Origin of the sequence: Treponema sp. J25, from assembly GCF_004343725.1 — a bacterium.
Taxonomy (GTDB): domain Bacteria; phylum Spirochaetota; class Spirochaetia; order Treponematales; family Breznakiellaceae; genus J25.
The window spans coordinates 1-56,834 of sequence record NZ_PTQW01000014.1 but is presented as its reverse complement, the minus strand read 5'-3'; the positions used below and the strand labels follow the sequence as shown (position 1 = coordinate 56,834).

General features: G+C 50.8%; 52 protein-coding genes, 1 pseudogene and 1 riboswitch (1 of these 54 running past the window's edge). Of the genes and pseudogenes, 20 read left to right on the top strand and 33 right to left on the bottom strand.

Annotated elements, in window-relative coordinates; all coding sequences use genetic code 11:
* Positions 1-735: the 3' end of a hypothetical protein gene (locus C5O22_RS05530; protein WP_207895349.1), read on the top strand. 1,047 nt of this gene lie to the left of the window's left edge; the window shows 735 of its 1,782 coding nt (coding positions 1,048-1,782); its start codon lies beyond the left edge, outside the window; it ends in the stop codon at positions 733-735.
* A gap of 94 nt (positions 736-829) precedes the next feature.
* On the opposite strand, the gene pyrH is transcribed toward C5O22_RS05530, so the two are convergent.
* The 7 genes and pseudogenes from pyrH to cysS all read right to left on the bottom strand — a co-directional run bounded on the left by pyrH (position 830) and on the right by cysS (position 6,341).
* Positions 830-1,525: a UMP kinase gene (gene pyrH / locus C5O22_RS05525; RefSeq protein WP_132780208.1), complete on the bottom strand. Its 696-nt coding sequence runs from the start codon at positions 1,523-1,525 to the stop codon at positions 830-832.
* A gap of 12 nt (positions 1,526-1,537) precedes the next feature.
* Positions 1,538-3,157 (bottom strand): transglutaminase domain-containing protein, encoded by a 1,620-nt coding sequence (locus C5O22_RS05520; RefSeq protein WP_132780207.1) that lies wholly within the window; start codon positions 3,155-3,157, stop codon positions 1,538-1,540.
* Entirely contained in the window at positions 3,157-3,669 is a 513-nt protein-coding gene (locus C5O22_RS05515; RefSeq protein WP_132780206.1) for a hypothetical protein, read from the bottom strand. Before C5O22_RS05515 ends, C5O22_RS05520 begins: the two co-directional genes overlap by 1 nt.
* Entirely contained in the window at positions 3,669-4,082 is a 414-nt protein-coding gene (locus C5O22_RS05510; protein WP_243692882.1) for a hypothetical protein, read from the bottom strand. The genes C5O22_RS05515 and C5O22_RS05510 overlap by 1 nt, the downstream gene beginning before the upstream one ends.
* A gap of 72 nt (positions 4,083-4,154) precedes the next feature.
* Positions 4,155-4,247, bottom strand: a pseudogene (locus C5O22_RS13645) (zf-HC2 domain-containing protein); the annotation flags it as partial.
* The gene (locus tag C5O22_RS05505; protein WP_132780205.1) at positions 4,237-4,872 is read right to left on the bottom strand and encodes an RNA polymerase sigma factor; all 636 of its coding nucleotides are present in this window, start codon (positions 4,870-4,872) and stop codon (positions 4,237-4,239) included. The gene C5O22_RS05505 and the pseudogene C5O22_RS13645, both read right to left, overlap by 11 nt.
* A gap of 17 nt (positions 4,873-4,889) precedes the next feature.
* Positions 4,890-6,341 (bottom strand): cysteine--tRNA ligase, encoded by a 1,452-nt coding sequence (gene cysS, locus C5O22_RS05500; RefSeq protein WP_132780204.1) that lies wholly within the window; start codon positions 6,339-6,341, stop codon positions 4,890-4,892.
* 37 nt (positions 6,342-6,378) lie between these two features.
* On the opposite strand from cysS, the gene murB reads away from it, so the two are divergent.
* The 6 genes from murB to C5O22_RS05475 all read left to right on the top strand — a co-directional run bounded on the left by murB (position 6,379) and on the right by C5O22_RS05475 (position 11,549).
* Positions 6,379-7,311: a UDP-N-acetylmuramate dehydrogenase gene (gene murB, locus C5O22_RS05495; RefSeq protein WP_243692875.1), complete on the top strand. Its 933-nt coding sequence runs from the start codon at positions 6,379-6,381 to the stop codon at positions 7,309-7,311.
* Positions 7,312-7,603: 292 nt separating this feature from the next.
* Positions 7,604-8,728: a FecR family protein gene (locus C5O22_RS05490; protein WP_165910418.1), complete on the top strand. Its 1,125-nt coding sequence runs from the start codon at positions 7,604-7,606 to the stop codon at positions 8,726-8,728.
* A gap of 140 nt (positions 8,729-8,868) precedes the next feature.
* Positions 8,869-10,104: a Crp/Fnr family transcriptional regulator gene (locus C5O22_RS05485; RefSeq protein ID WP_132780202.1), complete on the top strand. Its 1,236-nt coding sequence runs from the start codon at positions 8,869-8,871 to the stop codon at positions 10,102-10,104.
* A 173-nt stretch (positions 10,105-10,277) separates the two neighbouring features.
* On the top strand, positions 10,278-10,400 hold the full coding sequence (locus C5O22_RS13735; RefSeq protein ID WP_279432189.1) for a hypothetical protein: 123 nt from the start codon (positions 10,278-10,280) through the stop codon (positions 10,398-10,400).
* Between the two features lie 32 nt (positions 10,401-10,432).
* A complete protein-coding gene (locus tag C5O22_RS05480) occupies positions 10,433-11,083 on the top strand; it encodes a hypothetical protein (RefSeq protein WP_132780201.1) in 651 nt (216 codons plus the stop codon).
* Positions 11,073-11,549 carry a DUF192 domain-containing protein gene (locus C5O22_RS05475; protein ID WP_132780200.1) on the top strand — a complete coding sequence of 159 codons (477 nt, stop codon included), beginning with the start codon at positions 11,073-11,075 and terminating at the stop codon, positions 11,547-11,549. Before C5O22_RS05480 ends, C5O22_RS05475 begins: the two co-directional genes overlap by 11 nt.
* A 152-nt stretch (positions 11,550-11,701) precedes the next feature.
* Here C5O22_RS05475 and C5O22_RS05470 read toward each other — a convergent pair whose 3' ends face one another.
* The 3 genes from C5O22_RS05470 to C5O22_RS05460 all read right to left on the bottom strand — a co-directional run bounded on the left by C5O22_RS05470 (position 11,702) and on the right by C5O22_RS05460 (position 14,556).
* Positions 11,702-12,823, bottom strand: coding sequence for a tetratricopeptide repeat protein (locus C5O22_RS05470; protein WP_132780199.1), 1,122 nt, complete (start codon positions 12,821-12,823; stop codon positions 11,702-11,704).
* A 64-nt stretch (positions 12,824-12,887) separates the two neighbouring features.
* Positions 12,888-13,769: a PilZ domain-containing protein gene (locus C5O22_RS05465; protein ID WP_132780198.1), complete on the bottom strand. Its 882-nt coding sequence runs from the start codon at positions 13,767-13,769 to the stop codon at positions 12,888-12,890.
* A gap of 46 nt (positions 13,770-13,815) precedes the next feature.
* Entirely contained in the window at positions 13,816-14,556 is a 741-nt protein-coding gene (locus tag C5O22_RS05460; RefSeq protein ID WP_132780197.1) for a metallophosphoesterase family protein, read from the bottom strand.
* 49 nt (positions 14,557-14,605) lie between these two features.
* Here C5O22_RS05460 and C5O22_RS05455 point away from each other — a divergent pair, with 49 nt between their 5' ends.
* The 3 genes from C5O22_RS05455 to C5O22_RS05445 all read left to right on the top strand — a co-directional run bounded on the left by C5O22_RS05455 (position 14,606) and on the right by C5O22_RS05445 (position 16,898).
* On the top strand, positions 14,606-15,196 hold the full coding sequence (locus C5O22_RS05455) for a hypothetical protein (protein WP_132780196.1): 591 nt from the start codon (positions 14,606-14,608) through the stop codon (positions 15,194-15,196).
* A gap of 214 nt (positions 15,197-15,410) precedes the next feature.
* Complete coding sequence (gene radC / locus C5O22_RS05450; RefSeq protein WP_132780195.1) at positions 15,411-16,112, top strand: RadC family protein; 702 nt, start codon at positions 15,411-15,413, stop codon at positions 16,110-16,112.
* Between the two features lie 102 nt (positions 16,113-16,214).
* Complete coding sequence (locus C5O22_RS05445) at positions 16,215-16,898, top strand: DUF134 domain-containing protein (RefSeq protein ID WP_165910417.1); 684 nt, start codon at positions 16,215-16,217, stop codon at positions 16,896-16,898.
* A 47-nt stretch (positions 16,899-16,945) separates the two neighbouring features.
* On the opposite strand, the gene C5O22_RS05440 is transcribed toward C5O22_RS05445, so the two are convergent.
* Positions 16,946-18,184, bottom strand: a complete 1,239-nt coding sequence (locus C5O22_RS05440; protein WP_132780193.1) for a S1C family serine protease — start codon at positions 18,182-18,184, stop codon at positions 16,946-16,948.
* A 101-nt stretch (positions 18,185-18,285) separates the two neighbouring features.
* Between C5O22_RS05440 and C5O22_RS05435 the strand changes: the two genes are divergently transcribed.
* Positions 18,286-20,406: an outer membrane protein assembly factor BamB family protein gene (locus tag C5O22_RS05435; protein WP_165910416.1), complete on the top strand. Its 2,121-nt coding sequence runs from the start codon at positions 18,286-18,288 to the stop codon at positions 20,404-20,406.
* 169 nt (positions 20,407-20,575) lie between these two features.
* Here C5O22_RS05435 and C5O22_RS05430 read toward each other — a convergent pair whose 3' ends face one another.
* From C5O22_RS05430 to C5O22_RS05410, 5 genes are all read right to left on the bottom strand, one after another.
* A complete protein-coding gene (locus tag C5O22_RS05430; protein ID WP_132780191.1) occupies positions 20,576-21,292 on the bottom strand; it encodes a hypothetical protein in 717 nt (238 codons plus the stop codon).
* Positions 21,293-21,426: 134 nt separating this feature from the next.
* Entirely contained in the window at positions 21,427-22,545 is a 1,119-nt protein-coding gene (gene cobT, locus C5O22_RS05425) for a nicotinate-nucleotide--dimethylbenzimidazole phosphoribosyltransferase (protein ID WP_243692874.1), read from the bottom strand.
* 33 nt (positions 22,546-22,578) lie between these two features.
* Positions 22,579-23,379 (bottom strand): ABC transporter ATP-binding protein, encoded by an 801-nt coding sequence (locus C5O22_RS05420; RefSeq protein ID WP_132780190.1) that lies wholly within the window; start codon positions 23,377-23,379, stop codon positions 22,579-22,581.
* Entirely contained in the window at positions 23,376-24,419 is a 1,044-nt protein-coding gene (locus tag C5O22_RS05415) for a FecCD family ABC transporter permease (protein ID WP_132780189.1), read from the bottom strand. The genes C5O22_RS05420 and C5O22_RS05415 overlap by 4 nt, the downstream gene beginning before the upstream one ends.
* A gap of 5 nt (positions 24,420-24,424) precedes the next feature.
* Complete coding sequence (locus tag C5O22_RS05410; RefSeq protein ID WP_132780188.1) at positions 24,425-25,342, bottom strand: ABC transporter substrate-binding protein; 918 nt, start codon at positions 25,340-25,342, stop codon at positions 24,425-24,427.
* Between the two features lie 276 nt (positions 25,343-25,618).
* A riboswitch (cobalamin riboswitch) is annotated at positions 25,619-25,710 on the bottom strand.
* 223 nt (positions 25,711-25,933) lie between these two features.
* Between C5O22_RS05410 and C5O22_RS05405 the strand changes: the two genes are divergently transcribed.
* The gene (locus C5O22_RS05405) at positions 25,934-27,325 is read left to right on the top strand and encodes a sigma-54-dependent transcriptional regulator (protein WP_132780187.1); all 1,392 of its coding nucleotides are present in this window, start codon (positions 25,934-25,936) and stop codon (positions 27,323-27,325) included.
* 44 nt (positions 27,326-27,369) lie between these two features.
* Positions 27,370-28,653, top strand: coding sequence for a glycosyltransferase family 4 protein (locus C5O22_RS05400; protein ID WP_132780186.1), 1,284 nt, complete (start codon positions 27,370-27,372; stop codon positions 28,651-28,653).
* 63 nt (positions 28,654-28,716) lie between these two features.
* Here C5O22_RS05400 and leuS read toward each other — a convergent pair whose 3' ends face one another.
* A complete protein-coding gene (gene leuS / locus C5O22_RS05395; protein ID WP_132780185.1) occupies positions 28,717-31,176 on the bottom strand; it encodes a leucine--tRNA ligase in 2,460 nt (819 codons plus the stop codon).
* A gap of 215 nt (positions 31,177-31,391) precedes the next feature.
* Here leuS and C5O22_RS05390 point away from each other — a divergent pair, with 215 nt between their 5' ends.
* Positions 31,392-33,146, top strand: a complete 1,755-nt coding sequence (locus C5O22_RS05390; protein WP_165910415.1) for a CapA family protein — start codon at positions 31,392-31,394, stop codon at positions 33,144-33,146.
* Between the two features lie 15 nt (positions 33,147-33,161).
* Here C5O22_RS05390 and C5O22_RS05385 read toward each other — a convergent pair whose 3' ends face one another.
* On the bottom strand, positions 33,162-33,719 hold the full coding sequence (locus tag C5O22_RS05385; RefSeq protein WP_132780183.1) for a hypothetical protein: 558 nt from the start codon (positions 33,717-33,719) through the stop codon (positions 33,162-33,164).
* A 172-nt stretch (positions 33,720-33,891) separates the two neighbouring features.
* The gene (locus C5O22_RS05380; RefSeq protein ID WP_132780182.1) at positions 33,892-34,536 is read right to left on the bottom strand and encodes an HAD-IA family hydrolase; all 645 of its coding nucleotides are present in this window, start codon (positions 34,534-34,536) and stop codon (positions 33,892-33,894) included.
* Between the two features lie 163 nt (positions 34,537-34,699).
* On the opposite strand from C5O22_RS05380, the gene C5O22_RS05375 reads away from it, so the two are divergent.
* Entirely contained in the window at positions 34,700-35,341 is a 642-nt protein-coding gene (locus C5O22_RS05375) for a YgjV family protein (RefSeq protein ID WP_165910414.1), read from the top strand.
* A gap of 4 nt (positions 35,342-35,345) precedes the next feature.
* A complete protein-coding gene (locus tag C5O22_RS05370) occupies positions 35,346-36,620 on the top strand; it encodes an L-threonylcarbamoyladenylate synthase (protein WP_132780180.1) in 1,275 nt (424 codons plus the stop codon).
* 194 nt (positions 36,621-36,814) lie between these two features.
* Here C5O22_RS05370 and C5O22_RS05365 read toward each other — a convergent pair whose 3' ends face one another.
* Both C5O22_RS05365 and C5O22_RS05360 read right to left on the bottom strand, forming a co-directional pair.
* Positions 36,815-38,767, bottom strand: a complete 1,953-nt coding sequence (locus C5O22_RS05365; protein ID WP_132780179.1) for a GNAT family N-acetyltransferase — start codon at positions 38,765-38,767, stop codon at positions 36,815-36,817.
* 94 nt (positions 38,768-38,861) lie between these two features.
* On the bottom strand, positions 38,862-39,422 hold the full coding sequence (locus C5O22_RS05360) for a metallophosphoesterase family protein (RefSeq protein ID WP_132780178.1): 561 nt from the start codon (positions 39,420-39,422) through the stop codon (positions 38,862-38,864).
* A 148-nt stretch (positions 39,423-39,570) separates the two neighbouring features.
* Here C5O22_RS05360 and C5O22_RS05355 point away from each other — a divergent pair, with 148 nt between their 5' ends.
* Positions 39,571-40,161 carry a Uma2 family endonuclease gene (locus tag C5O22_RS05355; protein ID WP_132780177.1) on the top strand — a complete coding sequence of 197 codons (591 nt, stop codon included), beginning with the start codon at positions 39,571-39,573 and terminating at the stop codon, positions 40,159-40,161.
* 210 nt (positions 40,162-40,371) lie between these two features.
* Here the strand turns inward: C5O22_RS05355 and C5O22_RS05350 are convergent, their stop codons facing one another.
* From C5O22_RS05350 to C5O22_RS05330, 5 genes are all read right to left on the bottom strand, one after another.
* The gene (locus C5O22_RS05350) at positions 40,372-40,851 is read right to left on the bottom strand and encodes a DUF6672 family protein (RefSeq protein ID WP_132780176.1); all 480 of its coding nucleotides are present in this window, start codon (positions 40,849-40,851) and stop codon (positions 40,372-40,374) included.
* Complete coding sequence (locus C5O22_RS05345; protein WP_132780175.1) at positions 40,848-42,011, bottom strand: ABC transporter permease subunit; 1,164 nt, start codon at positions 42,009-42,011, stop codon at positions 40,848-40,850. Before C5O22_RS05345 ends, C5O22_RS05350 begins: the two co-directional genes overlap by 4 nt.
* On the bottom strand, positions 42,008-43,051 hold the full coding sequence (locus tag C5O22_RS05340) for an ABC transporter permease subunit (RefSeq protein WP_132780287.1): 1,044 nt from the start codon (positions 43,049-43,051) through the stop codon (positions 42,008-42,010). The genes C5O22_RS05345 and C5O22_RS05340 overlap by 4 nt, the downstream gene beginning before the upstream one ends.
* 11 nt (positions 43,052-43,062) lie before the next feature.
* Positions 43,063-44,655, bottom strand: a complete 1,593-nt coding sequence (locus C5O22_RS05335; RefSeq protein ID WP_132780174.1) for a sugar ABC transporter ATP-binding protein — start codon at positions 44,653-44,655, stop codon at positions 43,063-43,065.
* 190 nt (positions 44,656-44,845) lie between these two features.
* The gene (locus C5O22_RS05330) at positions 44,846-46,081 is read right to left on the bottom strand and encodes a DUF3798 domain-containing protein (RefSeq protein WP_132780173.1); all 1,236 of its coding nucleotides are present in this window, start codon (positions 46,079-46,081) and stop codon (positions 44,846-44,848) included.
* A gap of 262 nt (positions 46,082-46,343) precedes the next feature.
* On the opposite strand from C5O22_RS05330, the gene C5O22_RS05325 reads away from it, so the two are divergent.
* Positions 46,344-48,017, top strand: coding sequence for a Na/Pi cotransporter family protein (locus C5O22_RS05325; protein WP_132780172.1), 1,674 nt, complete (start codon positions 46,344-46,346; stop codon positions 48,015-48,017).
* Positions 48,018-48,070: 53 nt separating this feature from the next.
* Positions 48,071-49,240 (top strand): hypothetical protein, encoded by a 1,170-nt coding sequence (locus tag C5O22_RS05320; RefSeq protein ID WP_132780171.1) that lies wholly within the window; start codon positions 48,071-48,073, stop codon positions 49,238-49,240.
* On the opposite strand, the gene C5O22_RS05315 is transcribed toward C5O22_RS05320, so the two are convergent.
* The 6 genes from C5O22_RS05315 to C5O22_RS05290 form a co-directional block, all read right to left on the bottom strand.
* Positions 49,233-49,814, bottom strand: coding sequence for a DbpA RNA binding domain-containing protein (locus C5O22_RS05315; protein ID WP_132780170.1), 582 nt, complete (start codon positions 49,812-49,814; stop codon positions 49,233-49,235). The two genes, C5O22_RS05320 and C5O22_RS05315, sit on opposite strands and share 8 nt — an antisense overlap.
* Positions 49,815-49,875: 61 nt before the next feature.
* A complete protein-coding gene (locus C5O22_RS05310) occupies positions 49,876-51,927 on the bottom strand; it encodes a PP2C family protein-serine/threonine phosphatase (RefSeq protein ID WP_132780169.1) in 2,052 nt (683 codons plus the stop codon).
* A complete protein-coding gene (locus C5O22_RS05305) occupies positions 51,924-52,775 on the bottom strand; it encodes a methyl-accepting chemotaxis protein (RefSeq protein WP_132780168.1) in 852 nt (283 codons plus the stop codon). Before C5O22_RS05305 ends, C5O22_RS05310 begins: the two co-directional genes overlap by 4 nt.
* Complete coding sequence (locus C5O22_RS05300) at positions 52,765-53,145, bottom strand: hypothetical protein (protein WP_132780167.1); 381 nt, start codon at positions 53,143-53,145, stop codon at positions 52,765-52,767. Before C5O22_RS05300 ends, C5O22_RS05305 begins: the two co-directional genes overlap by 11 nt.
* 114 nt (positions 53,146-53,259) lie before the next feature.
* Positions 53,260-53,730, bottom strand: coding sequence for an ATP-binding protein (locus C5O22_RS05295; RefSeq protein WP_132780166.1), 471 nt, complete (start codon positions 53,728-53,730; stop codon positions 53,260-53,262).
* A gap of 31 nt (positions 53,731-53,761) precedes the next feature.
* Positions 53,762-54,748: a UPF0158 family protein gene (locus tag C5O22_RS05290; RefSeq protein WP_132780165.1), complete on the bottom strand. Its 987-nt coding sequence runs from the start codon at positions 54,746-54,748 to the stop codon at positions 53,762-53,764.
* Positions 54,749-54,860: 112 nt separating this feature from the next.
* Here C5O22_RS05290 and eno point away from each other — a divergent pair, with 112 nt between their 5' ends.
* Positions 54,861-56,159 (top strand): phosphopyruvate hydratase, encoded by a 1,299-nt coding sequence (gene eno / locus C5O22_RS05285; RefSeq protein ID WP_132780164.1) that lies wholly within the window; start codon positions 54,861-54,863, stop codon positions 56,157-56,159.
* 294 nt (positions 56,160-56,453) lie between these two features.
* Here eno and C5O22_RS13475 read toward each other — a convergent pair.
* Positions 56,454-56,834: RpnC/YadD family protein (locus C5O22_RS13475; RefSeq protein ID WP_486389488.1), on the bottom strand; the 381-nt coding region annotated here is incomplete at its 5' end.

Genomic DNA, 56,834 nt, shown 5'->3' with positions numbered 1-56,834 from the left:
GTGGTGCAAAGTACGGTATGGCTTATCAATCATGTCCCCACGGATATCTTCTCCCTCGGAATGTATGCCCCCTGGGGAATCGTTCCGGCCAATGGATATCCCCGATCGGTACCCCTTGCCTGGCAGGCCTATCTCACTGTCCAGGGAGCAGTTCCCCTGGGTGAGGGAGGCCTCTGGGGAAGTTCTTCTTTTTACGGGGGGGCTGAATATTCCTTAGGAAAAGATACCATCGTCAGTCAGCAGGTCCTCCTGGGATTTTATGGGAGAACCCTCTGGGGCGCCGGTGTTCGATGGGATTGGTGGCGACAAGACCCGACCCAGAGTTCCTCTCCTCGGTTTGCGGTTGCCCTCTCTGGTGGCCTTTCTGGATCCTCGTATGGGAAAAAGGCGCAACGTCCGCTCTGGCTAAACACCTTTTGGTATGAGATCCCCTCAGGGGCCTTTCATATGGCCCGGTATCTTAATATTTCGTATGAAAGCGAGCTTAATCCCTCTCCGTATGTTCAGTTCCGTTGGTGGCTTACCAGTACGAGCAGAAATGGGGAGGAAGCGGTCCCCCTGTGGGTCGGTTGGGCTGGCCTGGAAGCGGCTTTTAGGTTGCCCATCCTCAAACCTTTCCGCTGGAAAATCCGCTGGCAGGGGGCCATGACGGCTCCCCTCCAGGATGTACTGATAGATGGTACTCTTTTAGAAACGAAAGGGGCCTTTGGGTTTGGTCTTGAGTATAGCCTGTAGTTTAAGATAGGGCGGAAGCGGCCCCTGCCTAAAGAGGGCGGGTGCGTAAAAACGATACGCTTAACCTGACAGAGGTCGGGCCTTTCCATGCCCCTTACGGGAGGTTCCCTCCAATGGTGGTCCCCACAAAGGGTTCATGGTGGAGGATCCGGCGAAGGTTCTCGAGGTCTTTGCCCGCGGCGCATATAACCTCAAGCCCCAGTTTTTTGGCATGTCGACTGGCCACCGGATCAAAGGGCACATTCTTACCCGGTACCCACTCATCTCCTACTAAGGAAAGAAATTCATCCCAGGAGATGGCATCGATAGGCCGGGCCTCTGGGTTTTTTCGGGGATCATCGGTGTACACCTTTTGAATGTTAGAAAGGTTGATAAGCCGCGAGGCCTGGAAGCGTTCTGCCAGGAGTACCGCATCGTAGTCGGTAGAAAAACCCGGTTTCCAGCCTGCGGCCACCAGGATCCGTCCAACGAAGGGACCCACCTCGGTCGGATCGATCACCACCTGTTGAGGACAGAGGTCAGAAAAAATAGCCCGCAGAAGTTGGGCGTTCAGACGGGTCGCCATGATACCAATCCAATCGGCCTGGTCGTCTATCGGTTGCTGAACAAGCTGCCGGTAGGCCTGTTGATAGCGGCGAGCAGGTCCTCCTCCTCCTACCACCAGGATGAAACGGGTTTTTTCATCTTCCGCTAACTCAGAGCGAATGAGGCGAGAAAAATCCGCCAGGAACGTCGTATCAACATCATCGGGGGCCACAATGGAGCCACCGAGGGAAATTACCGTTACCATCTCAATCTCCTCCTAGTAGATACCCGTAATTTCTATATCACTCCATAGGGAAGAATAGGATTCTAATTGTTCTAAGGATTCTTCCCAAATCGATTGCAGGGCATAAGAGCGACTGTACTGGACTATCCTTCCCCGGGGAGCCATGGGGGAAAGAACCCGCTCTCCCCGAGAAAAGGCGATACGGTTGCTATCACTGTTTCCAAAATAGTAGCTTCCGCTGTCGGAACGGGTGATGAAGGGGGCGGGAACGGCACCGGCCCCCAGGGCAGGATCTACCGGTACCCAGCCAAAATTATCGATCCAGAATTCTGCCCAGAAGTGAACCCGGGTTTCCCGGTTTTTCCCTATTAAAACGCCCGCAATGGGAAGCGCCGGGATCCCCAGAGACCGGGCCATGGTGCAAAAACTCAGGGCCGCCGTATAGGTATCCATCCGTTGCAGGGTAAGGGCGGTAAGCATATCAAAGGAAACGCTTTTTTCTGACACCCCTCCCTGGGAAGTAATCCACTCATACAGCCGTTGGGCCTGTTTGTAGGGGTTTTTTTCTTTTCCTACAATGGAAAGGGCTTTCTTTTGAATTTCCGGGTTATTAGCCGGAAGCAATGTTGTAGGGCGAGTGAATACCTCGAATTGTTTGCCCGGGCTTACCACCCGGGAAGCATTTACCGATGTTTCGACCGTGTAGGTGTCTACGAGATAGGAAAGACTAACGACAGAGGAGCTTCCCCGGGAGAGATTCTTAAGCTGAAAAAGACTTGCCCCTTCATAATTTTCTACAAAAGGGTCCTGGCTTCGTTGAAGTACCTGAATAGGTCGCTGGTACGCTGTGGTAACAGGCAGGGGAAGCCACAGGTACAGCGTATTGGGCCCGGAGGCTTCCTTTACATTGATCTGCACTGAATAGGTAATAGCGTAGGTTTTTTTATCCCGGTATGTTTTTGTGCCTGGCCGATCAGTGACTTCAAAGAAGAAGGGCTGGCTGGTACCGTTTGAAGTTACTACTTGAACGGCACCACTTACGGCTCCGTCGGGGATCCTGAGGCGTATCTCCTTGTCGGTCCATAGTTCATATCCCCCCTCTCCTTCGCTTACCGGTACGGTTGTATAGTGGGATGCCGTTTTGCCCAGCATGGGGGGGAGTTCCGCCTGCCAGGAAAACAGGACCTGGCTTTTATCCCGGGAGGCTCCGAATCCCTGCCCTAGTATTCGAATAAGGGAACCGATTCTTTCTGCGGATGGTTGTATTTCTGTGATGAAGGGACCCCCTTGATCGGTCCGAAGGTTCATCCGTTGGGGCATAACCAGGCGATTGGTAAAAAGAGCGGGATTGCTTTTTTTCTTTCCCACGTGGACATATACGAGTCCTGAATGGGCGAATTCCGGTATTTTTACCGAAATATAGGTGTCCTTCCATTCGATGTATGAGGAAGCGGTGGGGATAATTCCTCCAATGCTCAGATAGCTTGTTCCCCGCTCGTTTCCAAAATTTTTGCCCCGGACTATCAAGATATCGCCGGGATTACCTATTCGGGGATCGATGCCGGTAATTGTTGGAGTAGGGGTTAAGCAGGCACCCCACATGAAGAGGGAACAGCTACAGAGGATGAACAAAAAGAAACGGTGGCGATACATTATTTATTGGTGTCTCCGCTTTTAGTGTCTTGCCCTTCTTGAGGGGTGTTTTTTTTATCGAAGGGACGTAATTCTAACTGAATCTCTATCTGGGCCTGGCCTTCTTTTGTCTGATTCCCCAGGGGGAAGAACAAGACCTGTTCCCCGTAATTTATTGGTATGGTTTGAATGGTAGATTGGTATTTGAGCCCCTGTTGGGGTGTATCTATCCATACCTGTCCCTGGGCAACCAGGAAGGTCTTGCCATCTTCCCGCTGGTAGGGGGTAAATTGGGCCAGAACGATCACATTTTTTCCTACCAATTTGAGAATAACCGCTCTTCCTGGAATGGTTACCTTGGTGTTTTCCGTGGACCATGCTTCTGTTTCGTTTCGCTCGATTACCCGGGCGACAATTTCCAGAATAAGGGCTTTTTCTTTAAGACCCGGAACTTCTGTAAAAGGAGCCTCTTGTGCACAAAGGCCTGCGGAGGTTAAAACGATTAAAAGAGCGGGGATTAAACGGGGGCCCATCAGGGTTTTTTCCTCCCCTGGTATTCCACGGCCTTAAGCAGGGTTGGCTGTCCTGCGGGAACAAAATTCTGTGTTTCAGGAAGTTTGATAATCACGATGTCCGCCGTAGCTGCCTGCATTTCCAGGTATTGTACCAGATTTTCAATATTTGATACAGGGACTATGTTTTGAACCTCCGTGTTGATCCGCGCAACCGGTAGATGGGAGGCTCCGTTTCCCGGGGAAAACAAAAGGGGCCCTGCGAGGGATGCCACAAGAGCCACCAGAATCAGGGCTGCTATTGCGGCGGGTAAGGGGATAGCCACAGGACGATTCCAGGAAAAACGATGTTTTTGGGAGTTCCCCTGGCCTTCCTTTATTTTAACTGCGAGCTGTTGCCATACCCTCTTCTGCGCGGCCTGGATCACCTCCATGGGTGGGCATGGTAGGGTATGCAGGTCTTGGTGAAGCCCTTGGAGCTTTTTTGCCTGTATTTGACAGCTCCCACAATGAAGAAGATGAGTTTCTAGCTTTTCTTTCCATGGGGAAGGAAGTTCCCCATCCAGATAGAGTGATAGAAGGGACTTGTCAGGACACATGTTCCCCATCCTTGCCATTTTCTGTGGCCCTATCGATATCCTTCTTGGTAGTGAATGATACCTCATTCATATCTTTCTGTTCTTCAATCTTCCCATCTTCTGGGCTAAGAAGCCCCAATTCTTTTATTAACCGTTCTCGGGCTCTAAAAACCCGAACTTTTACGTTCCCCTCACTAATTCCCAGCACTCGACCTATTTCTTTATAATTAAGGTCGCCGTACTCTTTCAAATATAAAACAATCCGCAGGTTTTCTGGTAACCGGTTCAATGCCTGTTGAATTTCTTCCCGGGTTTCTTTGGTGATATAGTCGCCTTCCCCACTCGGTATAGGTGTTGAATTCTCACGGAAGGCCTTCTGATAGGCCCGTCGTTCCCGTTCTTTCCGTTTTGCATAATTGATAGAAGCATTTTTTACTACCCGGATGAGCCAGTACTTTGCTTCTTCTTCATTGGGAAATCGCATCTGCCGTTCGTAAAGCTTAAAGAAAGCCTCCTGACAGATATCCTCTGCTGCATCTTCTGACCCCACAATCCGGTACGATACAGAGTATAAAAGAGAAAAGGTCGTTTCGTACAGGTGGCGAAACTCCGCCTGTGAAAATCCACCATCCGATGATATAAACAACGTTACCCTCTCATGTGTTACAAGCTCACCTTTTTCCACCGGGTCCCCTGGGGTGTATCCTCAAGAATAATGCCCCGTTCCTTAAGATAGGCCCGGATTTCATCGGCCCGCTGGAAATTCTTTTCCTTTTTCGCTTTGCTTCGTTCTTCGATAAGGGCCTCTATCTCTTTCTGGAATTCAGGATCGATAGCTTCCGGAAGAGGCTGTGCAGTAACTGCTTCATAGAGTCCCAGTCCAAGAACCTGATCCATATCAAAGACCACGACTAGCACTTCTTCGGGGGGGATAGCCGGGTTACGAAGCAAACCCCAGAGTTCCGCCAGGGCCCGGGGAGTGGAAAGATCTGTTTCAATCGCCGTATTAAAACGCTCAAGAGCAGAGCGGGCCTCTTCTCCAAGGTCGCTGGGAGATACAGTTCCCGCCGGAGGAAGGGAATGGGCCGCACTGGCCACGTTCTGGAGCCGTTCTACTAGGGTCCGCCGGGAATTGCGGGCCCCTTCCAGGGCTTCAAAGGAAAACTGGAGTTGGCTGCGGTAATGACTGCCCAATAGGAGATAGCGGTAATCCAGAGGATGAAAACCCTGATCTATCAAGCTTTGTAGGGTAAGAAAATTCCCACTGGACTTAGACATTTTCCCTTTGTCCATTACAAGGAATTCATTGTGGATCCAGTAATTTACCCACTTTTTCCCCGTGGCGGCCTCGCTCTGTGCTATTTCGTTCGTATGATGGATGGGAATGTGATCGATACCGCCGGCGTGAATATCAAACTGTTCTCCCAGGTACTTCATGCTCATGGCTGAGCATTCGATGTGCCAGCCCGGATAGCCCCGTCCCCAGGGACTATCCCACACCAGGGCTTGATTGGAGAATTTGCTCCTGGTAAACCAGAGGGCAAAGTCGTAGGGATTCTTTTTATTGGGATCCACATCGATGCGGGCCCCCGCTTTTAGATCTTCTATCCTCAGTTGGGCAAGCTCGCCATAGGAGGGAAATTTGGTGATATCAAAATACAAATTTCCCCCTGCCTGGTAGGTATAGCCCCGGGCTTCGATGCGCTGAATGAGACGAATCATGTCATCGATGTGCTCGGTGGCCTTACACACAATGGTAGGTCGCAGGATGTTTAGCCGCTCCGTATCGCGAAAGAAGGCTTCGGTGTAAAACTGGGCAATTTCCAGCACCGTTTTTCCCCGTTCTTCCGCACTTTTTACCATCTTGTCTTCCCCGGTGTCGGTATCTCCCGAAAGGTGTCCCACGTCGGTAATGTTCATCACGTGGGTTACCCTATAGCCTGCCCGTCGCAGGGCCCGAACCAGGATATCGTGGGTCACATAGGCCCGCAGGTTTCCAATGTGGGCATAATTGTACACCGTGGGTCCACAGCCGTAAAAACCAACCTTCCCTTCTTCAATAGGAATAAAGGGCTGTAGACTTCTTCCCAGGGTGTTAAAAAAAGAAAAGGCCATGGAACCTCCCGGCTAAATTCGCTACAATGCCTGTGGTATGCTTACCCTACGGAAATTGCTAGAAAAAATCAATAGTGTTGTTCCTTTCGAAGGGGACCTGGCCTTTGACGAACCGATGCGAAGGCACACGACCTTTCAGGTGGGGGGGCCGGCGGACCTCTGGATACGTCCCCGGGGGCCTCAATGGCTTCCTTTTGTGCAGATTTTGCTTCAGGAAGCCCGCGCAGCGGGAATCCCCGTTTTTTTCCTGGGGAGTGGGGCAAACCTGGTGGTGGCGGACCGGGGAATCCGGGGTATCGTGTTAGATTGTACGGGGTATACGGGACTTTCCTTTGGGCCCGATGATGTGTTTATCCGGGCCGGTACGGAGGTAAACGAAGCCATTCGACTCTGTGTGAACGAAGAAAGAAGTTCCCTGGAATTTCTAGCCGGTATGCCCGGTTCCATCGGCGGGGCTGTGTGGATGAATGCCCGCTGCTATGGCTCTTCCGTATCGGACAGGCTCCGGGAAGTCCAGATTTTAAATGAAGCACTAATGGAAGAATGGGTTCCTTACCGGGAAGGGGATTATGATTATAAAAAAAGTCCCTTTCAGGGACGCCCTGTGTTAATTTTAGGGGCCCGTTTTGTTACCCAGCGGGCGAATAAATGGGAGCTAGAGCAGTGTATCTATCAATATCGAAAGGATAGGGAAGAAAAGGGGCACTATCGGCTACCCTCGGCGGGTTCGGCCTTTAAAAATAACTATGCCTATGGAAAACCAACGGGGAAGATTATTGACGAATTGGGCCTTAAGGGTTTTCAGATTGGAGGGGCCCGGGTTGCAGACTGGCATGGGAATATTATTGTGAATACGGGAAATGCCAGCGCCGCCGATATTCGGAATCTTACCGAAGAAATAAAGTCCCGGGTCTTTGCAGCCACCGGTCTTTTGCTGGAGTGCGAAATCCTGTTTGTTGGGGATTGGTGAATACAAAAAGATTCTGCGGATGCAGAACATGGTACGGAGGCACAAGGGGCCTTTGTGGGATTCCTGGACCAACGGAGCATCTGCCACAAAAGAGGTCAGATAGGCTGTTCAACGGCTTGTATTGCTCGATGGTATCATCCCTGGTAAAGAAAAAATGGTGTTTGGCCAGGCGGAAACATGAAAAAAAGATAAAATTAGCTATACTTAAAAGAGAAAACACATACGCTGTACAAAAAACGGCCCGGGAGTATCAAGTAAAAAAGAGGGCCCTCAGACAGGAGGTATGAGTAGGATGAAACGGAAATGGTTAGGGATAGTGTGGCTGGTTTCGGCGACGTTTCTGTATGCCCAGGGGACACCACCCCTCGTGGTAGGTTGTATTCAGGATCTCCAGGGATCGGTAAGCGTTACCCGCAATGGTAAGGTATTAAACAAAATCGATATTGGAGACAGGATAGAAAATTATGATCTTATCAAAACGGGAAATGACGGTGTCCTTATCATCGAACTGGATCCCGCCACGGGTATGAGGGGTTCCCTTACCGTAAAACCTAAAACGGTGTTCACGGTAAAAACCGAAACCATTCGGGGAAATCCTTCTACCGATGGGAATGTGATTACCGGTACGGTGGGGGCTAAGGTAAAGAAAATTTCCGGTGATCCGAGTCTACGGGTCCGCAGTGGGGGCACCGTCATGGGGGTGCGGGGAACGGAATTTACGATAATTATCTCGATTAACAATGCGGTGCTCGTCACCTGTGTAGAAGGGCGGGTTCAGTGTACCGATGAAGAGGGGGCGGTGGTGGAGGCCTTCCCTGGTCAGGTGGTAAGCCAGAAAGTTGGCGAGCGGCTTATGGCTATTCCGGTGGCCCTTTCGTCGATCCAGGATTTCCAGACGCGCTGGATAACGGAAGAAATCGAAGCCTTTAAGGCCCAACCGGTTAAGGCCCTGGAGCAGTATGCAAAGGCCTATAGTCGTTATAAGAAAGAGTTCATCGCTGCCACCGATGCCCTCTTGGCGGATTCGGTGGTTCGCCAGTGGAAGACCGAATTTAGCCGGGGGGTGCTTCCTTCAAGCAGGGATCCCCAGGTGATGAAACAGAAAAGCCAGGTGGTTCGTCTTTTGATGGAAACCCGGCGGGTCCTTTTCTTCTTTGAGCGGATATACTATCGCTTGAATGAGATTGAGTCCTATCTTTCCTCGGCGGATCTCGGCAAGCGCCTTTCTACCGGCGATCGGGTTCAAACCTTTTTGCAGCAGGTACGTCGAGATACGGCTGATCTAGAGCGTCGCACGGCGGAATACCGGTTTATCACGAAATTGTACGCCCTGAGGAATGAGGGAAGGGATCCGGTGGGCTTTGATGCCACCAATGACGATTTCTTTGACGATCCCAACTCATTTTTTGATAATTAATGTAGATTGCCGAAGGGCTCCGTTGACAAGGCAAGGGAGCCCTTCCTATACTAAGAGTTGTCCCTAGAAAAGGGGACAGAGATCCGGAGAGGTTTCTCAAGAGGACCCGAGAGAATCCCTGGAAAGTAATGGGGAGAGGGATGGCGAACCAATTACAGCTTGCCTTTGTCAATTTTAAGAAAGATTCTTATATCATCGTGGAAGGCAAACAGAATGCGGATCGATTTTTCATCATCCGGCAGGGGAAGGTTCGCATTTCCAAAGAGGTGGAGGTTGTAGAAGAAGAAGGGGGAAACATCCTGGGGCCAGGGGACTTCTTCGGGGTTGTGGCTACCATGTCGGGACATAGCCACATCGAAACTGCCCAGGCCATTACGGATGTGACCCTTATTTCGGTCCAGCGGGATCAGTACGTTCAGCTTATCCAAAATAATACGCCGGTGGCCATGAAGATAATCCTGCAGTTCTCCCGGCGCATGCGGTACCTGGACGAAGCCCTTACCCGACTTACCCTTAAAAACACCGCCGAAGGGGATTCGTCCCAGCTTTTCAAAGTTGCCGAGTATTATGCTAAACAAAGCCAGTATAACCTTGCCTACTTTGCCTACTATCAGTACCTCAAGTATTGCCCCCAGGGACAACATGTGGCAGTAGCCCGGGAGAGAATAACGAAGATAGCCCCCTATGCACGTCCTGCTTACCTGGATAAAAAATCCGGCGATTTTACCCGGCTGTATCCAAAGGATACGATGATCTTTGCAGAAGGGCAGCCGGGGGATGAGCTGTACATCATTCAAAAAGGGGCTGTCAAAATTGTTAAAATTGTGGATAACAATGAGGTGCTCCTGGCGGTGCTTCGTCAGGGAGATATTTTTGGCGAGATGGCCTTGCTTGAATCTAAACCCCGTTCTGCCAGTGCCATTGCCTATGACGATTGTACGGTCCTGGTAGTAAATCGAGAAAACTTTGAGCGCATGGTAGGTACTCAACCGCAAATTATTAGTAAGTTGACCCAGCTGCTGGCAGAGCGGATTTGGTTTATCTATAAGCAACTGGCGAATACCCTTATTTCGGATCCCCTGGGAAGAATGTACGACGCCCTTTTGATTCAGCTGGAGAAAAATAGAGCGCCTATGGGAACTGGTTCCTATACCTTTGATTTTGGTCCCAAGGAACTTATCAATATGGTGGGTTTGCCCCTTTCTGAAGGGAATCTGGTGATTCATAAATTGCTTGAAAATCCCAAAATTCGTGTCGTGGATGCAAAAATCCATGTGGTGGATGTGAGCGAGATTGTAAAACAAACCGAGTACTATCGGAAAATGCAGAAGATAGAACGGGCCCGGCGAGAAGCGGCGGGGCGGACATTGGTATAAACCCGAAAAAAGGCTCGGGCTCGATGGAGGAAGAAGAAAGACGGCCCCTGTGTTCTTTCCCCGATCCCCGAGGGAAAAAACGAAGACGATGGGGCCCCTACAGAGAAAGTTCTGAACTTTTTTCCATACCCATCCGATAGTAGTAAGGGGGGCTTCGTGATAGAGGTCTCCCAATGCACTATCCTGAAACCAGAAAGCAAAGGCCAGAAGACCAGGAGCTAAGGACAGAACTGGCCCTGTTAGCAGAGGGGCGAGGACTACTGTTTAGGGGTGGCGCCGAGGTGGTGGCCAGCTAAAACTCTGAAGAGAGGCATGCATTAAGAATCCCATGAAATATTCGAATACTACCTGCAAAAAGACAGCTTCTTCGATGAAATTCGGTATGGGACTTCTTTTTTCTTTTCTTGTGATGACCTCTGCGGAAGCTCAAACCCCCACCACCGGGAGCAGCCAGGGAAGCGCTTCGACGCAAGACCAGGGGGTGGCAACTGCTCAGGTTGTCCCGGCCGATAGTGGTGCTGTGCCGAATCGTTTTCGGGCCTACTACCTGGGCATGCCCCTGGAGGAATTAAAAAAGGCCCTTGCGGCGGACGACCTTTTTCTTTTTCGAGGGGATCGGGATGTGTCCCTCCTACCGGTTCGGGAACAGAGCCTGATAGAAACCACGGGGCTTTCTTTTATTCGACGGGCCTTTTTCCAGCTCCGGGAAGGAAAGCTCTTTGTGATGTCCTTTTCCCTCAATCTTGATAAAATAGATCACTATTCGGTTTTTACCAGTTTGACCAAGAAATATGGGGAACCGGATACCCTTAACCCTCAGGAGGCCGTATGGATCCGGGGAAATGTGCGGCTTTCCCTTGAGCGTCCCTTAACCATAAAATACATCGATCTTACGGTTTTTAATACTATCATAGAAGAATCAAAGGTTGGGGCTTCCCGGGAAGCCCGCCTCCGGGAGGAGTTCCTGAATGATTTATAACCGACTGCGGCAACAGGGCTGGTGGTGGGTATATCTTTTTATACTGGTAGGAACCCTTGGGGCCTGCGCTGAACAGGGGGCCCAGAAGGGACTTCCCGAACGGGATCTGACGATCCAAAAGGCCGATGGGAAAACGGTGACTGTCCGGGTAGAAGTTGCGGATACGGAGGAACGGCGGACCCGGGGGCTTATGTTTCGGCAGCACCTACCGGAAGGCCGGGGCATGTGGTTTGTATTTGAAGAGGATAAGATCCTTTCGTTCTGGATGAAAAACACCCTCATCCCTCTTTCCATTGCCTATGTCCGTTCCGATGGCACCATCGTGGATATTCTGCCCATGGTTCCGGGAGATCTGAGCCCTATCCAGTCCAGTCGGGCGGCCCGGTATGCCCTGGAGGTACCCCGGGGATGGTTCGAAAAACAGGGAATTCGGGTCGGCGACCGGATCCTTGTGCCGTCACCGTAGCAAGAACTCTCACAGAAAGCCTCGCAGGAGAGAGGGCGCCGAGAAATGAACAGGCCTTCTGCTCCCTGCTCCTGGCGGCGGAAGGGCCCTCCCAGGAATGACTCGATTTGGGCTTTTCCCTGACTCCAGGGGAAAGCCCCCGGGCTTTCTTTTTATTCTTCTAGCTCGTGTAACATTTTTTTTGCCAGGGGATCTTCCGGCTCTATCTCCAGAACGGTGCGGAAAAATCCCTTTGCTTCTTCTTTTTTACCTTCTTTTAGGGCCAGCATTCCCAGGTTGGAGATAACCTTGATGTTATCCCCCTCGAATCGGAGGGCCTGTTCCAGTTCCTTTCGCGCCCTGCCGTAGTCTCCCAACTCGATATAGCAAAGAGCAAGTTCGTTACGGGTGTCGCACCCGTCTCCACCTAAAGCGAGGGCCCGCTCAAAGGATGTTTTTGCCGCTTCCCAGTGTCCAAGCCGCCGTTGCGCCCAACCACGGATGAACCAGCCGTTCCAGACATCCCCATGCCGACGGAGGAATTCATCGATTTTCTTAAGTCCCTCCTCCTCCTGGCCGAGGCGGACAAAGTCATAGGCCTCTTTAAAAAGCTCGTCATCCAGAGAACGGTTTTCTATCTCCTGGATAATCTTCTGGGCCCTCGCTTTTTTGCGTTCCTCCTCTGCCACAGGAATATACGAAAGAAAACAGCTTTTTGCCCGTTCATAGTTTCTTAATTTAAGGTAAAAAAAGCCCGCATTAAAAAGGGCGTTGGGCAGGGGAGGTTTACGATTCAGAAGATCCCGGTATAGTTCGTGGGCCTCTTCGTACCATGTTTCCGCTTCCTGCTCTTTCCCCGCCTCTTCGAGGCGACTTGCCCGTTCTTCCAGAATAAGGGCCTGGTTAAGGAGGATCTCCTGGGAATCGGGGAATAGCCCCCGGAGGGCCTGGGTAATTTCCAGGGCCAGGTCGAAATCACCATTCTTTGCTTTTAGAATGGCCGCTTCCCCGAATTCTTTCTGGATATCCGGTTTTACGGCAAGCACAAAACGGCGATAGTACTCCGCATCTTCCCCCTGGGGATCCTCCGCGACTACCGTAATCATCCCTGAAAGGATCATTTCCCAGGAAAGGTTTTCCAGGTTTAATTGTTCTTCCCCCGGAGGGAGTTCTACAGGAAGGGGAATAGAAGGATCGATGGTAAAATCCTCGGTGCCCAGGGAGGCTATTTTCCCCCGGAGAGACTCGGGAACCGACAGATACACAATCCGATGATTCGATAGATAGTTTTTCATAGTGCTCCACTACTAAAAATAGATTGGCCCTTCTTTCACGAAGTGCAAAATTTTTGGGGTCCCGTTATTTTGGCTGTTCTCCGGTCGCTGCTTTTTCGTTCGCCCCCGCTGCAGCAGCCGGTGCTTCAGGCTCTTCTTTCGGTTGCTCGGTGCGGATCTGACTCAGGTACTCATTGATCCGCATCTTGTAATTCATGGGGATTTGGGTTTCTTCGAATTGAATTCCCAGGGCGATGAGTTCCTTTCGCCCTTCCACGTCTTCGGTGCGCACCACCTTGCCGGGGATCTGGATACTTTCCCGGGGATCTTCGAAGTCCAATCGCAGTTCCACCGTTTTTTCCAGGAGAAATTTGGCAACCCCCACCATGATGATCTTTGCCCCTGAAAAAGAAAGGTCCCGCAAAATACACCGCCGGGGCACTGCTTGAATAAAGACCACCGTTTCTTTTTGCAGGAGCTTTAGTTTCCGCAGTCTCTCAGGGGTAATGAGGATCCGCTCATCCCTTCGTTTTGATGAATTAATGTTAGCATCCAGTAGTTTCCCCATGATCTCGATAAGGTCATCGGGGGGACGCTGGGTGAATTGCAGGGTTAAGAGGTGCATCTCAGAGGAGCCCTGGTAGGGGCTGGAACCGGCCACCTTGGCGGATACGAAAAACATGAGAGGATCGGTCTTGTCGGAAAGTTTAAAGCTGTATCGTAGATTGACCAGATTATTGGCCTGCTGAATTTTCCCGAGCAACCCCGTTTTGGTATTGATGATAACCTTTGCCTGCTCAAAAGAAGAAGAATAAATTACACAGGGCCAGGCTTCCCCAAGACACTTAAGAAACACAAATTGGGTGAGTAACCCTGTGGCCTTAATAACCTCTTTTGTAAACGTCACATGGATAGATTTATAGCGTTCGTAATATTTAGTAATTTGCTGGCTTGTTGTAACACCCATCAGGGATAACTATAAAGTATAACCGCCGCTACCGTCAATGAAGGTTTTACCATAGGCGGTAACGGCGCATCTTTTCCCAGGTGGGACCCATATCGTATTCTAGACGATGGAAGGTCCACACGTTTTTTTCGGTATCATACAGGGCGTAGCGGGCAATTGCCCGGGGAAGGCGCCAGGAATTATGGGCTTCTCCCAGGTCCCGGGGAAAGCCAACGCTTCCTGGATTAAGGAGAAAGCGCCTTTCCTCGAGTTCCAGGGAAACGTGCATCCCCCCTTTCCCGTAGTATTCTTTGACAGTTCCCCCTTCTATTTCCTGGGTGAAGAAGGAGGGAATGTGGGTATGCCCAAAGAAACAGAGTTTTTGTGATGGGGGAAGCTGAGAAAAGGTAAAGCGTGCATCCTCTCCATTCATGATGTAACTCCAGATGGGGTCCAGGGGGCTCCCATGGGAAAGGCAATACTCTTTTGTTTTTCTGAAAGGCTCCAGGCGGGCGAGCCTTTCTTTACTGCTATTGGAAAGGTGTTCCCTGGTCCATTCCATAGCCCGGTACGCATGGGGCGAAAAATCTTCAATCCCAATCCGATTGCAGGCCGCGAGGTCATGATTCCCGGCGAGAATAACCGAACACACTTCAAAAACCAGTTGAACGCATTCTTCCGGTTCTGGGCCGTACCCTACGATGTCCCCTAAGCACAGGGCCTGGTCCCATTCAAGCCCGGGGGTTTCAAGGATTGCCTTCAGGGCGGAAAGGTTGGCATGGATGTCCGAAAGCACTAGTATTTTCATCAATTCCAGTATATAGAAGAAAAGGGGAGTTATTCCTAGAGGGTATCCTATGGCTTTGAAAAAAACTGCGAATTTTTTGGGCCTTTCAGATCGATTTACCGATGTGTGGGTTCTTCTTTCAGAGACTACCCAGTTTTTGAGTATGGCCGGGAACCTTACCCCCTACGAACCGCAGCTTCGTCAGTGGCGACAGACCCTTCAAAGTCACAGGGATGAAAATACGATTCGCACCATTAAAGAAGAACTTATCCAATTGCGTCGCCATTTGCGTTTGCAAGGCTATGATGTAAGTTTAGTGCGATATAGTATCCAGTTTGAAGAATTTAAGAATGATGCCTGTATTCGGGAAGGGTTTCGGCGCCTGGTGATTTTTTTAACCGATCGGGACCTGTACTGGCTTGCGGGGGATGATAACCATGTGGCCCTTGCGGAGTACCTGGAACGACGGCTGGAAAATCTGCTCTCTCGGCAGGGGGATGTTCGAATCCGGGACCGACACTACCTCTGGTTTCGGTGGGAAGGGAAACGACTTCTTCTGGCGGGGTCCGATACGGAAAGCCAGGAAGATTATGAACGGCTCAAAAAAATGGTAGCCGCCAATCCCCTGTTTTTCCTTGCTCGTTTGCGGGACCTTTCGTGAAGGGTGCCCTTCTTTGGGCTATCTAACAGAGCTCTTGTACGGTGCCCCTCGTTAAGGGACAATGTGGGCCCGCAGGTGAAAAAGCTTTTGGAAGTGCCACAGGAGGATACCCCCGGGTTTTCCCTTAAAAACAGTATTCCTCTGAGGCATGTTTCGTAGGGTAGAGAAAGCCAAAACCTAAAGCAGGATGTAAAAAAACTCTGTACTATATGGTATGGAAAGCCAACAGACAAAAAAGAAAACCTATGCGATCCTTAAAGAAGGGATAGGGAGATCCTATGATAAGAAGCTCCCCCGGGAAAAAATCTTTACCCACGGGGTAAACTCCCTTTCGGATGAGGAACTCCTGGCGGTGATGCTCCACACGGGAATTCAGGGGAAACCGGTTATGGCCCTTTCTCGGGAGGTCCTTGCTATTTTGCGGAGGAGTCAGGAACTTCCTCAACCTGAGGATTTTACCGAAATTCCGGGGCTTGGGCTGGCTAAGATTTGTACCATCCTAGCCATGCTGGAATATGGCCGGCGCCAATGGGGGCCCCTGGGGCAACAAGTTCATGGCCCAGAAGATGCCTACCGATTGGTTCGTCCCTATGCCAGTAAGAAACAGGAACAGTTTGTAGAAATTTCTCTGAATGGGGCCCACGAAGTGTTGGCAGTGCGGGTTCTCACCATGGGGCTGGTGAATAAAACCATGATTCACCCCCGGGAAGTCTTTGCAGAACCCATTAAAGAGCGGGCCTGTGGGATCATCGTGGCTCATAATCATCCTTCAGGAAGATTAGAACCCTCTGAAGAAGATAGAAGCATAACCCACCGGCTTAAGGAGGCCTCTGAAATTCTGGGCATTCCCCTGTTAGATCATCTTATCTTTTCTGAAACGAGGTATGTAAGCTTTACCCAGCAGGGCTGGCTGTAAGGGGTATTCAGCGCCCTCTTGTGGTTGATTCCTTTCCTGCCCCTTGATATGTTGTGTGTTTTCTTTTATTATGAGCATAAGACCATAACTAAAGAGGGAACTATGCCTCGACCCCAACGTCGGCGATGTATTAGAACCATACCTGGTACCTGTCTCTTTGGTCCCCTGGGAACTCCTTCGGGAGAACATTCTGAAGTGACCCTCAGTCTTGATGAATATGAGGCCCTTCGTCTTGCGGATTACGAAGGGCTCTATCAGGAAGCTGCGGCGCTTCGGATGGGGGTTTCCCGTCAGACCTTTGGACGTATCCTTGAGGGGGCTCATAAAAAGGTGGCAGAGGCCCTGGTGTATGGGAAAATACTCCGTCTTGAAGGGGGCAATACCATACTGACGAAGGAGGAAAAAAGGGCTATGAAAATAGCAGTTCCTACCCGGGATGGCAGGGTAGATAGCCATTTTGGACATTGCGAAACCTATACGCTTTTCACCGTAGAAGAAGGAAAGATCACCTCGGAGGAAACCTTTACGGCCCCTACTGGTTGTGGTTGTAAAAGTGGTGTGGCCGCAGATCTCGCCCGCCAGGGGGTGGGTCTTCTCATTGCAGGAGGAATTGGAAGTGGTGCCATGGGGGTCCTCAATTCCTTTGGAATTCAGGTGATAAATGGCGCCAGTGGCCCCGTATCCGAGGTGGTTTCGGCCTATTTGGCGGGGAATTTATCTACCGCTGGCACAACCTGCGAACATCATCATCACCATGGGGAAGGGGCGCACCGCTGCGGTTCTTAGGGTATAGGGGATAAGGGGCCCCCTTTTGGGGGCCCTTGCGCAGATGCCTATTGATTAGTTGCCAGTACTTCTTCCCGGTCAGCGAGGGTCACGGTAAGGGTCATGGTTTTGCCACCCCGGTTTATTTCTACCACGACCCGATCGCCGGGTTTGTTATCCTCCAGGGCCGAATACAAGTCGGCCAGCTTGGTGGTTTTGATCCCATCGACCATCGTAATTATATCTCCACCTAGATAGATGATACTGGAACCGTAGCGGACTGGCTCAGTACCCTGTCGGAGACCGGCCCGTTCCGCAAAGCCTCCCTTGCGGGTACGGGAAACCAGGAGCCCCTGGGATACGGGGAGCCGCGCATACTGTACCAAGGCCGGGAACAGCTGTACCACCGTTGCATCGATCCAGCCCCTCCGAACCTTGCCATACTGAATGAGCTCTGCCACCACCCGTTTAGCCGTATTTACCGGGACTGCGAAACCGATCCCTATGGAACCCCCTGAGGGGGAATAGATCATCGTATTGATACCGATCATTCTTCCCTGGGCATCCAACAAGGGGCCCCCTGAATTGCCCGGGTTGATAGATGCGTCGGTCTGGATCATATCCCGGATAATGGTCCTGCTTGAGGTCTGTATAGGACGGCCCAGCCCGGAAACGATGCCTACGGTAAGGGTGCGTTCCAGGGCGAAGGGATTCCCAATTGCCAGGACCTTCTGACCTACCTTTAAATTTGAAGAATCGCCGAAAGGAATGGTGGTGAGTTGAACACCCCGGGGCGGATCAAACTTAATAACCGCGAGGTCATTCTCGGGATCGGTTCCCACAATTTTGCCTTCGTACTGGCTTCCATCAGCAAGGTTGATGAAAATTTTATAGGCATTTTCTATGACGTGGTGATTGGTTAAGACATAGCCCCGGGTATCAATGATGGATCCGGATCCAGAACCACCGCTCTGGGGTACCGGTTCGAGGAACCAGTTGATGGCCACCGTTTCAGTGGTAATATTCACAACCCCTTCGTTGAGTTGCTCGTATACCTTTATATTTTCAAGTTCATCCGCCGTATAGGTATTCACTTCTGCGGTTTGTAAAAGAGGGACTTTGCTTTTTGGAGACTCTTGCAGTTCCAATGAGGGCCCTGTGGAGGATGGAGCCGCCGCAGTTGAGGAAGCTTGCTCGTTAGTCCCTGTTGGAAGACGGATGAGTCCGAGCCCTATGGCAAACAACAGTACTACCACTGCAGATAAAAGAGAATACAACAAAACTTGCCCGCGACTATAGAGTTTCATGATATACCTCTCTTAGTTACTATACTAAGAGTTTTTGGGCTGGACAATATATTGTGCAAATATCTATGACGGAACAGGGCAAATGTGCTACTGTTATAGCTATGGGATATATAAAACTACCTCCAGTTGTTACCATGCGGAGGCTTCCTTGCCTTGTGGCAAGTTTTATGGTCATCACCTTTATTTCCACGGGGTGCTCGAAACCCAAAGAAACAGGCACAGAACAAAATAGTCTTGAATCAGCCGTTTCAGGGTCTTCTTCTATAGAAACTGGGTCTGCACCCTTGGTGGTGCGGGTGGTATTTGTTGAAGGTGCTGTGGTTCGTACACAGGGGTCTCAGGGGGAAGAAGAGGCTCTAGTGGAAGGAACAGTCCTTACGGTTGAGGACGTTGTTCGAACCACCGCTGATGGTTCAGTGGAGTTAGCTATTGGAGATTTTGCAACGGTGCGGGTCCTTCCTCAGACCATAGTGCGGGTTTCTTCTCTGTTCCCTCAGGAAAAGACGGAAAAGCAGGAACGGAAGACCACGTTTACCCTTGAATCGGGGCGGATACTCACCAAAGTAAAAAAGCTAGTACGACGGGATGAGTTTATTATCCGCACCGGTAACGCCGTTGCCGCCGTCCGGGGCACCCAGTTTATGGTGGCCTATGAACCGGCGGTCTACGATGCCGCTCGTACCCAACTTCTGAGAACGGCAAAAACCACCGTGGCAGTGCGGGATGGGACGGTGGCTGCCTTACCCGTTGGTGCATTAATGGATAATTTACTCAATGGGAAGGAAGCAAATCCTCTGGCGCAGGCGGTAGTTACCGCCGCCTTAGCCTTGGGTCCCCGGGCGGCGGCTGGCCAGGAGATTGTCATTGGGGGTGCCGAAACGGCTTCCCGCCAGCGGGAAGAAGCCCAGGCCCTTTCCACTGCCGAAGAAGCCCTGAGCCTTTTATTGGTGGATGCCCAGAATCTGGAATCCCGCGGTACCGATTGGGAGCTTGTGGAAGACCCCACCGCAATTCTGGGAGAGCAAAATCCATCTCTCCAGGAACGGCTTAAAGCCCTTTCTCTGCTCTTACCTGCGACCCTCCTTTCGGCCCAGAATCAAAGCTACATGGAACTTTTTGATAGGATAAGAGACCCCGGAGAAGACTCCACCCGACTTCCCGCGGCATTGCCGGAACGATTCAAGACGGGGCCTGCTGAGGCGCCCCGTTCCTCAGGTTCGGGACAGGGACAAAAACAAGCCCCTGGCCCGGAAGAACCCCCTTCTTATCCCGCCGTACTGTGGAGTCTTCCCCTCGGGAAAACCCCGTTGCAGCAGGGTGTAGGACGTTCTGGGGAGGCCATCATTGTCCTGGATACTCAGGGAATCCTCTATGGGATTTCGAAAGAGGGGAAACTGCTCTGGAAAAATGAAGAACCCCTGCGGACCTATACAGCCCTCGACAGGGCTATCGCCGGAGTAAGCGAAAAGGCGGTGATTCTGGTAGATGGACAAACGGGAATTGAACAGGGGCGATGGGGTTTTGATGGCTGGAGTGCCATTCCCCAGTCCAAGCCGGTACCTATCCCGGAGGGCCTTGCGGTAGTTACTCCCCGGGGTATTGCGATTCTACGGTCAGAAAATGCCCAACTGATACGGGAAGTTCCCGTAGAAGGGGGAGTAGTGGCACCACCGGTGCTTATGAATCGCTTTTTGGCCATCCTGTCCGGGAAAGGGAGGCTCCTTTTCCTTGAAACCCGGCAGGGAACGGTGGTACATGAAATGGATCTTTCTTTTAATTCGCTTGAACTGTGGATGCCTCGATTTAAAAATGGTTCTCTTTACGTGGTGAGTAAACAGGGGGAACTCTCTGCGGTAGAGGAAGAAACCTATACGATACGGTGGAAAAATTCGATAGGAAAGATGGTGCTGGGGGATCCCGAGGTGGATGAACAGTATCTGTACCTCTGGATAGAAGGAAAGGAACTGCTTCGGGTGCGGCAGGAGGATGGCAGTGTAGGAGGGGCTCCCATAGGATTAGTTGATACACCACCTCTTCTTTCACGGGGCCGGCTCTACTTTGGGCGAGGTCAAAGCCTTATAGTAATGGAAGGAGCCACGGGGAAAATCATAAGAACGGTTCCGCTTCCTGAACCGATTACAACCCGGCCTCTCTTTATCGATGGTCGACTTTTTGTCGGTACCCGGGGAGGGAAGATGCTCAAGCTTGATATTACTGAATAAAACTTACTCCTACAAAAAAATGACCGGCAGATGCCTCTATCGTACCCTTCGGATTGGCAGCGCCGATATGCGGTTTTGGCTTATTATCCAGAATCGGGCCCTAAAAAAACGGGACTACCCAGCCACAATGCTGGATGGTCCCGTCGTTTTCTCTGGGTCTTTGAGTTGTTTAATTCTTTACTGGTTTCAGGGTTCCTGAAATTTTCACAATGTTTTTATCAAAGCTTACCTGAAGTTCCCCTTCCCAGCGGAACATGGCATCTGCCACACCGTTGTCGTCAGTGATAGCCCCTGTTTTGGTTGCTACGCCCGCCTGGATTTCTTTCCCCGCGGCAATGCTCGAATCCCACACCTTTGCCCAATTTACTTTTGCGGCGCTTTTATCTGCTGAGAAATCGGGGTGAATCACCTGAGGATTGCTACCCTGGATAAAACCAATTTGACGGCGAACAAAATTTCCTTTCGGGAAAGTAAGTTTCCCATTCCGATCGGTTTCGATCTTGTATGCTACCCCCCGGTGTACGTACTGGATGGTAATCACCCCATTTGTCGCTTTGGAAACAGTAAGGTTATCTACTTCCCGTTGTTCTATAGGCGCCACGGCAAATAAGAAAAGTCCCCGTAGTCCGGTAGGAAATACCTGCTTGCCCTGTACATCATAGAGATAAGGCATAAACATCTCGGTAGAATTCTGTTTTGATGCTCCGGTAGTTGCATCGAAGGTATCCTTTTCTGCCGCGTGATAGCGCATGGGAGCCTGAAAGGTAAAATAATTGGCTGGGTCTGCGGCTGCTACATTGAATTGATAATCAATTTTAAGATCCTGGGCACTTAGCCCTACGGTGAGCATAAGAAAACCTACTATTGGGGCGAGCAATTTCTTCATAAGTTCCTCCTCTCAGTATAGACATGTGTTTACTCCTTATAACGGGTCAGCATTTTATAAGTGCCAACGGTTATAAAAAGGAGTATATGACCATTATAGTAGGATATACGGGTAAACGCAAGAGAATCCCTCTATCAATATGTATGCTCTTCTTTTGTTGCGGTGCTCACCCCCGCTTGAGAAAAACTTGCCATTTCATTAGCAATGGCTGCAGAAAGAGAAAGGATAAAGCCGCCGATAACCGCACCTGTCCCTTCTCCAAGGCGCATTTCCAACTGCACGATGGGTTCGAGTCCCAGATAGTTCAGCAGGGGAGTATGTCCTTTAACATGGGAACGGTGTCCTGCGAAGAGCCAATCGGTGACGCGGGGATTTAACTTGTATGCGAGAAGGGCCGCACTGGTGATAGGAAAGCCATCGATGACGCAGGCGATGTTCTTCCCTTCCAACCCCAGGATAAAACCAGCGGTCATCACGAGTTCTGCTCCGCCGAAAAAAGCACCAATCTGAGCGGCGGTGGGCTGAGGGTGGCGCTGAAGAAACTGGGTTACCGCCTTTGTAATTACTTTGTATTTATGGTTCAGCATGGTCGCATCAATTCCTGTGCCCCGGTCAATAATTTCCTCTGGGGTAAAGCCAAATGCTACCGCAAGGGCTGCGGCACTCGAGGTGTTCCCTATCCCCATGTCACCAAGGGCGACGAGCTGATAGCCCTGTTTTTGGGCAAAGAGGGCGAGTTCTTTGCCCTTTTCAAGACAGGCGGTAAATTCTTCTTCGGTAAGGGCCGGCTCTTTGTAAAAATTGTGGGTTCCCCGTACCACTTTGGCTGAAATAAAGCGAGGGGAAGCCCTGCCCGGTGGGGAAAATGTGGAAGAATCTTTTTCTTGCGACTTATCCTGCCAGCTTGCAGGAAACTCCGCCTGTACCCCCGCATCTACCGCATACAGGTCGAACCCGCAGTGACGGGCAAGAACATTGATGGCTGCTCCCCCGGCCATAAAATTGTGTACCATCTGGGCGGTGACTTCCGGGGGATACAGGGAAACCCCCTCCTGGGTAATGCCATGATCCCCCGCAAAAACGAAGACCGCCCTTTTATGGAGGTGGGGTGGTACCGTTCCTTGAATGCAGGCCAATTTGCAGGCATAGTTTTCCAGTTTGCCGAGACTTCCCTTTGGTTTTGTCAGGTTGTCCAGGTGCTGTCGCATTGTCTGTTCCAGGGCGTTGAGGTGGTTTACGTTGGTATCGTGCACAGTATGCCTCCTTTCATCAATTATGATGTTTTGCTATAGGCGACCGCCTTTTTTCTTTCTTCGACTGGGCAGGCTAAATTTCCCATACTCTTCATGATAGCCATGGACAAAGGTGGTGTTATAGGCTTTTTCGAGGAGGAAGGGGATAAGGATTTCCTCCGGCGCACCCCAGGCTGCGGAACCATCGTGAAAGAGAAGGATTACCTTGTGGGCAAGTCGATAGGCAAGATTGATATCGTGGAGGCTTATGCAGATGGTCTTTCCTTTTGCCGCAAGCCTTTGAAGGAGTTCTCCTAGTTCCAGTTGTTTCCCCGGGTCCAGGTTGGCCGCCGGTTCATCAAGCAGAATGAGGGGTGTGTCCTGGCATACGGCCCGGGCTATAAGCACCTGCCGTGCCTGGCCCCCTGAAAGGGATGAGAACCTTTTGCTCTGAAGATGGGTAAGGTCCAATTCTGTAAGGGTGTTGTGGATACACTCCCGATCCTCTTTGGTAAGAGAGTGAAATCCAGTGCTGTACGCATAGCGGCCCTGACTTACCAGGTCCCATACGGTAAAATCCCAAAGGGGATCGAAAAACTGGGGGACCCAGGAGCAAAGCCGGGCCCGCTCTCTTATAGAAAGCTCCTGGATGGAATGTCCCCCGATGGAAATACGCCCCCCGAGGGGCGGTCGGAGACCTAGTATGGTTTTAAGGAGAGTTGTTTTTCCCGAACCATTGGGCCCAAGAATTACTATTATGGTTCCCTCTCGGATTTCCGCAGAAAGGGGGCCCGCCTGCCAGCTTCCAGCATATCCCCATCGAAGCTTATCAATTGAAAGCAGAGGATACTTCATGCGGCGGTCCTTTTAAGGAGTTTTACCAGAAAATAGGGGGCCCCGATTAGAGCCGTAAGGGCTCCTACGGGAAGTTCTATGGGAGGTACAAGGGTTCGAGCCCCTATGTCTGCCACCACAAGCATGATGGCGCCCACCAGGGCGGCACTCGGTATGACGATTCTATGACGGGGTCCCACTACTCGGCGGGCAATGTGGGGGCTTACGAGTCCCACAAAGCCGATGGTGCCTGCCACGGAAACGGCCGCCGAAATACCGATGGCCATGCCGATACTTAAAAAAAGCCGTGTTATCGACGGGTGGAGTCCCAGACTCTGGGCCTGTTCATCCCCCCCTGAAAGGATATCCAGGGGCCGGGCTCCCATCATGCCGATGAAGAGACTAAGGACTGTCGGTAATATAAGAAACCCCAGGTGGTCCCAGGTTCTCCCTGAAAAGCCTCCCAGTAACCAGAAGAAGGCCCGGTGGAGATCCCGATCTTTCAGGGTAAGAAGAATCGAGATGCTGGCAGAAAAGAAAGACCCCATGGCGCTTCCTGCAAGGAGTACGGTGGTACTGCTGGTGGATCGGGGAAAAAAACCGGCAATAAAATATACGAGGATGGTGGCCCCCAGGCCTCCGATAAAGGCCATGAGACTGATTCCAGAAAGACCAAACCAGGAGATCCCTTCGATGGAAGGGGAAAAAAGGGAGAAGCCCCCGAGGGTAATCGCTACCACCGCTCCAAGGGCGGCCCCACTGGAGGTCCCCACCACGTAGGGGTCTGCCAGGGGATTCATAAACAGCCCTTGAAATACGGCTCCACTTGCGCCAAGGATGATCCCTACCATCGTAGCAAGGAGGTACCGCAGCAGGCGGAGGCGGAGTATCGCCAGGGTTGGGGAGAGGGGAGTATCTCCTACGGGCCAGAGGATCTGCCCTAGGGCGGAGATCATTTCATTAAAACCAAGCGGAACCGAACCCCCTATCAGCGCGAGGGGCCCTAAGAGGAGAAGTATGAGAAGGAGCAGTGTAATGAAAAGACCCCCTGACTTTTTCATTTCCTTTAGAAGAGTTCCGGATGTAATGCTTTAGCCACGAGTTCCACCGCATCTACAAAGCGGGGACCGGGTCTACTTATAATGTCATCATCAAAAAGAATGATGTTCCGATTCCGTACCGCCGGGAGATTAGCCCAACCGGGTCGGCGTTTCAGGGTTTCTAGATCCAGGGCCTCCCCATGGGTACGGGTACTCATGATATAGTCGGGATTTCGGACAAGTACCATTTCAGAGGAAACAATTGGCCAGTTCTCTGAAAGGTCTGAAAAGATGTTTTGCCCCCCCGCCAGGTTAAGGATTTGCCCGATAAAGGTGTGGGGTCCGCAGGTCATGAGGGGTTCGTTCCACACTTCCCAGAAAACCCGGGGCCGGGGAGTTTTTTTCTTTGCCACAAGGTTTGTAATGCGGTTTACCCGTTCTTGTAAGTTTTTTGTAAGGGCTTGCCCTTCGGCAGAACGTCCTGTTATGATAGCTAGGTTCTGAATGAGGGTGTAAATATCTTCAATCCGGGTAATATCTACAAGAAAAAAGTGAATCGCTGCTTCTTTAAGGGTATTCTCCAGGGATCGGTGCATAGAAATCTCGCCTATCACGAGCTCTGGCTGTTGCTGGATAATCCGTTCCACACTGATGGTATCCGCCGAGTAGCCCCCTACCTTTTGTACTTCCAGAGCTGCCTCAGGATAGGTACAGTAGGTGGTGTTCCCTACCAGGGTCGCACCTGCACCGATGGCGTAGAGGGTCTCGGTAACGGCTGGAGAAAGACTTACGATCCGAGTTACCGGTTTGGTAAAAGAATGGGACCGTTTAAGTACATCCTGGACTACTATTGGTTTCTCCTGGGCATACAGAAAATTCAGGAATGAACCTATCGTAAGAATAAAGCCCATGAGGTACATGCTTTTGTTCAGTTTTTTTTGCATAGCTCTCTCCTTCTCTCCCTAATTAGAAATTGGTTTGCAGATTTGCTTCGATAGTGGTAGGAATCCGTATCAAGGAGGAGAAGAAGGGGTTTCCCCTTTGTTGTCTATCCAGGCCTTTCTTTTGGAAAATCGCCGTCATTCAGGGAAGAACCTTCTTCTTGACAAGGGTATAATTACCCTTTTCTCATTGTTGGGAAATTTCTGGAGAGATCGATATGAAGTGTATCGATCGCACCACGCCTGACCCACGAAGCGCTTCTGCGAGGACTGCAGGGAGGGTAACCTGGCTTTCCAACAAAACAGGGACGTATATCCCTTTTGTTGAATTCACAGTTACGGGCTAGCGCCGGATTTGCACCGGCTTCCCCCTCTTGGCTCTACAAAAAGGGTATGTTCGTTTTTGATTTCCCCTTTTTAAGAAGCCCTCCTGCAACCGCCTGACTTTTCTTCGCCAGACAGACCTTATAGTATGGAAGAGCCAAAAAATGGTCAATATTGTTATTGACAGTTCCCCTCAGAATATAGTTTTTTCTATTTACCCGGTTTATTTATACCGATAAGAAAAGTGAAGAATAGTATTGAGGACTTCTTATGATGCATATTCTGGTGGTGGACGATGATCCCCTCCAATTGGAACAAATGAGCCGGATTCTCCAGCACATGCAATATCCACCGGTGGAAATTTTTACCGCCGATTCCTATGGAAGTGCCCTTCGGATTTTTAATGCTATCGTGGTTGATTTAGTAATCACCGATCTCCGCCTCCCCGATGGGTCTGGCCTGGACATCCTTAAGGAAGTAAAAAAAACTAATCCCATGGTGCCCGTGATAGTAATGACCGCCTTTTCCAGTGCCCAGGAAGCGGTGGAAATCCTCAAGGCGGGGGCCGATGATTATCTTATAAAACCAACTAAGGCTCAGGATATAGAAAAGATTGTTCTTCGTTCCTATGAAAAAAACATGCTTATCCGGGAATCTTTCTTACCCCCTTTGGAAGGGAAAACCACGAGCCCTTTTGCAGAGGGTATTATTTATAAAAGCGAATCCATGGCCTTTGTGATGCAAATCGCCGCCCGTTGTGCCGAAAGTGATGCCACCGTGGTGGTTTCGGGAGAAAGCGGAACAGGGAAGGAACTGGTGGCCCGCTTTATTCACGAGCGCAGTTTACGGAAGCACAAACCCTTTGTGGCGGTAAACATTTCTGCCCTGCCGGAATCCCTGGCAGAAAGCGAGCTTTTTGGGCATAAACGGGGGGCCTTTACGGGGGCCGATACAGACCGAATCGGGCGCTTTGAACTTGCCGATGGGGGGACCCTCTTTATCGATGAAATTGGGGATGTACCTATCCACTTACAGGTAAAGCTTCTCCGGGTCCTTCAATTTGGAATCATAGAACGGGTAGGAGAAAACACTCCCCGCAAACTGGATGTGCGGGTAATTGCGGCGACCAATAAAAACCTCCCCCAATTGGTAGAACAGGGGCTTTTTCGGAAGGATCTCTTTTACCGCATCAATGTGATTACCCTGGATCTTCCTCCCCTTCGGGAACGAAAAGAGGATATTCCCCTTTTGGTACAGCACTTTATCGAGAAATTTAACCAGCGGAACCATCGGATGGTTCAGGGCGTTTCCCGGGAGGCCATGGAACATCTTATGCGTTACGATTATCCGGGAAATGTGCGGGAACTGGAGAATATTATTGAACGGGCGGTGGTTCTTTCGCGGGGGGATATCATCCTTGAACGGGATCTTCCTCCCCTTCCCTTTGGGAGACCCAGCAGTACGAACACCCTTTCTTTTCCCCTGGATTATCGAGAGGTGCTGGGAAGTTTTGAACGTACCCTTATTGAGCGGGCCCTACAGGAAACAAAGGGTAATAAAAGTGCCGCGGCTCGCCTTTTAGGGATTTCTGAACGACACCTGCGGTCCCGGTTAGAACGGCTGTATCCGAAGGATTCGCCGCTCCTCAAAGTAACTCAATAGCTCGATGGGCGGTTCTAGTACCAAAAGTTTCCGGAGGCATTTTCGTGTACCTTACCAGAACAAACAAAATTCAACGGATCGGCTTCGTTTCTACCCGTTTTAAGGGAACCGATGGGGTTTCCCTGGAAACGGACAAATGGAGTCGGGTCCTGGAGCGGATGGGGTATGGTTGTTACTTCTTTGCAGGCCAATCGGACCGACCCCCGGAACGAAGCATGGTGGATGAGCGGGCCTTTTTTGCTCATCCGCTGGTACAGGAGCTTCACCATCAGTGTTATGGGACCACCCTTCGTTCTGAAGCCTTGACCGCTCGGATCCATGAATTACGGAAGGAACTTAAAAAATCCCTCTACGACTTTATAGGAACCTTTAATATCGATGCCCTTATTGTGGAAAATGCCCTGACGATTCCCCTGCATATTCCTTTTGGCCTTGCGATCACGGAGGTAATTGCCGAGACAGGGCTTCCCACGGTGGCCCATCACCATGATTTTGTGTGGGAACGACAACGTTTTATGGTGAACTGTGTGGAAGACTACCTGGCCATGGCCTTTCCTCCGCGGCTCCATTCTATTAATCATGTGGTCATTAATAGTGAAGCCCGCAGACAGCTTTCGTACCGATGTGGGCTTTCGTCTATCATCATTCCCAATGTCTTTGATTTTGAAGAGGCCCCTCCTGAAATGGATAGCTATGCCCGGAGTTTACGCGAGGATTTGGGGATAAAGGAGGGGGAATACCTTTTTTTACAGCCCACCCGCATCATTGCCCGGAAGGGAATAGAACACGCTATCGAGTTGGTCCATCGCCTGGGAAAACGGGGAATTGTGGCGAAGCTCCTTATCAGTCATCAGGAACGGGACGAAGGGAGCGCCTATTATGAGCGTACCCGGGAGTATGCCCGCCTGTTGGGGGTAGATGTGCTGGTTCGGCCCGATATTATTGGTGCCCACCGGGGAACGAGTTCCACCGGGCAGCGCCAGTATAGCCTATGGGATTGCTATGTAAACGCCGATTTTGTAACCTATCCCTCTACGTACGAGGGGTTTGGAAACGCCTTTCTGGAAGCCCTCTGGTTTAAAAAGCCTATCCTGGTGAACCGCTATTCTATCTTTGAACAGGATATTGAACCGGTAGGTTTTGATGTGGTTCTAATGGACACCTATATCACCGAAGACACGGTGGATACGGTTGTTTCTCTTCTTAAAAATCCGGAGCTTACCCGTCTTATTGGAAGTAAGAATTTTGAACTGGCAAAGAAATTCTTTTCTTTCAGGCTGCTTGAAGAACGCCTGCGACAGGTGTTTATGAACTTTGGACAGGTGTAGGTGGCGGACGCCCCCCGGGGGGAGGTCAGTCTCTCCGGAGAGCGTGGAGTGGGCCGCCGCTGTTTACTGGATCACGATGTTCACCAGTTTATCCGGTACAGAAATAATCTTGATAACCCGATGCCCTTCAATCCATTTCTGAACCCCCGGCAGGGCCTGGGCCGTTTTTTCAAGCTCCTCTTTGCTTGTGCCGGGAACCGCATTGAATTTATCCCGGATTTTGCCGTTCACCTGTACCACGATGGTAACTTCTGTTTCTTTGCACAGTTCCTCATCGTAAGTCGGCCAGGGTTCGTAGGCCAGAGACCCGGAGTGCCCCAATTTTTGCCAGAGTTCTTCCGCCAGGTGGGGCGCATAGGGGGCAAGCAGGAGGACAAAGGGTTCCCACAGGGAACGGGGAATCCGCTCTGCCTTTGCTAACTCTCCTGAATAGATCATCATCTGGCTGATGGCGGTGTTAAAATTAAGGGTTTCCGTATCGTGGGTTACCTTTTTTATGGTTTTATGCAGCAGCCGTAGCAGCTTTTGTTGTTCCTCTTCGGAAAGACCGCTGTCTGAAAGATCCTTGCAAAGGGGCTTTTCGCCGATGGCCCACAGACGTTCCAGGAAGCGGGATACCCCCACAAGGCCCGCCGTAGACCAGGGTTTACTTACCTCCAGGGGTCCCATGAACATTTCGTAGACCCGCATGGAATCGGCCCCATACTCCCGGATTATATCGTCGGGATTAATGACGTTTCCCCGGCTCTTACTCATTTTCTGGCCATCTTCGCCCAGGATCATCCCCTGGTTTACGAGGCGCTGGAAGGGTTCCTTGGTATTTACAATCCCCAGATCATAGAGCACCTTGTGCCAGAAGCGGCTGTAGAGAAGGTGTAACACCGCGTGTTCCGTACCACCCACGTAGAGATCCACCGGCATCCAGTATTCGATAGCCTGTCGGGATGCCAGGGCCGTATCGTTTTTGGGATCCAGATACCGCAGATAGTACCAGCAGGACCCCGCCCATTGGGGCATGGTGTTCGTTTCCCGTTTTGCCGGTCCTCCGCAGCGGGGGCAGGTGGTGTTTACCCAGTCGGTAATAGCCGCGAGGGGTGATTCTCCGGTGCCGGTGGGGGCATAGGACTGTACCTCCGGCAGGGTCAGGGGAAGCTGGTCCTCAGGCAATGGAACGATGCCGCAGTTCTGGCAGTGCACGATGGGGATCGGTTCCCCCCAGTAACGCTGGCGGCTGAAGATCCAGTCCCGGAGCTTGTAGTTTACTGCCCGCCGGCCAAGGCCTTTTGCTTCAAGCCAGGAGACGATTTTTTTCTTAAATTCCGCCGTTGGAAGGCCGGTAAACTCCCCTGAATTGACCGCATAGCCCTCTTCGGTAAAGCAAACACTGGGGGTTTTGCTGTAATCCTCACCGGGCTCTGGGGGAGTAGGGGACACCACCTGAATGATGGGAAGCCCAAAAACCTTGGCGAAGTCCCAGTCCCGTTCGTCATGGGCGGGGACGGCCATGATGGCCCCCGTGCCGTAGGAGATAAGCACGTAGTCGGCGATCCAGATGGGGATTTTCTTGCCATTGACGGGATTGATCGCGTAGGCCCCGGTAAAGACGCCCGTTTTTTCCTTGGCCAGGTCGGTCCGTTCCAGGTCACTCTTCTTGGCCGCCTCTTCAATATAGGCCTGTACGGCTTTCCGCTGTTCAGGGGTAGTAATTTTTTCTACCAGGGGGTGCTCCGGGGCAAGCACCATGTAGGTTGCCCCAAAGAGGGTGTCAGGCCGGGTGGTGTAAATTTCAAGCTGGTCCGGATGGCCTTCGATCTGGAAAATCACATTGGCCCCTTCGGAACGGCCGATCCAGTTCCGCTGCATGAGTTTTACCGGCTCAGGCCAGTCCAACTCGTCCAGATCCTGTAAAAGTCGTTCCGCATAGGCGGTGATTTTTAAGATCCACTGACGGATCCGCTTTCGGGTAACCCGGGTCCCACAGCGGTCGCAGCAGCCCTCTTTTACTTCCTCGTTGGCAAGACCGGTTTTACAGGAGGGGCACCAGTTAATGGGGGTCTCCGCCTCGTAGGCAAGCCCCTTCTCGAAGAGTTTCAGGAATATCCACTGGGTCCACTTGTAATATTCCGGTTCACAGGTAGAAACTTCCCGATCCCAATCGTAGGAAAAGCCCAGGGCTTTTATCTGTTCCCGAAAACGGTTAATATTGGCCCGGGTTGTGGTAGCAGGATGGGTCCCTGTTTTAATGGCATAGTTTTCTGCAGGAAGCCCAAAGGCGTCAAATCCCATGGGATGAAGCACGTTGTAGCCCCTCATCCTGAGGTAGCGGCAGTAAATATCCGTGGCGGTATATCCTTCGGGATGTCCCACATGCAGCCCCTGGGCGGAAGGATAGGGGAACATGTCAAGGACATAGCGGCGCTTTTCTTTTGGAATTGCCGGATCTTCTACTGCCCGGAAGGTCTTATGCTCTTCCCAGTATTTTTGCCATTTAGGTTCAATGATATCAAAGGGGTATCGTGCCATCGCAGGCTCCTTACACTGAGGTCCATATCAAAATGTTACAATCGTACGCTATATTATACAGTATTTATAAATTAGGCAACCAAGGAAGGAAAGAGAGGATGATCGTAAAACCAGAGGAAGTCCCTATGGCAAAGAAAGGGCCGGGAGCGGGAGGAGCGCATCTTAGAAAGAGAATGCCCGGAGTGGGGGGGACCTCCAAACCTTTACCAAGAAAAATGAAAAAACGGTACTCCTCGGGGCCGAGGGGCCTTCTGTTTCTCCTGGTTGGCATGGGACTTTTCTCTGCCTGTACAAAAGAACAGGACATAATCCTGTACCTTTCTCCAGGGGATGGGGAACTGGTTCAAAGCTTATCCCCCTTGCCGTCTCCCTGGCGTTTAAAGATTATTACCCTCCCAGGCAAAGCTGAAGGGGCTCCCCCACCTTCTCATGGAAGGGCTGACCCTCTTTCCCCCGGGACACCCATCGACCCGGTTAGCCCGGTAGGTGGGGCTCAAGGGAGAAAGGAAACTGGACCGGGGCCAACCCTTGAAATTCATCGCCTGTTTCAGTACGAGGAACCTCTCTTTAAAGAACGGGTGGGGGATTCCTATGTGGTTCTTGCCTCCCGGGTCTATGCTCCCCGCGCCTCTGTGCTGGATGAAGGGGGTTCTCTGCCATTATCAGAAGTGCTCCTCCGTATGGATGGAGACCCCGACGCGGTGGTTCCCCTCGCGAATATTACTCTTCCGTACAAGGCCCTCAAGGTTGATGGGCTTTTGCCGGCAGAGCCGGGGTACCCCCTTATTAAAAAGGTGGTGCTCCTTTTGCGGTTTCCCCCTGGGGGGCCTTTCTCTGATGGGGCCTCCCAACGGCTCCGTGGGTGGTTTGCGTCCCTTCCCCGGAGCACTCCTCCATCGACGAAGGTGTATACTCTGGCCTTCGTAGGGGACATCATGCCAGGGCGAGGGGTTGATACCATTCTCCTGGAGAATCGGCGAGGACTCGAGCAGGTTTTTGGCGATACCTTACCACTCCTTCTCCGACATGACCTCTGTCTTGGGAACCTGGAAGGGGCCCTTACTGAACATGCCCGGCGGGTTCCCAAATCCTATAATTTTAAGTTTCCTCCTCCCATCCTTCCCCTGCTTAAGCGGGCGGGTTTTGCCTATCTCTCGCTTACTAACAATCATATCTATGATTATGGTGAAGTGGGGCTCCTTGATACCCTCAAGGCCTTTGAACAGTACCGGATGGGAACCTCCGGTATCGGTCGAACCCTTGCCGAAGCAACGAACCCCTGGTGGTGGCCCCAGTCCCAGGAGAATCCTCCCAATCCCCTTGAAATGACGGGTAAATCCCCTGAGTCCGAAGCTCCCCTTCAAAAACCTGTTTCCCCTAACAAAATCGGGGAGGGCCTTTCTTCCCAGGAAAGCCCTTCCTGGTGGAGTTCCGGCGGCGAAGGTCCCTGGCTTGCGGTTTTTTCTCTGGGGGCCTATCCCCGGGAAAAAAACGGCTTCGATGGGGAACGTCTGGCCGCGGTGGACGCCGGCCGTCCCGGGATTCTCTGGGCTCGGGAGGAACACCTCCAGGCCCTGCGGCCCTTTTTACAGGAGGCCCCTTTCTCGGTGGTGATGATCCATGGGGGCACCGAATGGAGTTCTACCCCTTCAAAAGAACAGCGGTCTCTGTACCGGCGTCTTATCGATGAGGGGGCAGACCTGGTGGTGGGAAGCCATCCCCATGTGATTCAAGGGATGGAAGCGTACAGAGGAAGCCCTATCGCCTACTCTCTGGGGAACTTCTTGTTTCCTGGCATGGGAGATATGCCCGGGGCACAGGATTCCTGTATCCTCTCGGTTGGGATATACGAGGGAAAGGTCCGATACGTGGAATGTATCCCGGTTACATTAAACGATACGGGGGTTCGTCTTGAAAAGGGCGAAAGGATTCGGCGGACCTTTTATGAACTTTCTCGGGCTCTCCAATAAAGAAAGGGGGGACGCCTACGCTTCTAGTTCTTTTCCTAAAAGGGTAGCGATTTCTTCCCCAATGTGAGATAGTTCAAGGGCGGTTTTCCCTTTTCTGGAGTCTAACACCAGACGTCCCCCATTGGTGAGTAATAGCACCAGGTTTACCCAGAGGGGGGGCGAAAAGAAAGGAAGTGCCGGACCTTTAGGTCGGCCCCGGGAAAAGGTGGCTGCTTCTTCCGGGGAGAGGAAGCCCGATCGACCTTTGACAAAGTATTCCAGTTTTACTTTTTCTACCGCCGAGAAGGGGATTGTTTGCCGCCGTGCCAGGGGGAGCATGCCAAATCGAAAGGTGATGGTTTGGCCTGTCTTATCAAGGATCCACCGCTCTTCATAAAGGGTTGCCGCGATGGTCAGTACCAGCAATGCCAGGTTGAGGGCGTCGAAGGGGGCTTTTCCTTCCAGGAGTGAAACATACGCGGTAGATCCTACCAGAAGAGCACCGATAGCTCCGAGGGAAAGTCGCGTCCTCATCGGCACGGTGAGCATCACATTACCTTCTTTTGTGGTCTTTCTGATAAGGTGGATTGCCATGATCGCTCCTCAAATTTTTATGGGGCCCTTTGTTCGATATTACTATCCTGAGTGGTACAGGATACGCTGATTTTTATCAATCCCTTCTTTTTTCTGTGAGAGGGCTGGCCTTTATTTTATGTGGTACAGGGCCCACTGATTTTCACTAATACCTTCTTTCATAGGCTGGCCTTTATTTCTGCTCCTGGTGTTGCCAATAGGGGGCCAGTTCGTAGATGCTGCGGATGCGGGGATAGGGAACCTCGGGGTGCAGGTCTTCTTCATCCACCAGGACCGCCGGGCCTCCGAGTCGTATATAGCCCTCTACATAGGTAGGATAATCATCTACGAAGAGCACTTCGGAAATTTCTTTCCCCAGGGCTCGAACCACCCGACGAAAGGCCCCTTCGTGGGGCTTCCCCTTATGATTGTTCCAGCGAATGTCAAAGATATGGGTAAAGATTCCTTCCAGTTCGAGCCGTTTGATGACCCGTTCTGCATGTTCCATGGGAGAATTGGTAAGTACCGCCAGGGGCAGGGGAATGGATTTTAGGAATTCCTTAAGCCGGGGATCGGGCGCCAGGGGAGCCTCTTCTCCTTCTGGATGGATAAATCGATGATATGCTTCCACATCGGTAAGGCCCTCTTCGGCCATGAGCCACTCCAGAGTTGTACCATAGTAGGGAAGGCGGGCCTGTCGTCGCGCCAGGGCTTCTTCTTCAGGAAGGCCTAAGAATTGGACGGTAAACTGACGGATCCGTTCGGCTGTGGCCTGTTCAAGCCCGTATCGGCTGGAATAGAGGGTATTGTCCAGATCGAAGAGGATATAAGAAATCATGAAAGCGATTGTACAGAAAAAGGAGCGTTGCCGGAAGGGGTAAGAGGGGAATTTACGAGACCCCGGCTATCCTGGGGTCCCCCAGGAAATAGAAGGGAGGAAATGATGATGCGGGAATAGGGTGCCTGGAATGGGATTCCTGCTTTGTGGTATAGTACCGGCCATGAATACGGTGATTGAATGGTTTGGGCTTGCTGCTTCGGTGATAGTAGCCATCAGTCTTATGATGAAAAATCTCGTACGGTTGCGACTGGTGAATTTAGTGGGTTCCGCAGCCTTTGCCCTGTATGGCCTCCTGATTCACGCCTGGCCGGTGTTTCTCCTCAATACCTTTATTGTGCTGGTGAATGGGTTTTACCTGTGGACCATGAAACAGGATAGCCAAAGGCCGGAAACCTTCGAGCTTTTAGAGCTCTCTCCGAAGGATCCCTATGTAGAGCATTTTGTGGACTTTTACCGGGAGGACATTCGGAAATTCTTCCCTTCCTTTACGGGGATTCCCACCGATGATCCTGAGGTACGGCTCTGTTTTATCCTCCGGCAGACCGTCCCGGTATCCCTGGTGGTATATAAAAAGAATGCCTCTGGGGAAGTGACAATCCTCCTTGATTATGCGGTGCCGGCCTATCGGGATCTAAAGAATGCCCGTTTCTTTTTTGAACAGGCCCTGCGTCGTATTGCGGAAGGCGCTTCGGTGGTGCATGCCACGGCGGAGGTCCCTGTCCACGGGGCGTACCTTAGAAAAATAGGATTTGCCCCTGTAGATAGCGATGAGGCGACCCAGCGGTACACTAAGAAACTGTAAGCCTATGCAGATTCTGAGTAGTTCTCGCCTGGATATAGAAAAGGCCGCCCAGGCCTTACTGGAGGGTCTCCTCGTGGCTTTCCCCACCGAAACGGTCTATGGCCTTGGGGCCGATGCCCGCAATCCCCACGCCCTGGCCCGGGTGTTCGAGGCAAAACGGCGGCCCGCCTTTGATCCCCTTATTATCCACCTGGCCCGGCGGGAAGAACTCGAGCAGGTGGCTAATGTAGGGGCCCTTCCCGAATCGCGACGGGCCCTGGTAGCGGTCCTGGCGGAAAACCTGTGGCCCGGGCCTCTTACGCTGGTACTGCCGAAACAGGACTGGGTTCCCGATCTGGCCACCAGTGGTCTTCCCACGGTGGCGGTGCGGGTTCCGGCCCATCCGGTGGCCCAGGCCTTGCTCCAGACGGCGGGAATACCCGTGGCGGCCCCCAGTGCCAATCCCTTTGGGTACCTGAGCCCCACCTGCGTAGCCCATGTGGCTTCTCAACTGGGAGAACGGGTGGATTACATTATCGATGGGGGCCCCTGTATGGTGGGGGTGGAATCGACGGTTCTTGATATGACCGGCGATGTTCCCCGGATTCTGCGGCCCGGGGGAACCCCCCAGGAAAAGATAGAGGCCCTCATCGGCCCCGTGGCAGTCGTGGATCGAACCAGTGCTCGGCCCACCGCCCCGGGCCAGCTGCCGAGCCACTATGCACCCCGGGCAGAGCTTATTCTCTACGACCCCGGGCAGATTCCTCCCCTTACCGAACTCGTGGGGGCCTACCTCGGCACTACGGGCCAACCTGACGCGGCCGCTGGAGCCCATTGCGAGAAAGATACCCAGGCCCCGGCGGAGGTGGTCGCTTCCCCGGTGGCACATGCCACGGAAACGGCCGCTGCGATAGAAACGATAGAAACAAAGCCGGCAAATGTTTCCGCTCCTTTTGGGGCTTCCCTCCACCAAAGGCCAATCCGGTGGGGGTTCCTCTTTTTTGATACCCCTTCCCGGGATGCCTGGTATGACCGGTCAGGCCTCCGGCCTGGTCCCGCTCAAGAGAAATCGGAATGGCTTACGGCGGGACAGGAGCTTTCCTGCGTGATTCAGGTTCTTTCCTCCCATTCTGATGTGGTGGAAGGGGCGGCCAACCTTTTCAGGATGCTCCATCATTTTGATGAACGGGGGGTATCCTGTATTTTCGCCGAGCGGGTCCCCAACCGGGGCGTTGGGGTCGCGGTGAATGACCGACTCTTTAAGGCCCGGGGGGCGGCGAAGAGAGGGGGAAGGGAATGAGGGAAGCAGCCCCCACGCCTCTAATTCTCATATCTAGTTCTAGGTGGCTAAAGGAATGTGGATCATCAAATTGTAGATAGTATGATGAATATATTCCCCTTTTCAAATCTAGCCCCAGCCGGCGCCCGAGAAAAAACTCCAGTACCCGAAAGAAAAACCTGAACCCCCCCAGAGGCCGGTGACTTTCCCATTTTTTAGTCGGTGCTTACAAAATCAGTAAGTTCATCATCTATCTGGGTAAGGAGATCGCCCAGTTCATGCTCTTTTAGTTCGGCGATGGCTTTCAGAGTACGGGGACGGCCCGTATCAAGATCGATGCCGCAACGCCGCCAGGTGGTCTCGTAAAAAAGGATTTTTTTGTCCCCCGGCACCCCAAAGTCCCGCAGGGTTTGACAGGCCCGCTGGACGAGGGCCGCTTTCCGCCGCCCATCTTCGATAGAGTTAATTTCCCATACCCCGAGTTGAATGGGGGTGCTTGGATTTTCTACATCCCCAAAAAACTCGCCCCGCAAAAGTCTATCCCGTTGTTCCCCAAGGTAGGGGACAAAATCGGCGTGTTCCGCGAGTTTTCGGTCGGTGGCACCGAAGACGCCCGTAAAGGGATTCAGGGTAAAGACCACGGTTCGGTCTACCGCCTGGCCATAGGCTTTAAATCGAATCCCCTGGTAAAGGGTCTGACCCGCAAGAAACGTAAGGGCCCCCTCTTCCCGACACAGGATATGTACCGCTTCGGTAAGCCAGAGCCGGAGGTTTTCTTCATCGATACGAAATTGAGAGAGGTTTCCCTTAAACTGGGCAAGTTCTATGGCCCCATGAAGGGTGGCCAAAAAAAGTCGATACAGGTCCCGGACATTGTTCTTTCGGGAAAACTGCAGAATCAGGTCCCAGATAAGAATTTCCAGCTTCCGGAGTCGCCAGAGATGGGCCGAAATTTCCGCCTTGCTGCTGGTGGGGCCCGGTCGGTGCTCTACCCCCAGGGCCTTGAATTCGGCCAGGCGGGTTTCTAGTTGGGCATAGGTGTTTTCTTCTGAGCCGCTGGCCCGGGGCAGGCGAATCTTCCAGCGGGTGCCCTTGCCCCGTTCGCTGTGGACGGTGATGTTATCGGCCCCAAAGGTGGTGTAAATCTGTCGGGTCCCTTGGCCTTCGCCCAGGGGACCCTTGGTGCTGATACCTACAAAGGAGGGCATCCCATCGGGCCCCTTTTGTAAACGCTGTTCTTCGATGCCCGTGCCATTGTCTTCCACGGTCAGAATAATCCAGCCCGCCGATTCTTCAAGCCCGATGGTAAGTTCCCCGGGACGACCAGCGGCTTTTATGGCATCCAGGGCATTGGACACCAGGTTTACCAGGGCTCGACCCACTTCGACGTAATGGGCCCGGGCTTCTCCCACGTTGGGGGCAAAGCGGAGCGTCAGCGTACAGGGGACCGGCGAATGGTCGATCATGGGGATGATGCGGTCCACGATGAGTTCCTTAAGGTTTACCGTTCTAAAGCGCTGCACCGAGTCCCGAAAAAGGTTTAAGGTGTTGATCAGGGCCGTGGTTTCCCGGTTAATGTCTTCAATGATCCGGGAGCAGTTTTCTGCGGTCAGGGCCCCGGCCATATCCGCAATAAGGCGGATCGCTTTTTTAGCATCGTGGCGAATCTTGCCAAGCTCTTCCGCGGTCCCGGAAAGAAAGCCCACTTTAGGGACGATTTCCTTTACATCCCTGGCCACGGAGCGGAGTTTTATGAAGGTAAGGGCCCGCCAGTTGATCCGTTCTTCTTCATGGAACCCCCGTCTGAGATAGAACGAAAGAATTTCGGTTTGCCGTTCCCATACATACAAGCCTATTTCGGCATCCTCCGGCAGTATCGACGCCAGGTGGGCAAGAAAGGCGGACCCGATGCCTTTGCTCCTGCCAAAGGGACTGGTAACCTGTTTGTAGATGTAAAAACATTTTTTTAATGGATTAGACCAGACTTCGATATACCCTAGAATTTCCCGTTCCTCTTCCCATACGAAGGAATGGTCCAGATCTTTTTCAAGTCCCTGATCCAGAACGTACGGGGTGGGTACAATGAAACTATCGATATTGAGGCTCGGGTTCCGTCGGATCCGGTCTTCTAATTCTGGGGTAAGGGGTTTTATATAGGGGATTGCCATCGTTCCTCCAAGGGGCTTCCTGGGACACTATGGGCCACCTATCGGATGACCCGCAGGTTATCACCCACGCCGCTGGGACTCCTCATGGTATTCCTCAGGGGGACCCAAAAAGGTCGATTTTCTTAATCGTCCTTCCTCCAAAGGGGCCTTCCGCAATATGGTAGTACTGAATGATAAACCATCCAGTGGCGGGTATTTCAATAGTTGCAAAGGTTGGGCCCTCTTTTCCCCGGGGTTTGCCAAGGCTGCCGGGGTTTAGAAAAAGCCGCCCTCCGATTTCTTCCCAGAAGGGCCGATGGGTGTGACCATAGAGCACCCCCTCTACTTCCATGGCCTGGGCCGCAGCGACAAGCCGATCAAGCCCATCGTGAACCGCCTGTACATGCCCATGGGTAAGAAGGAGGCGGCGCTTTCCGACGGTTATAGTTTCTACCAGGGGAAGGCGGGGATCCCCGTCCCCGTTCCCCCGCACCATATGGATCGCCGGGGGGCGGTACCCTGTTTTAGCAATGGCGATGGGAAGGTCGGCGGCGCCATCCCCGTTAAAAACGAGGGCCCCTATGGCATTCTGCTGTTTTGCCCAGCTCAGGACCAGGGCCAGGGTCTCCGTGTCTCCATGGGTGTCTGAAATAACCAAAAGCGTTGGTGCTGCCATTACCCTTATTCAATCCTGAGAAGGCCCTTCTGTAAAGGGGGAAAGGCAAGAAGGGGCGCGGTTTTTTGCCGAAAAGGATAGGGATACTACCTTTTTTAAAGCCGATGATAGTATACTACTATTGATGCACTATTGAGGGAGGTTCGCCATGCCAGAGACCCATGGGACAAGTGCCCTGAAAGAAGGTGAACGGTTTACCATAGCGGACTGGAAATCCTGGCCCCCCAACGAACGGTGGGAGCTTATTTCGGGTGTAGCCTACAACATGAGTCCTGCCCCCCGGGTTTCTCATCAGGAGAAGGCAGGGGATTTGTTTGGAGAATTGCGGGATTACCTTAAAGGTAAGCCCTGTCAGGTGTTTATTGCTCCCCTGGATGTATTTTTAGAGGAAGCCTCCGATACGAGGGACACGGTGGTAGAACCGGATGTATTGGTTGTATGTGACCCTACCAAGGTACAGGAAGATGGTATTCATGGGGCCCCTGATTTTATTGCGGAGGTCCTTTCGGAAAGCACAGCCCACAAGGACCTGGGAATAAAGCGGGAACTCTACGAACGGGTAGGGGTGCGGGAATACTGGATAATTCATTCCGATACGGGCTTTGTGTATCAATATGTATGGAACAATGGTCGCTTTGGCCCTGTTCGAGAATATCGCCCTGGCGAGGTGGTCCAGAGCGTGGTGTTTCCCGATTTTTTCTGGACCTGTCCTCCCTCCACGTTTTCTCTTCCCCGGTGAGGTTTTCTTGTTTTCCGTTGACTGGCCGGGAAGGGGCACCTTCTTACGGGTGTTCCCTCTCCTTCACCACCTGCCAGGATAAAAGATAAAAACCCGATAAAGAAAAGGCCCCCTCCTGAGGAAGGTGAGAATCCGTTGTGGGGAGGAGGCCTTTGGGGCAGGGCCCCTTTAGTAAGAAGCGGAGGCTCTCCTTCCCCTTCATGCTTCGTTTCAGAAGGGAGCGCTTTCGCTGGGGGGTGTTTCTTCTTCTTTAGGCCGTACTATCTCCTGGACAAAGGGGGTGAGAGCTTCTTCCGAACCTGCGACAAGGGCTGGTACTGAAAGAAGATAGATATCGGGCCCTATCGCAAGACTAATAGTCTTTTCCACAAGAGGAGATGTCTGTCCTGTTTCAGTAACAATGATGCGATGGGTCCGGCCCACTACCATTACTTTGTCCCGTTCGTTTGGGGCTAGTTCAATAGGTTTTTGATTATCAATCTGAATCCGTATGCGGGAAAGGGGAGAAATGGCCTTTTCAGGAATCCCCTTATTATTATCGAGCAGTATCGTATGGGCCCGATAGGTAATAAAAAGATATACCCCTAACAGTAGCCATGCACATACCAGAAACACCCGGATGACCACGCGACGAAGGAGAACTTTCTGTGATCCGCCCTGGTTAGCCGAAAAAGAAGCAGCGGTGTTCATAGGCTTTCTCCCTGATTCTGCCCATACAGGGCTGTAGGTGATGGATTGGTACCATTTGTCCCGTCCCTGGCTATAATATTTCCCCGCAGAAGGGACCGTTCCTGTTCTGCCTTAGCCCGCTTTCGCCATGCGTGGATTACCAGTGCAAGGGCAATGATGGCATAACTAAAGGCGTCCCGAAAAAACTCTCCGATCATGGCAGAGCCGAAGAGGTTTGTCCCTGCCCGGGGGACCACAATGTACATGAGGTGTAAGAGGAGGGTTCCGATAAACACATTGGAAATGGTAGCCCGTGTAACAGAAGCGCCTCCTACGAGAATTGCGGCAGCGGCAAAAAAGCCTGTTTGTTTGTGGGCATTGTAGGTGGCCATGTTTCCCATATTCTGGAGGAATATAATCTGTCCGAGGCATGCCAGAATAGTACTCATAATGATGGCTACGATGCGGGTCCGCTCCACTGGAATACCGGCTGCGTGGGCCACCCGTTCATCTTGTCCAACGGCCCGCATGTCCTGTCCCAGTTTTGTTCGTTTAAACCATAGAATAAAAAGACAGAGAAAGAATATTACAAGATAATTTGCCAGAGGAAAGCGGATCCCGCCGATCTGTATATTGAGGAGTTTATCCAAAGATTGGCGGACGCTATCCAGATTCAGGGTATTACGGATCCCATATCCCCGAGAAAGGGTAATGGCAGGAGAATGAACAGGTATTACTGAGCCCATCAGATAGAGTACTACCAGTTGATAAAAGCCATCCATAAAGAAGCCCAGGATATAACCGGTTACCATTTCCCGCCCCCGGGCCCGATTGAGTACCGCCCCTGCAAGGGCCCCCAGTATGGCCGCCAGGGGTACCCCAATGAGACTTGCAAAAATAAGACCCGGAACCCCTACAATGTTCCAGTCCACTGCAAAAATAAGACCTATCTGGCCTGCCATGGCACCAAGGACCATGCCAAAATTAATTCCCATCCCCGCCATGATGGGAAGGATAAGGCTGAAGACCAAAAAGGCATTTCGGCCCATCCGGGTTACAATTTCTTGAATAATAGAGGGGAGGGGGAGCCCTGACACAGGGATTGCAAGCAACGTAATAGTAAGAAATATGACTACCACCGCCTGATTGGCGACTCGATGTAATATAGCATGACCTTTCATTTTGTTACCCTTGTTTTTCGTGTGAGGGCATAAATAATCATCCCATTGGAGATAAGAATCCGAAGTACCTCTGACATGTCTGTTTGCATCAGGCTGTTAATAACCGAGGGGGTCATCGTAAGGATCCCCTGAAAAAGGAAGGTTCCAACCACTACATTCATAATGCTTGCCTTGTGGAGAGAAGCCCCACCCAGGAGGATTGCTGCCACCGCCGGGAACGCCATGAAAAGGGGCGCATTGTATACCTGAATAAACCCATAACTCTGCTGATACACAAGTATCCCAATGGCTCCGTAAATGGTAGAGACTATGACACTAATAAGACGCATCCGATCGATGGAAACCCCACCGGCCCGGGCAAAATCGGGGTTGGAACCTACTGCTGTGAGGGCAGTGCCTGTTTTGCTGCGCATGAAGAGCCACATGCCAAAAGCAAGAAGGATAAAAAACAGAATGGTTCCCGTCGGCAAGGTAAAAGAGGGGGTAATCCTGAGGGCCAGGAAATTATTTAAGATGCGGGCCCAATATCCATCTAGGGTGATAGTGGTTCGTAACCCCTTTCCCGCATATCCCCACACCATGGCAGGATTGTGGTAGGGAAGAATTATCCATAAAATTGCCATGAAAGTAACAAGGGAGAACCCTACGTACATGGCAATGGTCATTTCTTCTCCCTTTACCTTGTTAAGAAGCACCCCATAGAGCCAACCAAACAACAGGGAAAAGGGTAAACTCAGTACTATAGCCATGCCAAAGCCAAGCCAACCAGTAAAACCGAATTCCATGGAGAGGGTCGACCCTAAAAGGCCCGCGATAATACCAACAGGAAGCCCAAAGTTAAGGCCTGCTCCGGCTTGCATCATGGGTACCAGGGCCAGGACCATCACGCCGTTTTGTCCAAAACGGGCAATCACGTCCTGAAGCGAAGCATCAAGTCGAACCCCTACAAAGGGAGCTATCAAAAAAAGAACCACCACAAAAAGGGCAATAATAAGGCGGGGCCAACCGAAATCTTGGATAAAATCTTGTATCTTTTGCAGCGCTGTTTTGTTCATTGGTTCCCTCCGGACATAAGCAAACCAAACTCTTCCAGGGGGGCATCAGGTTCTAGAATACCCGCAATTTTCCCTTCGTATACCAGAGCGATCCGATCACAGATGGAGCGAAGTTCTTCTAATTCACTTGAAACCATCACGATAGTTGTTCCCTTTTCACGGTTATACCGGAGGAGGGTATCCAATACCAGGCTTTTTGCCCCCACGTCGATACCCCGACTGGGTTCAGAAACAAAAAGAAGCTCTGGCTCTAAGGCGAAGGCCTTAGAAAGACAGACCTTCTGTTGATTTCCCCCCGACAATTCTTTTGCAGGCTGCCGATAACTGGTACATTTAATCCCGAGCTGCTGTATATAATGTTGAGCTATCTCTTGCATAGCCTTTTCATCTCGAAATGATAAGAGACCACCCAGATATTTTTTAAGGTAAGCACCTCGAACTTGCATAGCTGTAAAGGCGATATTCCAATCCAGACTTTCGTCTAGTAAAAGGCCTACTCCCCGTCGATCCTCACTTACAAAGGCAATTCCTGCAGTGAGAGCAGAACGAGGATCGGAGAAATTCAACTCTTTTCCCTGAAATAAAACGGTTCCTCCCGCAGGGTAAAGCCCCATGATTCCGTTAGGGATTCCCAGCTTGCCTTGACCGGCAAGGCCGCCAATACCGAAAATCTCCCCCTTTCGAACGGAGAAGGATACATCCCGGACCGTTTCTCCCGGCATGTCTACCCATAGGTGGCTTATTTGAAGAATCTCCGGAGCGGTCTCTAGTTCACTCCGTTTATGGTGTTCCCGGTGGGAGGTTTTAACTTCCCGCCCTACCATCCAGGATGCAATATCTCGGACCGAGACCTCTTTGTTGGGCACCTGTTGTACTACTTTCCCATCCCGTAACACCACGATAGTATGGGCAATCTGGGTTACCTCGTGGAGTCGATGAGAAATAAAAATGATGGCAATTCCCTGTTCAGCGAGGCGCTGAAGGGCCTCTAAAAGAATTGCGGCTTCGTTCTCTGTCAAAACTGCGGTGGGTTCATCCAATACCAGGATTTGTACCCGTTCCCGATCAATTTCCCGGGCTATTTCTGTAAATTGTTTATGGGCAATAGGCATGTCGGCTACTGGCATGTCTACATCGATAGTTACCCCTAACCGTTCAATAGCCCGCTGGGCGTGTTTTTTCATCGTTGGGCGGTCAAGAGTGGCAAGCCGATCTCCAAAGAGTTCTACTGCCACCGAAGGACGCAATGGTTCCCGGTTCAACATGATATTCTCGTATGCTGTAAAACCAGGGATAAGGGAAAATTCCTGGTGAACCATCCCGATCCCCGCATCGATAGCTTCCATAGGGGAAGAAAATTGTACCGCCTTGCCGTTTAAATAAATGGTACCGGTATACCCACCGGTTTCGGTAATGACGGGCATACCAAAAAGAATGCTCATAAGGGTTGTTTTCCCGGCGCCGTTTTCGCCCACCAGGGCGCAAATTTCACCTTTACGTACGGCGAAGGAGACATTCTGAAGTACAGGAGTCCCGTAGAAGTCTTTTGTAATCCCTTTAAATTCTAGAAGGGGGGATGTTTCTGCCATGGTATAACCTTCTATCGCTTCCTCTTTAATTCCTTAGGAACTGGGGTGCCTGGCTGGCTACCCCTATTGGGTTTGATGTATCAGCAAAGTACCTTTTGCGAAACCCTTCTGAGAAGAAAGACAATCGTACATCCTCAGAAGGGTTCCTTTTTAAAAAACAACAAAACAGAAGAGATTCACCCTTTATGTGTTATTGTTTCTGGAACTTAATGTTGTAATATTTTTCAGGTACCTTTTGTTCGGTGGTGGGGAGGTATCCTTTCCCGAAAATATAGGTATCCATGTACACCAGAAGATGATTCTTCGCTCGAACTCCTGTATTGGCATCGATGTAATTGCCACCGTTCCATTTTGCACCAGGGGTGAATACTGCAAAGGAATCATAGAGGGCCTTGGTGTCATCTTTTTGGGCGGTTCCTTCGATAACCCGTTTGGCAAACTCCCCAAGACCAGCAGTCACGGTAAAGCCATAGGAATATGCCCAGGTACCAAAACGACCTGCTCCTCCTTTTGCAACTACCGCTTCTTCAACCTTCTTCAAGATAGCCGGGAAATTCCCCGCTTCCGCAGAAAGATCGATCCCGAGGGCCCCGGGATACCCCATGAGCGGAGACGGAAGATCCGCTTCTACAAACATTCCCCCGTAGGCAAGGAGTTGTTTTAAAAGGGGTTCCGTGTGGGCGTCGTTGGTGCAGAAAAAGGCCGTTTCTTTCCCATACTTTTGTATCCACTGGGGGGTCTTTTCCAGGATAAATTGCTGAGCCCCCGCCTGTCCCACATCACTTAAGGGATCCGGCGCCGTTTCAAAGACGAATTTCAGGCCCAGATCTTTACAGGCCTCTTCCATGATCTGCCGCCGAAGGCCGAGAGATTCATAGGACATATGGCGAGGAAAAGAGATATGGACAAACGTCTTTGCTCCCATTTGTTTGGCTGCCCAGATGATAGTGTAACCCCGGGAGATAAAGTCTGAATTGATCGCGAGGTCCGCCACTGCTTCAATGACGAGGGGGTCCTCGTGGGGTTCTCCCGCAAGGAGAAGAATGTCGGGCCGCTTCTCTCGAATACGTTTAAAGGCTTCTGCAGTTCCAGGGACAGACTGGTTTACCACCACCGCCTTCATAAGGGGATCGTCTGCTAAGGCTACCATCTGGGTAATGGTGGTCTCTTGCTGTTCCATAAAGTTATCGGGATAGGTAATATGTTGAATCATGCCTCCTTCGGAAGCTTTCCCATACCGCCGAATCAGTTCTTCTGCTCCCCGCAGATCATCTTCGCTTTGAGAAACCGTGCCGGTAACCACCCCAATATGGAAAGACGCTTTCTTCCCTTCCGCTGCGGTGGTCTCAGTTTTTTTCTGACACGAAGACAAGACGATCGTCAAGGAGAGAAGTACTCCTATGAGCACCAAAAGATGTCGTTTCATAAACTCCTCCTCGAGTTTAAAGATTCATCTATTGTAATTTGTTTTGTTTTCCTGTCAAGCAGAGGAGTCTCTTGGTTAATACCATCAAATTGCCTGTTTTTTTATTGTTAGTCGGGAGAAAGAGGACAGGATCCTTTCCCTCTTTGTTAATAAAACTTGGTTTCCGGGAGGGACAATAAAAATTTCTCGATTCCTTCCCCAGCATTCCCGTATGAAAACCTGGGTTTCCAAATTGTTAATAATATGTTAGTTTTTGATTATCATGCAGGTTTTGGAATTACTCTTACAGATTACCGGGAGTCTGGGCCTTTTCCTTTATGGAATGAAAATTATGGGAGAGGGGATCCAGAAAACCGCCGGAGATCGGCTTCAGCGGGCCCTTAACTTTATGACGGGCAATCGTTTTGTAGGGGTTCTTACAGGTTTTTTAGTTACCGCAATTATCCAGTCCTCCTCGGCTACCACCGTTATGGTGGTTTCATTTGTGAACGCGGGGCTTCTTACGCTTACTCAGTCCATCGGGGTAATTATGGGGGCCAACATTGGTACGACCGTTACCGCCTGGATTGTCTCATTGATTGGCTTTAAGCTCCATGTAAGCGCCCTTGCCCTTCCTGCCATTGGTATTGGCTTTATTCTCTATATGGCGGTGAAGTGGGGCAGAAAAGATCTCGGCGAAGCGGTGCTGGGTTTTGGCCTTTTATTCCTGGGCCTGGATTTTCTTACCCATTCGATGCCCAAAATAGACCAAGAAACACTCACTTTTATAAAAGGAGTTTCGGAACTAGGCTATATTTCAATTCTGGTGGCCACAGGATTTGGTATTGCTATTACCCTCCTGGTTCATTCTTCCAGTGCTTCGACGGCTATCTTTATTACCATGGCCCATAACGGCCTCATCAATTACCCCATGGCGGCCGCGATGATTTTGGGAGCGAATATCGGCACCACGGTGGACGCGCTGCTTGCATCAATCGGCACAAAAGCCGCTGCCCGCCGGGCCGCTCTGGTGCATCTGTTGTTTAACGTATTTGGGTCCCTCTGGGCCCTGGCCTTGTTTAATCCCTTTTTGCATCTTGTTGATGTTTTAACTCCCGGAGAGGCCGGAGGTACAGGAATCGCTACCCATCTCGCTATGCTCCATACGGTATTTAATACCATCAATACGCTCTTGTTCTTGCCCTTTGTGCATCCCTTTGCCCAATTGGTGTCTTTTTTGATAAAGGACGATCCCCAACTTCAATCGGGGGTATACCGTCTTCCCTATACCACCGCCAGTATTCAGGATACGCCAGAACTACAAATCCTGCGGGCCGAAAAGGAGATTCAAAACATGGCGTCCCTTGTGGAATCGATGTTTGAAGAATTCCGCCAGGCCCTTAAGGTAAAACAAGCAGGCGCAGTAGATGAGATGGTGGCTCACCTCGCAGAAAAAGAGGATTATGCGGACCAGATGCGCGAAGAGCTCACCCGCTTTCTTATTGAGTGTACCCGATCCCAGATAAGTAGCCGTTCTGAACAAAAGGTGGGCCAGCTTATGAGAATTGTGGCGGACCTGGAAGACATGACCGATGATTGCTATAGCCTGGCTCTTACTTTGCAGCGCAGCCATCATAAGAAGCTCTATTTTAATGAAAAAGAAATGGCCCTCCTCGATCCCTATCTTCTTTTGGTTCGAGATTTTCTTGTATTTGTGCGGGAACATCTTGAGAAACCCTTAAGCGAAGAGGAATTACTCCATGCGAAGAATTTGGAAGAACAGATTGATGGGTTCCGGAGTAAGCTGAAAAAGCTGGCCCGTAAGAATATAGAGGCCGGTTCGGATGTGAAAACGGAGCTTTTGTTTATTGATCTTGTGCGACGCATTGAGAAGTTGGGAGATTACTCATATAGTATTACTGAGTCCTTGCATCACATGGGAACTCTAAAAGGATAGAATTTAATATTTAATAAGGATAAAAGGAGGATTTTATTCTTCGGGTAGATTATTTGGTGATCTCCCTCGCCCTGGCTGTTCTGTGGTATGGGGTAATCCCCTTGATGGGGGCCTTCCTTACGCGACGGTCGTGGCGCCATTTTCGGTCTCGATTTAATGAACTCCGGTGTACGCGCCCCTTAACGTACGCAGATGTGACGGGGGAATCTCATAAAATCTCGGCTATGCCCCGGGATTTTACTTTTTTAGGAGAAGTGGAGGCCCTTTCAGAGGAGGATCTCCTCTGGGTAAAAAATGAGGAACTTACCATTCCGGTCTCAGTAAAAAGGGTAAGCATCTACGTGTTACCCCAGGAGGCCCCCCTGGCCTATGGAGGCTCTTCTCAGGAGGTTCCCCGTAAAATTGCCTGGTCCGATGTCCGCAGTATTACTGAGGGAAGCCGTATTTTTGTGGGAGGAGCCCTGGTATATAAGGATGGGCGGGTTCTTTTCTCTTCCCTTCCCCATAAACCGCTGATTGTTATTTTGTATGAAGGGGATGAGCGGCATCTTATTTACAAGACCATTCAAGCCGGTCGCCATCATAATGAGTATTACAATAAATTTACTCCCTTTCTTCTTGCTCTTGGGGCCTTTAGTCAACTTCTCATGGCCTTTTTGCATATGGGGCGCCCTGGGTATCGGGGAATGGTATACCTTAACCTTCTTGCTCTGATAGGGCCGATATATCCTTTTATTCCGCCGGGACTTCTTTTTACTTTGTTGTATCGTCGACTGTGGAAACGGGCCCGTCAGTACCGGGCTTTCCGGGATCTCGCTCGACTTCCTTTGTTTCACCTTGATAAGGAAGGGGGGGGCGTGACTTTGTATACGGGCGAACGGTACGAGATTATGCCAACGAATGTGATACCCCTGGGGCTTAAAAAAGATCCTCGTTGCCTCTGGCTTGAGGATCCCTTTGTGAAAAATAAGAACCAATGGTATGTATGCGGGGTTTGTCCTCCTTTACAAGAGAAAGCATCCCTTCCGGTTCCATCTTTACCTGGACCATCTCAAGATCCCCTTATACCATATATGGTGCTCGAAGCAAATCCCTTTGATCTCATACAAACGTACAAAATTCGGGCTTTTATGTTGGAAATGGGAGCCCTCCTATTCCTTGCTGGTGGAGTGCTGCTTAATGGGATTCTAGCGGGTTTTCTCCTTTTTTGGCTATCTAAATAATCTCTCTGGAATGAATTGTTTGTTTTTCCCTCGATGAAAACATTTCATCGCTTCCCTCCAGGGGCTGTTCTGTCTTGTGACGAGCGTAATTTACTACCAGGGCTTTCCCTTTAAAAAGGGTCCCCTGTAAAGTGATAATTAGGGAATCTGCTAAATCTCTGGGGACCTCTATAAAAGAATAATTATCTAACATGCGCACATGTCCGAAGGTTTCCCGGGGAAGTCCTGTTTTTTTCTGAATAAAGGTCACCAGTTGCTGAGGATATACCCGTCGATTCTTACCTACACTGATAAAGAGGGAACACCGTTCTTGATCGGCAAGGGATTTTTCTTGGTTATCTGATGAAATCGGGACTTTTATGCTCCCCCGGTGGACTTTTGAGGAATTTTTCAGGTATTCCATACACAGATATGCCGCCACGTAGGAGCGCATTAAAAGCGGAACAGACTTGCGAAATATTTTTCGATATTGAATGACTTTTTCGATATCAGTCCCCGACTGTACTTTCTTGACAAGGCTCTGGAACAGGGTTTGTATCTGTTCTTTTTCATCTTCCCATTGCATTGCCGTCATCCCCTTTTCTTCTTTTTCTCTTCTTACAAAAGTTCATTCCTTCATAAGTGATCAACACAGTTTATTGTTTTTTAAGAACCACCAGGCTAATATCGTCGGCAAAATTACCTTCGTATTTTCGAAGATCCCCCTGGTCGGCAAAGCGGGTAACTTCTTCCAGAAGGCTTTGCCGAATCTCCTCTGCGGATCGCTCTGCTACTTTTTGAATAGTCTGTTTTACCCGTTCTAGACCAAAAAGTTCGCCATGTTTATTCCGGGCCTCGATAAGCCCATCTGTGTAAAGGAGTAGAATATCTCCCTGCTCAAGCGTAACAGATCCCAGAGACGAAGATGAAGTAGCATACTCTGATAACCCCAGAAAGGCTGCCCGCTGGGTCATGCCGGGAATTTCTTCCACCTGTTTCTCTTTAGAACGATATACGAGGCCAATCAGGTGGGACCCCGCATAGGTTACGGTGCCCCGTTCTTCTTGCAAAATGTTGGCGGTCATGAATTTATCACTGCCGATCCGGTTTCGGTTAATTTCTACCAGAACCTGATTTACGATGTCATATATCTGGGATGGAGAAAGGGCCTGTCCCAAATTCTCCTGGGTTTTAACACAACCATGGAGGGCAGACATGAACGTAAGAGCCATAAGGCCGGCCGGTAACCCATGCCCAGCCACATCCCCAATGGCAAGGAAATGGCGATTTTGATTTTTGAGGTAATCGTACAGATCGCCACCAACCTCCGTGGCGGTGGTCATGCTTGCTGCCACATCGTACCCCTCTATAGTAATGTTTTTGGGCAGAACCGACATCTGGATATTCCGGGCCACATCCATTTCCTGGCTCAGACGGTTCTTGTCTTCCTGAATTCTCTTCCCGTTTATAAGGGTAAGGGCGATAGACACTTCGTTTGCCAGGTTGGTAAGAATAGAACGTTCTTTAGGGAACACATAGGAAGAACCTTCTTTAAAGAGAACGAGCATTCCCACCAGTTCCTGCTGATTAAAGACGGGGTAAAAGATAATCAATTTAAAGATTGCCGCCAGATGGGTCGGTAGCTGGTCTACCGCTACCATGTCACGGCTTTGGATCATTTCGATAATACTGTTTTCCGGGAAGGAATTTCCCTGGTCATCCTCTTGTCCCTTTCTGGGAAGCGTAAAGCTCTGTTCTTTGATAAGGGTATGGGCCGCTTCAGTGTTAAGACGTTTCAGGGTTTCCAGATTTATAAGGGGAGTACAATACCCTATAATAAAATGATCCGATTCAACCCGTAGGGTTTGCCCTCTTTTGGTGTAGAGCATGAGAGATTTTATGCGAACATTAGGATTTGCCAGGGCTTCCTGAAACTGCTCATAATATCGTTCCAGTACATTTTTAAGGATTATCTGTTCTTCCGTAGGAGACGCAATGAGGATTTCATTGATAAGTAGGGTTCGATTTTTTTCCTGTTCTTCCTGTTGGCTGTACACCTGGTTAAAATGTTCCATGCGATACCAGAAGTATTCGTGAAAAATACGAATTCCAAAGAGTAGATTGAGCAACAGAAAAAAGAAGCTCCCCCCCCAGGGTGGGCTTGCCCAGGTCAGAATCATACCGAGGGCAACGATAACCATATAAATGATAAAGGGAATTTTATTGAAACGGATGATACCTTCTTCAAAGCTAAAAAGTACTATGTTATACCCAAAAAGCCCCAACACGAGGCCCCCAAAGAGCAGCACAAACAGGATTGCTGTACTTGAGGAATAAAATACTATGGAAAGTACGAGGGCGACTATGGTGCCCGCCAATAACAAAGCTTCCCCTATCAAACGGGAGGCAAATTCCGAAAAAAGAAGGTTTTTCTGTATCCGCTGGCTATGAATGGAATACTCGGCTACGGAAAAAAGAAGGGCATACAGCAGGGGGGGAAGAAAACGACAGAGCAAATCCCCGCCAGGGAAAAACTCCGGAAGCCACATTCCGGCGCTCACACAAAGACCGATAAAAATAAAGATGAGGAGAGATACTAGCAACCAGAGTGGCCTATCGCCATATTCTTTGCGGCTATTGGCACTGTACCAGAGGGGAACAAGGAAGGCGGCTATAAACCAAAAAGAAAGGGAGAAAACCTGATTCATACCGAGACCTCCGTACGAAGGGTCAGCAATTCTTCAAGGGATTGCTGTAAATGCTCCAACTGGAGCCGGGGAATTTCTGGTCCAATGCAACTGGTAAGTTCTTTCAAGGCTTGTTCAATATTCTTAAAGCTTTCCGTTTCTGCTTCGGCGGTTTCTTTGGAAAGATTGGTAACCGAACGGATAACTTCTACTGCCAGGGTTACTCCCTGTAAGGACCCCGCTACAGAGAGAATAGACTCCTTTTGGGCGAGAATCTCCGTGGCCACCCGTTGTAATTTAGAACTCACCGACGTGATGGAGCTTTGGATTTCCTGTAAAAGGCTCGCAATGTCTTTAAGGGATTTATCGGTTCCTTCAGATAATTTCCGGATTTCCTTGGCTACCACGTCAAATTCTTTTCCCTGCTTCCCATATCGAGCCGCTACAATAGAGGCATTGATAGAAAGCACGCTGGTGGTAGAAGAGATATCACCCATGATTTCGAGAATTTCGTTTATCTTTTTTGATTGATTCAGCAATCGGTTTGTGTCTTCGAGGGACGTTCGAATATCTTCCGCGAGGGTGCTTACCTTGTTCTGGACATCCTGGGAAAGGTTAAAGCCTGCCTCTGCGGAACTAGCCATGTTGTCCGAGATTCCGGTGATTTGTTGCGCGTTTTCCCGGATTTTCTCGCTGAGCATACCGAGTTGTCCCAATTCTTCTTGCAACTGGGTAATGATACGGGAACGTTTTTCTTCTTCATCATACTGGGCCAAAAGTTGCGTACAGAGGTCCCTCGCATAGCGAAGAACCTCTAAGCTGTTTATTGTTCCCGCTGTTTTTTGTTGAACAAGGCTATCAGAGGACATTCACACTTCCGGGGACTAAAAAGGTAAGGGTCTGGAGGCTTGTGGCTTGCCAGGAAATACTCTTATTTTGCAGAATATTGATAGTGTACTTTTTCCCTGCATCCACCGTGGCAAGTTTCATAATCCATTTAGCAATTGCTTTGATTCCGCTGGAATTAAGAAAGGTAAGCCCCGTCACATCAAGATCGATGGCTTTCATTCCCTGAGCGATAGCGCCGTTATGAACGGTATCAAAAAGAGGATCCAGCAGTACCCCCGGGTCCTGCATGTCTATGTCTCCCGTAATGATAACCTTGATTCCACTCGCTGTATCCTGGACTTCGATAGTTACCTTATCCTGTTTGATGGTTTCAATGTTCAATTTGTTCATAGTATCCTCGTTGTTTCAAAACGTATGGTACTCACGATCCCTCTGTGGGTCGCTTTTTACAACCGTACCGTTTTCTGTTCCCTTCCTGCATATATGGAAAGAGGAACTCCCTTTTTAGCTCTGGACTAGCGTGATGGTTACCAGGTCTCCCTGGATGTCCAGCTTCATCTGGGCCCCTGTTTCGTACCGGATTCGTACCAATCCCAATTGGCTTTTTGAATCTTCCCGGGTAGCCGCAAGCTGCATCTGAGCAATGTAGGCCTGCAGGGGATCCCCTGCCATGACCTTCTCCCAGATTGCTTTAAGACTTTCTATTGCCTCGGGACTTGCCCTGTTGGAAACCGACACCATGATGGATTCTTTTTCGGGTAAAAGTTGAAGTTTTACAATGGTCTCTTCCCCCTGGGCATATTTTACGGCGTTTTCCAAAAGTTCGCTGGCTGCCATGGCGATTTTGTCGGCCCGCATCGTATCGGCGTAACTTACGGCGATAAAATTCTGGATAAATGCCCGAACTACCGCAATGTATTTCCAGCGAGGGCCGAACTTTATTTCAATAAACCCCAATGATTCCTTTGTCTCCATGATGTATCCTTAGGATGCAAGATTAGTTCTATCATATAAGGTCTTCCGAAGAAGTCAAGCTATTTTCGTGGCGTATATATCGAATTGTCAGGGGGGTAAAGCCATGGCGGGCTATCACCCGGGAAAAGCCTTCGAAATATGCTGGTATATCGATTGTAATAGCTTGGGTCGTTTCCGGTGGTATGCGGGCAAGGGCCTGCTCTAAAAGTTGTTCCCCAATGCCCAGACCTCGATATTCGGGAAGTACTTCTATAGCAGTGACATGAAACCCATAGGGACTCCGGTGTACCAGAATATATCCCACTATTTCTTTACTCGTCGTTTCTGCCACAAGATGGATATCCCCTGTTTTGAACCCCTGGAAAGTGAAAAAAAGGGATGCTATTTCTTCCAGTTTCTGATTCCCCTCTCGATGCTGGGACCTTCCCTCTACCAAGTAAAGTCCTGCTTTCTGGGGTCGCCTGGGTTTTTCAGTAAGTACCCTCTGTAAATCCATAAGGCACTGCTCGTGAATTTGTTGAATTGATGGTGTGTCTTCTTCTCGGGAGGGACGAATCGTGATATCCTCTCCCAGAAGATCCTCTGTTTCTTCCGGTTCTGTTCCGATGCGTTCGAGACCCCAGTCCTCTCGAAGTCCATTGTACCATTCGAGAACCGTACGTCGCATGGCCTGCTCTTTATACCGGAACCAGCGCTTTTCTATTACGGGGTAACGGGAGAGGGTATCCTTAAAGGCCCGAAACACCCCCTTTCCGCGATCAAGGGCGCGGGTAAGTTCTACTTTGGCAAGAGGATTCTTGAGGGCCACCACAAACCGTTCCATAAGACGGAACCCCTCGTTAGAATCCCAATAGGGGATGGGAATATATCGGTCTTCGTCAACCTCATCTTCATTTTCCAGAATTTCTTCTTCCGAAAGAACAATCCCCTCTTCTGAATCGACAAAATAGGCCGTTCCCTGATCTTCCATGGAAAAAATAATAGCGTCTATGAGAGCTTCATCCAATTCAAAGGGCATATGCGTATTGTACGGCCTTTAAAAAGGGTGGTCAAGTTTTTTCTCTGGTATTGACCATCGGGGGGTAAATAAATAAAAATGGTATCATATCTTATTAGGAAGGAGCGCGCTTATGAGCATTATTGAATATGTCGAGGCCCGGGAAATTCTGGACTCGCGGGGTAACCCGACGGTAGAAGTAGATGTGGTCTTGGAAGATGGGACCCTGGGGCGGGCGGCCGTTCCCTCTGGGGCGTCTACCGGTGAAAACGAAGCGGTAGAATTGCGGGACGGAGATAAGAGCCGCTATATGGGCAAGGGGGTTCTTAAGGCGGTAGAGAATGTAAACAACGTGATTGCGGCCGAAATTCAAGGACTCGATGCCCTGGATCAGGTTGATATCGACCGCACCATGATTGAACTGGATGGAACCGAGAATAAGAGTAAGCTCGGGGCCAACGCAATTCTTGGGGTCTCTATGGCGGTGGCCCGGGCGGCGGCTAATTACCTCGACATCCCCCTCTATCGTTATCTTGGCTCTTTCCATGCCAATCTGCTCCCCGTTCCCATGGCCAATATCATCAATGGGGGGAAGCACGCAGATAACAAAATAGATTTCCAGGAATTTATGGTGATGCCCGTAGGTGCCCAGACCTTCCGGGAAGCGGTACGCTGGACCGCCGAGGTGTTCCACACCCTGAAGAAACTCCTTAAGGATGCGGGGAAGAATACCGCCGTCGGTGATGAGGGTGGTTTTGCCCCCGATATCGATAACCAGGAAGCCCTGGACTTTATCATGAAGGCCATCGAAAAGGCGGGGTATAAGCCGGGCGAGCAAATCGCCATTGCGATGGATGCGGCGGCAAGCGAGCTCTTCGAAGAAGGGGGCAAGAAGGGCTACAAGTTCTGGAAGTCCAATCCGAATAAGCTCTTTACCAGCGACGAGATGATTGAACTCTACACCAAGTGGGTGAATAACTATCCTATCATCTCCCTGGAAGATCCGCTGGACCAGAACGATTGGGAAGGCTACGCCAAGATCACCAGGGCCCTCGGTGGTAAGATCCAGATCGTCGGGGATGACCTGTTTGTAACAAACAAGAAGTACCTGAAGAAGGGAATCGAGATGGGGGTGTGTAACTCCATCCTGATCAAGGTAAACCAGATCGGTACGGTCACCGAAACCTACGAGGCGGTTGAAATGGCGAAACGGGCAGGATACACCGCTATTGTTTCTCACCGCTCGGGCGAAACGGAGGATAGCTTTATCGCCGACCTCGTGGTGGCCCTTGAAACAGGTCAGATCAAGACCGGTTCTATGAGCCGCACCGACCGGATCTGTAAGTATAACCAGCTGATGCGGATTGAAGACATGCTCGAAGGGGTCTCCGAGTATGCCGGTCGCAATGCCTTTTACAATTTGAAGAAATAAATTAACAAGGCTTTTTAATTGATGGGGGTGTCTTAAAGGGACGCCCCCATTGTCAATTTAGATGTGGTTTTTAGAGGTTTGTATTCCTAACCATCTTTGGTTACAGTTTTAATGTTCCTTTCAGGAACAGGTCTGTTGTCTCCCAGGGACGACGTCTCTGGTTCCTGTCCCCGCGAAAGGTAGAGGGCTCCTGCTGTGCGTTAATACCCACCGCCCCGGCAATTTTTAGGGTGCGCCCGCGCCCCTTGAAGGCCGCGGTACCCCTAGAAACCCCGGGTCCCGCCCCCCGCTCGCCTACAGTTCTTCAATCTCCTCCCGGGAAAGGCCGGTAACTCTCATGATAATGTCTATCGACACCAGTTCCTGCTTCATCCGCCGGGCGGTCTCCCGGCGGTTTTTTTCTTCGCCCAGGGCCATGCCTTCGTTGCGGCCTTCTATACGGCCTTCCATAAGGCCTTCCATAAGGCCTTCTTTAAACCATTCCTGTTCTTTCTTCTTGATGGCAGTGGCTAACATGGTCGGTACCTCCTTAAGGGTACGAATCTCATCCACCCATTGAGGCACGGGGTCCTCAAAATGGGCGTAAAGCCAGCGGATAAACTCGGTCACCACCTCTGGCTGTTCCTTCTCTAATATACTCACAATACCACGAATGCGACTCTGAATTTCATCCAC

What these genes read in the sequence shown, in the direction of transcription:
- pyrH (WP_132780208.1), bottom strand. Translation starts at nt 1,525, where the DNA reads ATGGTAACGGTAATTTCCCTCGGTGGCTCCATTGTGGCCCCCGATGAT.
- C5O22_RS05520 (WP_132780207.1), bottom strand. Translation starts at nt 3,157, where the DNA reads ATGTATCGCCACCGTTTCTTTTTGTTCATCCTCTGTAGCTGTTCCCTC.
- C5O22_RS05515 (WP_132780206.1), bottom strand. Translation starts at nt 3,669, where the DNA reads ATGGGCCCCCGTTTAATCCCCGCTCTTTTAATCGTTTTAACCTCCGCA.
- C5O22_RS05510 (WP_243692882.1), bottom strand. Translation starts at nt 4,082, where the DNA reads ATGGAGGTGATCCAGGCCGCGCAGAAGAGGGTATGGCAACAGCTCGCA.
- cysS (WP_132780204.1), bottom strand. Translation starts at nt 6,341, where the DNA reads ATGGCCTTTTCTTTTTTTAACACCCTGGGAAGAAGTCTACAGCCCTTT.
- murB (WP_243692875.1), top strand. Translation starts at nt 6,379, where the DNA reads ATGCTTACCCTACGGAAATTGCTAGAAAAAATCAATAGTGTTGTTCCT.
- C5O22_RS05490 (WP_165910418.1), top strand. Translation starts at nt 7,604, where the DNA reads ATGAAACGGAAATGGTTAGGGATAGTGTGGCTGGTTTCGGCGACGTTT.
- C5O22_RS05485 (WP_132780202.1), top strand. Translation starts at nt 8,869, where the DNA reads ATGGCGAACCAATTACAGCTTGCCTTTGTCAATTTTAAGAAAGATTCT.
- C5O22_RS13735 (WP_279432189.1), top strand. Translation starts at nt 10,278, where the DNA reads ATGCACTATCCTGAAACCAGAAAGCAAAGGCCAGAAGACCAGGAGCTA.
- C5O22_RS05480 (WP_132780201.1), top strand. Translation starts at nt 10,433, where the DNA reads ATGAAATATTCGAATACTACCTGCAAAAAGACAGCTTCTTCGATGAAA.
- C5O22_RS05475 (WP_132780200.1), top strand. Translation starts at nt 11,073, where the DNA reads ATGATTTATAACCGACTGCGGCAACAGGGCTGGTGGTGGGTATATCTT.
- C5O22_RS05470 (WP_132780199.1), bottom strand. Translation starts at nt 12,823, where the DNA reads ATGAAAAACTATCTATCGAATCATCGGATTGTGTATCTGTCGGTTCCC.
- C5O22_RS05465 (WP_132780198.1), bottom strand. Translation starts at nt 13,769, where the DNA reads ATGGGTGTTACAACAAGCCAGCAAATTACTAAATATTACGAACGCTAT.
- C5O22_RS05460 (WP_132780197.1), bottom strand. Translation starts at nt 14,556, where the DNA reads ATGAAAATACTAGTGCTTTCGGACATCCATGCCAACCTTTCCGCCCTG.
- C5O22_RS05455 (WP_132780196.1), top strand. Translation starts at nt 14,606, where the DNA reads ATGGCTTTGAAAAAAACTGCGAATTTTTTGGGCCTTTCAGATCGATTT.
- radC (WP_132780195.1), top strand. Translation starts at nt 15,411, where the DNA reads ATGGAAAGCCAACAGACAAAAAAGAAAACCTATGCGATCCTTAAAGAA.
- C5O22_RS05445 (WP_165910417.1), top strand. Translation starts at nt 16,215, where the DNA reads ATGCCTCGACCCCAACGTCGGCGATGTATTAGAACCATACCTGGTACC.
- C5O22_RS05440 (WP_132780193.1), bottom strand. Translation starts at nt 18,184, where the DNA reads ATGAAACTCTATAGTCGCGGGCAAGTTTTGTTGTATTCTCTTTTATCT.
- C5O22_RS05435 (WP_165910416.1), top strand. Translation starts at nt 18,286, where the DNA reads ATGGGATATATAAAACTACCTCCAGTTGTTACCATGCGGAGGCTTCCT.
- C5O22_RS05430 (WP_132780191.1), bottom strand. Translation starts at nt 21,292, where the DNA reads ATGAAGAAATTGCTCGCCCCAATAGTAGGTTTTCTTATGCTCACCGTA.
- C5O22_RS05420 (WP_132780190.1), bottom strand. Translation starts at nt 23,379, where the DNA reads ATGAAGTATCCTCTGCTTTCAATTGATAAGCTTCGATGGGGATATGCT.
- C5O22_RS05415 (WP_132780189.1), bottom strand. Translation starts at nt 24,419, where the DNA reads ATGAAAAAGTCAGGGGGTCTTTTCATTACACTGCTCCTTCTCATACTT.
- C5O22_RS05410 (WP_132780188.1), bottom strand. Translation starts at nt 25,342, where the DNA reads ATGCAAAAAAAACTGAACAAAAGCATGTACCTCATGGGCTTTATTCTT.
- C5O22_RS05405 (WP_132780187.1), top strand. Translation starts at nt 25,934, where the DNA reads ATGATGCATATTCTGGTGGTGGACGATGATCCCCTCCAATTGGAACAA.
- leuS (WP_132780185.1), bottom strand. Translation starts at nt 31,176, where the DNA reads ATGGCACGATACCCCTTTGATATCATTGAACCTAAATGGCAAAAATAC.
- C5O22_RS05390 (WP_165910415.1), top strand. Translation starts at nt 31,392, where the DNA reads ATGAAAAAACGGTACTCCTCGGGGCCGAGGGGCCTTCTGTTTCTCCTG.
- C5O22_RS05385 (WP_132780183.1), bottom strand. Translation starts at nt 33,719, where the DNA reads ATGGCAATCCACCTTATCAGAAAGACCACAAAAGAAGGTAATGTGATG.
- C5O22_RS05380 (WP_132780182.1), bottom strand. Translation starts at nt 34,536, where the DNA reads ATGATTTCTTATATCCTCTTCGATCTGGACAATACCCTCTATTCCAGC.
- C5O22_RS05375 (WP_165910414.1), top strand. Translation starts at nt 34,700, where the DNA reads ATGAATACGGTGATTGAATGGTTTGGGCTTGCTGCTTCGGTGATAGTA.
- C5O22_RS05370 (WP_132780180.1), top strand. Translation starts at nt 35,346, where the DNA reads ATGCAGATTCTGAGTAGTTCTCGCCTGGATATAGAAAAGGCCGCCCAG.
- C5O22_RS05365 (WP_132780179.1), bottom strand. Translation starts at nt 38,767, where the DNA reads ATGGCAATCCCCTATATAAAACCCCTTACCCCAGAATTAGAAGACCGG.
- C5O22_RS05360 (WP_132780178.1), bottom strand. Translation starts at nt 39,422, where the DNA reads ATGGCAGCACCAACGCTTTTGGTTATTTCAGACACCCATGGAGACACG.
- C5O22_RS05355 (WP_132780177.1), top strand. Translation starts at nt 39,571, where the DNA reads ATGCCAGAGACCCATGGGACAAGTGCCCTGAAAGAAGGTGAACGGTTT.
- C5O22_RS05350 (WP_132780176.1), bottom strand. Translation starts at nt 40,851, where the DNA reads ATGAACACCGCTGCTTCTTTTTCGGCTAACCAGGGCGGATCACAGAAA.
- C5O22_RS05345 (WP_132780175.1), bottom strand. Translation starts at nt 42,011, where the DNA reads ATGAAAGGTCATGCTATATTACATCGAGTCGCCAATCAGGCGGTGGTA.
- C5O22_RS05335 (WP_132780174.1), bottom strand. Translation starts at nt 44,655, where the DNA reads ATGGCAGAAACATCCCCCCTTCTAGAATTTAAAGGGATTACAAAAGAC.
- C5O22_RS05330 (WP_132780173.1), bottom strand. Translation starts at nt 46,081, where the DNA reads ATGAAACGACATCTTTTGGTGCTCATAGGAGTACTTCTCTCCTTGACG.
- C5O22_RS05325 (WP_132780172.1), top strand. Translation starts at nt 46,344, where the DNA reads ATGCAGGTTTTGGAATTACTCTTACAGATTACCGGGAGTCTGGGCCTT.
- C5O22_RS05315 (WP_132780170.1), bottom strand. Translation starts at nt 49,814, where the DNA reads ATGACGGCAATGCAATGGGAAGATGAAAAAGAACAGATACAAACCCTG.
- C5O22_RS05310 (WP_132780169.1), bottom strand. Translation starts at nt 51,927, where the DNA reads ATGAATCAGGTTTTCTCCCTTTCTTTTTGGTTTATAGCCGCCTTCCTT.
- C5O22_RS05305 (WP_132780168.1), bottom strand. Translation starts at nt 52,775, where the DNA reads ATGTCCTCTGATAGCCTTGTTCAACAAAAAACAGCGGGAACAATAAAC.
- C5O22_RS05300 (WP_132780167.1), bottom strand. Translation starts at nt 53,145, where the DNA reads ATGAACAAATTGAACATTGAAACCATCAAACAGGATAAGGTAACTATC.
- C5O22_RS05295 (WP_132780166.1), bottom strand. Translation starts at nt 53,730, where the DNA reads ATGGAGACAAAGGAATCATTGGGGTTTATTGAAATAAAGTTCGGCCCT.
- C5O22_RS05290 (WP_132780165.1), bottom strand. Translation starts at nt 54,748, where the DNA reads ATGCCCTTTGAATTGGATGAAGCTCTCATAGACGCTATTATTTTTTCC.
- eno (WP_132780164.1), top strand. Translation starts at nt 54,861, where the DNA reads ATGAGCATTATTGAATATGTCGAGGCCCGGGAAATTCTGGACTCGCGG.